This is a genomic window from Enterobacter oligotrophicus, assembly GCF_009176645.1.
GTDB classification, from domain to species: domain Bacteria; phylum Pseudomonadota; class Gammaproteobacteria; order Enterobacterales; family Enterobacteriaceae; genus Enterobacter; species Enterobacter oligotrophicus.
Window position 1 is genome coordinate 1433199 of the sequence record NZ_AP019007.1, and the last position, 57671, is coordinate 1490869.

54 protein-coding genes (2 of these 54 cut by a window edge) are annotated in these 57671 nt (G+C 56.5%); 14 read left to right on the forward strand and 40 right to left on the reverse strand.

Annotated elements, in window-relative coordinates; translation table 11 throughout:
* From hypF to EoCCA6_RS06755, 3 genes are all read right to left on the reverse strand, one after another.
* Window positions 1-135, reverse strand: the beginning of a protein-coding gene (gene hypF, locus EoCCA6_RS06745) for a carbamoyltransferase HypF (protein WP_152082016.1). The gene continues 2082 nt to the left of window position 1, outside the view; the window shows 135 of its 2217 coding nt (coding positions 1-135); its start codon is at window positions 133-135; its stop codon lies beyond the left edge, outside the window.
* A 6-nt stretch (window positions 136-141) separates the two neighbouring features.
* Entirely contained in the window at window positions 142-687 is a 546-nt protein-coding gene (gene hydN / locus EoCCA6_RS06750) for an electron transport protein HydN (RefSeq protein WP_152082017.1), read from the reverse strand.
* Window positions 688-820: 133 nt separating this feature from the next.
* Window positions 821-1834, reverse strand: coding sequence for a LacI family DNA-binding transcriptional regulator (locus tag EoCCA6_RS06755; protein WP_152082018.1), 1014 nt, complete (start codon window positions 1832-1834; stop codon window positions 821-823).
* Window positions 1835-2047: 213 nt separating this feature from the next.
* Here EoCCA6_RS06755 and ascF point away from each other — a divergent pair, with 213 nt between their 5' ends.
* A complete protein-coding gene (ascF, locus tag EoCCA6_RS06760; RefSeq protein ID WP_152082019.1) occupies window positions 2048-3499 on the forward strand; it encodes a PTS cellobiose/arbutin/salicin transporter subunit IIBC in 1452 nt (483 codons plus the stop codon).
* 18 nt (window positions 3500-3517) lie between these two features.
* Window positions 3518-4942, forward strand: coding sequence for a 6-phospho-beta-glucosidase (locus tag EoCCA6_RS06765; protein WP_152082020.1), 1425 nt, complete (start codon window positions 3518-3520; stop codon window positions 4940-4942).
* 81 nt (window positions 4943-5023) lie between these two features.
* On the opposite strand, the gene hycI is transcribed toward EoCCA6_RS06765, so the two are convergent.
* From hycI to hycA, 9 genes are all read right to left on the reverse strand, one after another.
* On the reverse strand, window positions 5024-5479 hold the full coding sequence (gene hycI, locus EoCCA6_RS06770) for a hydrogenase maturation peptidase HycI (RefSeq protein ID WP_152082021.1): 456 nt from the start codon (window positions 5477-5479) through the stop codon (window positions 5024-5026).
* Window positions 5472-5882 carry a formate hydrogenlyase maturation HycH family protein gene (locus tag EoCCA6_RS06775; protein ID WP_152082022.1) on the reverse strand — a complete coding sequence of 137 codons (411 nt, stop codon included), beginning with the start codon at window positions 5880-5882 and terminating at the stop codon, window positions 5472-5474. The genes hycI and EoCCA6_RS06775 overlap by 8 nt, the downstream gene beginning before the upstream one ends.
* Window positions 5879-6646 (reverse strand): NADH-quinone oxidoreductase subunit B family protein, encoded by a 768-nt coding sequence (locus tag EoCCA6_RS06780; RefSeq protein WP_152082023.1) that lies wholly within the window; start codon window positions 6644-6646, stop codon window positions 5879-5881. The genes EoCCA6_RS06775 and EoCCA6_RS06780 overlap by 4 nt, the downstream gene beginning before the upstream one ends.
* Window positions 6646-7188, reverse strand: coding sequence for a formate hydrogenlyase complex iron-sulfur subunit (locus EoCCA6_RS06785; RefSeq protein WP_152082024.1), 543 nt, complete (start codon window positions 7186-7188; stop codon window positions 6646-6648). Before EoCCA6_RS06785 ends, EoCCA6_RS06780 begins: the two co-directional genes overlap by 1 nt.
* Before the next feature lie 9 nt (window positions 7189-7197).
* Entirely contained in the window at window positions 7198-8907 is a 1710-nt protein-coding gene (gene hycE / locus EoCCA6_RS06790; protein WP_152082025.1) for a formate hydrogenlyase subunit HycE, read from the reverse strand.
* A gap of 15 nt (window positions 8908-8922) precedes the next feature.
* On the reverse strand, window positions 8923-9846 hold the full coding sequence (locus EoCCA6_RS06795) for a respiratory chain complex I subunit 1 family protein (RefSeq protein WP_152082026.1): 924 nt from the start codon (window positions 9844-9846) through the stop codon (window positions 8923-8925).
* Between the two features lies 1 nt (window position 9847).
* The gene (hycC, locus tag EoCCA6_RS06800) at window positions 9848-11662 is read right to left on the reverse strand and encodes a formate hydrogenlyase subunit 3 (protein ID WP_152082027.1); all 1815 of its coding nucleotides are present in this window, start codon (window positions 11660-11662) and stop codon (window positions 9848-9850) included.
* On the reverse strand, window positions 11659-12267 hold the full coding sequence (locus EoCCA6_RS06805) for a 4Fe-4S dicluster domain-containing protein (RefSeq protein ID WP_152082028.1): 609 nt from the start codon (window positions 12265-12267) through the stop codon (window positions 11659-11661). The genes hycC and EoCCA6_RS06805 overlap by 4 nt, the downstream gene beginning before the upstream one ends.
* A 70-nt stretch (window positions 12268-12337) precedes the next feature.
* The gene (gene hycA, locus EoCCA6_RS06810; RefSeq protein WP_152082029.1) at window positions 12338-12802 is read right to left on the reverse strand and encodes a formate hydrogenlyase regulator HycA; all 465 of its coding nucleotides are present in this window, start codon (window positions 12800-12802) and stop codon (window positions 12338-12340) included.
* Window positions 12803-13013: 211 nt separating this feature from the next.
* Between hycA and hypA the strand changes: the two genes are divergently transcribed.
* From hypA to flhA, 6 genes are all read left to right on the forward strand, one after another.
* A complete protein-coding gene (gene hypA, locus EoCCA6_RS06815) occupies window positions 13014-13364 on the forward strand; it encodes a hydrogenase maturation nickel metallochaperone HypA (RefSeq protein WP_152082030.1) in 351 nt (116 codons plus the stop codon).
* Between the two features lie 3 nt (window positions 13365-13367).
* A complete protein-coding gene (gene hypB / locus EoCCA6_RS06820) occupies window positions 13368-14231 on the forward strand; it encodes a hydrogenase nickel incorporation protein HypB (protein WP_152082031.1) in 864 nt (287 codons plus the stop codon).
* The gene (locus EoCCA6_RS06825; protein WP_152082032.1) at window positions 14222-14494 is read left to right on the forward strand and encodes a HypC/HybG/HupF family hydrogenase formation chaperone; all 273 of its coding nucleotides are present in this window, start codon (window positions 14222-14224) and stop codon (window positions 14492-14494) included. The genes hypB and EoCCA6_RS06825 overlap by 10 nt, the downstream gene beginning before the upstream one ends.
* 3 nt (window positions 14495-14497) lie before the next feature.
* Entirely contained in the window at window positions 14498-15619 is a 1122-nt protein-coding gene (gene hypD, locus EoCCA6_RS06830; RefSeq protein ID WP_152082033.1) for a hydrogenase formation protein HypD, read from the forward strand.
* Complete coding sequence (gene hypE / locus EoCCA6_RS06835) at window positions 15616-16626, forward strand: hydrogenase expression/formation protein HypE (RefSeq protein WP_152082034.1); 1011 nt, start codon at window positions 15616-15618, stop codon at window positions 16624-16626. The genes hypD and hypE overlap by 4 nt, the downstream gene beginning before the upstream one ends.
* 63 nt (window positions 16627-16689) lie before the next feature.
* Window positions 16690-18762: a formate hydrogenlyase transcriptional activator FlhA gene (flhA, locus tag EoCCA6_RS06840; RefSeq protein WP_152082035.1), complete on the forward strand. Its 2073-nt coding sequence runs from the start codon at window positions 16690-16692 to the stop codon at window positions 18760-18762.
* Window positions 18763-18780: 18 nt separating this feature from the next.
* Here the strand turns inward: flhA and EoCCA6_RS06845 are convergent, their stop codons facing one another.
* Window positions 18781-19125, reverse strand: coding sequence for a nitrous oxide-stimulated promoter family protein (locus EoCCA6_RS06845; RefSeq protein ID WP_152082036.1), 345 nt, complete (start codon window positions 19123-19125; stop codon window positions 18781-18783).
* A 159-nt stretch (window positions 19126-19284) separates the two neighbouring features.
* Between EoCCA6_RS06845 and EoCCA6_RS06850 the strand changes: the two genes are divergently transcribed.
* Both EoCCA6_RS06850 and mutS read left to right on the forward strand, forming a co-directional pair.
* Complete coding sequence (locus EoCCA6_RS06850; RefSeq protein ID WP_152082037.1) at window positions 19285-19515, forward strand: SymE family type I addiction module toxin; 231 nt, start codon at window positions 19285-19287, stop codon at window positions 19513-19515.
* A gap of 113 nt (window positions 19516-19628) precedes the next feature.
* Entirely contained in the window at window positions 19629-22190 is a 2562-nt protein-coding gene (gene mutS, locus EoCCA6_RS06855) for a DNA mismatch repair protein MutS (RefSeq protein ID WP_152082038.1), read from the forward strand.
* A gap of 58 nt (window positions 22191-22248) precedes the next feature.
* Here mutS and rpoS read toward each other — a convergent pair whose 3' ends face one another.
* From rpoS to cysG, 13 genes are all read right to left on the reverse strand, one after another.
* Window positions 22249-23241 carry an RNA polymerase sigma factor RpoS gene (rpoS, locus tag EoCCA6_RS06860; RefSeq protein ID WP_013098493.1) on the reverse strand — a complete coding sequence of 331 codons (993 nt, stop codon included), beginning with the start codon at window positions 23239-23241 and terminating at the stop codon, window positions 22249-22251.
* Window positions 23242-23300: 59 nt separating this feature from the next.
* Window positions 23301-24425 (reverse strand): murein hydrolase activator NlpD, encoded by a 1125-nt coding sequence (gene nlpD / locus EoCCA6_RS06865; protein ID WP_152082039.1) that lies wholly within the window; start codon window positions 24423-24425, stop codon window positions 23301-23303.
* Window positions 24426-24540: 115 nt separating this feature from the next.
* A complete protein-coding gene (locus EoCCA6_RS06870) occupies window positions 24541-25167 on the reverse strand; it encodes a protein-L-isoaspartate(D-aspartate) O-methyltransferase (protein WP_152082040.1) in 627 nt (208 codons plus the stop codon).
* The gene (gene surE / locus EoCCA6_RS06875) at window positions 25161-25922 is read right to left on the reverse strand and encodes a 5'/3'-nucleotidase SurE (protein ID WP_152082041.1); all 762 of its coding nucleotides are present in this window, start codon (window positions 25920-25922) and stop codon (window positions 25161-25163) included. The genes EoCCA6_RS06870 and surE overlap by 7 nt, the downstream gene beginning before the upstream one ends.
* Complete coding sequence (gene truD / locus EoCCA6_RS06880; RefSeq protein WP_152082042.1) at window positions 25903-26952, reverse strand: tRNA pseudouridine(13) synthase TruD; 1050 nt, start codon at window positions 26950-26952, stop codon at window positions 25903-25905. Before truD ends, surE begins: the two co-directional genes overlap by 20 nt.
* Window positions 26949-27428 (reverse strand): 2-C-methyl-D-erythritol 2,4-cyclodiphosphate synthase, encoded by a 480-nt coding sequence (ispF, locus tag EoCCA6_RS06885; protein ID WP_006811766.1) that lies wholly within the window; start codon window positions 27426-27428, stop codon window positions 26949-26951. Before ispF ends, truD begins: the two co-directional genes overlap by 4 nt.
* Window positions 27428-28138 carry a 2-C-methyl-D-erythritol 4-phosphate cytidylyltransferase gene (gene ispD, locus EoCCA6_RS06890; RefSeq protein ID WP_152082043.1) on the reverse strand — a complete coding sequence of 237 codons (711 nt, stop codon included), beginning with the start codon at window positions 28136-28138 and terminating at the stop codon, window positions 27428-27430. Before ispD ends, ispF begins: the two co-directional genes overlap by 1 nt.
* Before the next feature lie 19 nt (window positions 28139-28157).
* Window positions 28158-28469 (reverse strand): cell division protein FtsB, encoded by a 312-nt coding sequence (ftsB, locus tag EoCCA6_RS06895; protein ID WP_003862095.1) that lies wholly within the window; start codon window positions 28467-28469, stop codon window positions 28158-28160.
* A 79-nt stretch (window positions 28470-28548) separates the two neighbouring features.
* The gene (locus EoCCA6_RS06900; RefSeq protein ID WP_152082044.1) at window positions 28549-28875 is read right to left on the reverse strand and encodes a DUF3561 family protein; all 327 of its coding nucleotides are present in this window, start codon (window positions 28873-28875) and stop codon (window positions 28549-28551) included.
* A 58-nt stretch (window positions 28876-28933) separates the two neighbouring features.
* Window positions 28934-29539, reverse strand: coding sequence for an adenylyl-sulfate kinase (gene cysC, locus EoCCA6_RS06905; RefSeq protein ID WP_152082045.1), 606 nt, complete (start codon window positions 29537-29539; stop codon window positions 28934-28936).
* The gene (gene cysN / locus EoCCA6_RS06910) at window positions 29539-30963 is read right to left on the reverse strand and encodes a sulfate adenylyltransferase subunit CysN (protein ID WP_152082046.1); all 1425 of its coding nucleotides are present in this window, start codon (window positions 30961-30963) and stop codon (window positions 29539-29541) included. The genes cysC and cysN overlap by 1 nt, the downstream gene beginning before the upstream one ends.
* A gap of 9 nt (window positions 30964-30972) precedes the next feature.
* Complete coding sequence (gene cysD, locus EoCCA6_RS06915; RefSeq protein WP_006811770.1) at window positions 30973-31881, reverse strand: sulfate adenylyltransferase subunit CysD; 909 nt, start codon at window positions 31879-31881, stop codon at window positions 30973-30975.
* 9 nt (window positions 31882-31890) lie between these two features.
* Window positions 31891-33249: a siroheme synthase CysG gene (gene cysG / locus EoCCA6_RS06920; RefSeq protein ID WP_152082047.1), complete on the reverse strand. Its 1359-nt coding sequence runs from the start codon at window positions 33247-33249 to the stop codon at window positions 31891-31893.
* A 237-nt stretch (window positions 33250-33486) separates the two neighbouring features.
* Between cysG and EoCCA6_RS06925 the strand changes: the two genes are divergently transcribed.
* The gene (locus EoCCA6_RS06925) at window positions 33487-34530 is read left to right on the forward strand and encodes an aminopeptidase (protein WP_152082048.1); all 1044 of its coding nucleotides are present in this window, start codon (window positions 33487-33489) and stop codon (window positions 34528-34530) included.
* A 95-nt stretch (window positions 34531-34625) separates the two neighbouring features.
* Here the strand turns inward: EoCCA6_RS06925 and cysH are convergent, their stop codons facing one another.
* The 3 genes from cysH to cysJ form a co-directional block, all read right to left on the reverse strand.
* Window positions 34626-35360: a phosphoadenosine phosphosulfate reductase gene (gene cysH / locus EoCCA6_RS06930; RefSeq protein ID WP_152082049.1), complete on the reverse strand. Its 735-nt coding sequence runs from the start codon at window positions 35358-35360 to the stop codon at window positions 34626-34628.
* 76 nt (window positions 35361-35436) lie between these two features.
* Entirely contained in the window at window positions 35437-37149 is a 1713-nt protein-coding gene (gene cysI, locus EoCCA6_RS06935) for an assimilatory sulfite reductase (NADPH) hemoprotein subunit (RefSeq protein ID WP_152082050.1), read from the reverse strand.
* Entirely contained in the window at window positions 37149-38954 is a 1806-nt protein-coding gene (cysJ, locus tag EoCCA6_RS06940; protein WP_152082051.1) for an NADPH-dependent assimilatory sulfite reductase flavoprotein subunit, read from the reverse strand. The genes cysI and cysJ overlap by 1 nt, the downstream gene beginning before the upstream one ends.
* Before the next feature lie 303 nt (window positions 38955-39257).
* Here cysJ and queD point away from each other — a divergent pair, with 303 nt between their 5' ends.
* A complete protein-coding gene (queD, locus tag EoCCA6_RS06945) occupies window positions 39258-39623 on the forward strand; it encodes a 6-carboxytetrahydropterin synthase QueD (RefSeq protein ID WP_167515535.1) in 366 nt (121 codons plus the stop codon).
* An 86-nt stretch (window positions 39624-39709) separates the two neighbouring features.
* On the opposite strand, the gene queE is transcribed toward queD, so the two are convergent.
* From queE to EoCCA6_RS06960, 3 genes are read right to left on the reverse strand one after another with little or no spacing between them, the layout of a single operon-like run.
* Window positions 39710-40381 (reverse strand): 7-carboxy-7-deazaguanine synthase QueE, encoded by a 672-nt coding sequence (queE, locus tag EoCCA6_RS06950; protein WP_148388027.1) that lies wholly within the window; start codon window positions 40379-40381, stop codon window positions 39710-39712.
* A gap of 54 nt (window positions 40382-40435) precedes the next feature.
* On the reverse strand, window positions 40436-41143 hold the full coding sequence (locus tag EoCCA6_RS06955) for an N-acetylmannosamine-6-phosphate 2-epimerase (RefSeq protein ID WP_152082052.1): 708 nt from the start codon (window positions 41141-41143) through the stop codon (window positions 40436-40438).
* Window positions 41143-42702 carry a maltose/glucose-specific PTS transporter subunit IIC gene (locus EoCCA6_RS06960; RefSeq protein ID WP_152082053.1) on the reverse strand — a complete coding sequence of 520 codons (1560 nt, stop codon included), beginning with the start codon at window positions 42700-42702 and terminating at the stop codon, window positions 41143-41145. The genes EoCCA6_RS06955 and EoCCA6_RS06960 overlap by 1 nt, the downstream gene beginning before the upstream one ends.
* Window positions 42703-42869: 167 nt before the next feature.
* Here EoCCA6_RS06960 and EoCCA6_RS06965 point away from each other — a divergent pair, with 167 nt between their 5' ends.
* Window positions 42870-43694, forward strand: a complete 825-nt coding sequence (locus tag EoCCA6_RS06965) for a MurR/RpiR family transcriptional regulator (RefSeq protein ID WP_152082054.1) — start codon at window positions 42870-42872, stop codon at window positions 43692-43694.
* Window positions 43695-43746: 52 nt separating this feature from the next.
* On the opposite strand, the gene eno is transcribed toward EoCCA6_RS06965, so the two are convergent.
* From eno to rlmD, 5 genes are all read right to left on the reverse strand, one after another.
* A complete protein-coding gene (eno, locus tag EoCCA6_RS06970) occupies window positions 43747-45045 on the reverse strand; it encodes a phosphopyruvate hydratase (RefSeq protein WP_152082055.1) in 1299 nt (432 codons plus the stop codon).
* An 82-nt stretch (window positions 45046-45127) separates the two neighbouring features.
* Window positions 45128-46765: a glutamine hydrolyzing CTP synthase gene (pyrG, locus tag EoCCA6_RS06975; protein WP_152082056.1), complete on the reverse strand. Its 1638-nt coding sequence runs from the start codon at window positions 46763-46765 to the stop codon at window positions 45128-45130.
* 223 nt (window positions 46766-46988) lie between these two features.
* Window positions 46989-47780: a nucleoside triphosphate pyrophosphohydrolase gene (gene mazG / locus EoCCA6_RS06980; RefSeq protein ID WP_152082057.1), complete on the reverse strand. Its 792-nt coding sequence runs from the start codon at window positions 47778-47780 to the stop codon at window positions 46989-46991.
* Window positions 47781-47849: 69 nt separating this feature from the next.
* Window positions 47850-50081 carry a GTP diphosphokinase gene (relA, locus tag EoCCA6_RS06985; protein WP_152082058.1) on the reverse strand — a complete coding sequence of 744 codons (2232 nt, stop codon included), beginning with the start codon at window positions 50079-50081 and terminating at the stop codon, window positions 47850-47852.
* Window positions 50082-50132: 51 nt separating this feature from the next.
* The gene (rlmD, locus tag EoCCA6_RS06990) at window positions 50133-51431 is read right to left on the reverse strand and encodes a 23S rRNA (uracil(1939)-C(5))-methyltransferase RlmD (protein WP_152082059.1); all 1299 of its coding nucleotides are present in this window, start codon (window positions 51429-51431) and stop codon (window positions 50133-50135) included.
* Between the two features lie 57 nt (window positions 51432-51488).
* Here rlmD and barA point away from each other — a divergent pair, with 57 nt between their 5' ends.
* Window positions 51489-54251 (forward strand): two-component sensor histidine kinase BarA, encoded by a 2763-nt coding sequence (barA, locus tag EoCCA6_RS06995; RefSeq protein WP_152082060.1) that lies wholly within the window; start codon window positions 51489-51491, stop codon window positions 54249-54251.
* Between the two features lie 83 nt (window positions 54252-54334).
* Here the strand turns inward: barA and EoCCA6_RS07000 are convergent, their stop codons facing one another.
* The 3 genes from EoCCA6_RS07000 to EoCCA6_RS07010 form a co-directional block, all read right to left on the reverse strand.
* The gene (locus tag EoCCA6_RS07000; RefSeq protein ID WP_152082061.1) at window positions 54335-55480 is read right to left on the reverse strand and encodes a glycerate kinase; all 1146 of its coding nucleotides are present in this window, start codon (window positions 55478-55480) and stop codon (window positions 54335-54337) included.
* A gap of 77 nt (window positions 55481-55557) precedes the next feature.
* Entirely contained in the window at window positions 55558-56895 is a 1338-nt protein-coding gene (gene gudD / locus EoCCA6_RS07005) for a glucarate dehydratase (protein ID WP_152082062.1), read from the reverse strand.
* A 15-nt stretch (window positions 56896-56910) separates the two neighbouring features.
* Window positions 56911-57671: the 3' portion of an enolase C-terminal domain-like protein gene (locus EoCCA6_RS07010; RefSeq protein WP_152082063.1), read on the reverse strand. It continues 580 nt past the right edge of the window; 761 of the gene's 1341 nt are visible here — the last part of the coding sequence; its start codon lies off the right edge, out of view — the gene reads right to left on this strand; it ends in the stop codon at window positions 56911-56913.

Sequence of the window (57671 nt, forward strand, 5' to 3'; positions counted from 1 at the left end):
TACCAGCACGCCTTCTCCATCGTTACAGACATCGCCCGCTAGCTGAAGCTGATGCGCCAGCTGCCAGACGAAGGGCCGAAATCCGACGCCCTGCACTTTGCCGCGCACCCGCAACTGTATGCCGTTACTGCCCATCGCGGCTTAAAACAGCAGTGACGACGAGGTGTCGAACGCCGCGCGACGGCGTTTTTCGGCGCTCATCTGCTCAAGTTTATCGCGATCCACGCAGACCAGCGCGTGTGTCGGACAGGCTTCCATGCAGGCCGGTCCGGCTTCACGATGGTAGCAGAGGTCGCATTTGTTGGCTTCGGCCTTCTCCGCGCGCACGCTCAGCCCGAGACCGCTGTTGCGCACGACCGGGCGAACAACCACCTCCATCGCACCGTACGGGCAGGCCACCACACAGGTTTTGCAGCCAATGCAGCGCTCCTGCATCACATGCACAAACCCTTTTTCACGTTTAATCGCCCCGTTTGGGCAGACATTCGCGCACGGCGCATCTTCGCACTGGCGGCAAATCGCTGCTGTCGAAATGTTCACACCCTTAATCACGTGAATGCGCGGCAGGAAAGTGTCCGGGGTCAGGGAGGCGCAATCCTGCTCCGCCTGATGAGATACAACACATGCGACTTCACAGGTCCGGCAACCAATACACTTACTGGCATCGGCCATCATAAAACGGTTCATCTGCTTCTCCAGCATAACAGTCATGCGCGGAGCTATTCATAAACCGTGCCAGTTTTTAACATGTTGATTTATTGAGATTAAAAAGAAGAGGCCGTGCTGTCATCGTCAGAAGTGACGATGACAGCTGTCGACGTCAGCAGTGCGGGCCTGCGATAACAGAATCGCGCAGGATCAGCTCGCCGGAGAACGTTTGTTGATATTTAAACTCACCGCCGTCGAGCATGAAGATCAGGCGACTGATGGTCTCTTTGATCATCTCCGTCACCGGAATACGAACGCTGGAAAGAGACGGCACGATGTACGGCGCTATGGCCACATCGTCGAAGCCAATCACCGACACCGCGTCTGGGGTGGCAACCCCGCTGTCGTGAAGTTGTTTCATGGCACCGATCGCCATATCGTCGTTGCTCGCGACCAGCGCCGTAAAGGTTTCACCGCGGGATAGCAGCTCAGAAACCGCCGCCGCACCGCTGGCCGGGTTCCACTTTCCTTCGGCGATCAGCGTTTCACGCAGCGGGATACGGTGCTGCGCCAGCGCGTCTTTATAGCCGGAGAGACGCTCAACCCCGGTGGGGGAATCCAGCGAACCGGTGATAAACGCGATGTCGCGGTGCCCTTTTTCGATCAGTTGCGACACCGCCTCCCGGCAGGAGGCTTTATGATCCGACCAGACGCTGTGGCTGCTGTTTTTCCGCAGGCGGCGGTTGAGAACCATAATCGGCTGTTCGCATTTCTCAACGATATCGTCCATCTCCTCCACGCTCAGGAAGCGCGGGTAGATGATCACCGCATCGCAGCGCATATCGAGCAGGTACTGGATCGCCTCGCGCTCTTCATCGGCGCTGTGCTTGCCGTCCGCCAGGATCAGCTGCCGCCCCTTCTCTTCCGTCATTCGCGCGGCGTGGAACAGCAGTTCGCTAAAATAAACGCCGTGATAGAGGGTGTTGGTCACTACCAGCCCCAGCGTCTGGGTACGTTTCGTTGCCAGGTTTCGCGCCAGCAAATTCGGGCGATAACCGCTCTCTTCGATGGCCTGAAACACCCGATCTTTGGTCTCCTGGCTGACGTAGCCATTCCCCGACAGTACCCTTGAAACCGTCGCTTTCGAAACGCCTGCCCGTTTCGCCACTTCCAGCATCGTGGTCATGTTGTTATTCCCTTTGAAACTGATGGGCGCAGTGTACTGCACCACAGAATAATTGTCGCAGCGGCGATATCACGCTTTGAGTCACTCAAAGTGATCATCATCACGAAACAAAAAAATGCATAAAAAGCGATCTTGTTTCATTCAATGAAACTCATGATGATTATGTGGAACCGGTTTCCTACATTTCTCACAACGATAACAGGATCACATCCGATGGCCAAAAATTATGCCGCGCTGGCGAACGACGTTGTTAGCGCGCTTGGCGGCAAAGACAACATCGTCGCCGTCACTCACTGCATGACGCGTCTGCGTTTCGTCCTGAAAGACGAAAGCCTCACCGATGCCGCGCGTCTGAAAAGTATCAACGGTGTGCTCGGCGTGGTGCGCAGCGACAACCAGTGCCAGGTGATCATTGGCAACACCGTTTCTCAGGCGTACCGCGAAGTGGTGAGCCTGCTGCCAACCGACCTGCAGCCTGCCGTGCCGGAAGGCCCAAAAAAAATGACGCTTAAACGCATGGGTGCCGGGATACTTGATGCGCTGATCGGCACCATGTCCCCGCTGATCCCGGCGATCATCGGTGGCTCGATGGTCAAGCTGCTGGCGATGATCCTTGAGATGACTGGTGTGCTGGAAAAAGGCGCGCCGACGCTCACCATTCTGACGGTGATCGGTGACGGCGCGTTCTTCTTCCTGCCGCTGATGGTGGCGGCTTCCGCGGCGGTGAAATTCAAAACCAACATGTCGCTGGCGATTGCCATTGCGGGCGTACTGGTGCATCCGAGCTTTATCGAGCTGATGGCGAAAGCGGCTCAGGGTGAACACGTAGAGTTCGCCTTAATTCCGGTAACGGCGGTGAAATACACCTACACGGTGATCCCGGCACTGGTGATGACCTGGTGCCTGTCTTACATCGAACGCTGGGTCGATCGCATCACGCCAGCCGTAACCAAAAACTTCCTCAAACCGATGCTGATCGTGTTGATTGCCGCTCCGCTCGCCATCGTGCTGATTGGGCCGCTGGGCATCTGGATCGGTAGCGCCATCTCCGCACTGGTGTACACCATTCACGGCTATCTGGGCTGGCTCTCCGTGGCGATTATGGGCGCGCTGTGGCCGCTGCTGGTGATGACCGGTATGCACCGCGTGTTTACGCCGACTATCATTCAAACCATTGCCGAAACGGGCAAAGAAGGGATGGTGATGCCTTCAGAAATCGGCGCGAACCTGTCGCTCGGCGGCTCCTCGCTGGCGGTAGCGTGGAAAACCAAAAACCCGGAACTGCGCCAGACGGCGCTGGCGGCGGCAGCCTCTGCCATTATGGCGGGCATTTCTGAACCGGCCCTGTACGGCGTCGCGGTACGTCTGAAACGCCCGTTAATTGCGAGCCTGATCAGCGGCTTTATCTGCGGCGCGGTAGCCGGAATGGCAGGGCTTGCCAGCCACTCAATGGCGGCTCCGGGGCTGTTCACCAGCGTGCAGTTCTTCGACCCGGCCAACCCGATGACTATCGTCTGGGTGTTTGGCGTAATGGGCCTGGCGGTTGTGCTCTCGTTTGTTCTGACTCTGATATTAGGTTTTGAGGATATCCCGGTCGAAGACGAAGCTGAAAAAGCGCGTGCCCTGCAAACCGCACCGGTTCAGGCCAAAGCAGCACAAGCATAAATTGAAAGCGAGGTAAAAATGTCTGTTTTTCCACAAGGATTTTTATGGGGCGGCGCACTGGCCGCCAACCAGAGTGAAGGCGCATACCGCGAAGGCGGCAAGGGGCTGACCACGGTCGATATGATCCCCCACGGTGCCAACCGCCTGGCGGTGAAGGTCGGGAAGGAAAAACGGTTTTCGTTGCGTGACGACGAGTTTTACCCAAGCCACGAGGCGATTGATTTTTACCATCGCTACAAAGAAGACATCGCCCTGATGGCGGAGATGGGCTTTACCGTGTTCCGCACCTCGATTGCCTGGAGCCGACTCTACCCGAACGGCGACGAACCGCTGCCGAACAAAGAGGGTATCGCCTTCTACCGTGCGGTGTTTGAAGAGTGCAAAAAATATAACATCGAGCCGCTGGTGACGCTTTGCCACTTCGACGTGCCGATGCACCTGGTAACGGAGTACGGCTCCTGGCGCAACCGCAAAATGGTCGATTTCTTCGCCCGTTACGCCCGCACCTGCTTCGAAGAATTTAACGGGCTGGTGAAATACTGGCTGACCTTCAACGAAATCAACATCATGCTGCACAGCCCGTTCTCCGGCGCGGGGCTGGTGTTTGAGGAAGGTGAAAACGAAGATCAGGTGAAATACCAGGCCGCGCACCACGAGCTGGTGGCGAGCGCGCTGGCGACCAAAATCGCCCACGAGGTGAACCCGGAAAACCAGGTCGGCTGTATGCTGGCGGGCGGGAACTTCTACCCGTACTCCTGCAAACCGGAAGACGTGTGGATGGCGCTGGAGAAAGACCGCGAGAACCTGTTCTTTATCGACGTGCAGGCGCGCGGCAGCTACCCGGCTTACTCTGCCCGCGTGTTCCGCGAAAAAGGGGTGGTGATTGTTAAAGACCCTGGCGACGACGAGTTGCTGAAGAACACCGTCGATTTTGTCTCGTTCAGTTATTACGCCTCGCGCTGCGCCTCGGCGGACATGAACGCGGGCAACACCAGTGCGGCGAACATCGTGAAATCCTTACGTAACCCGCATATTCAGGTGAGCGAATGGGGCTGGGGCATTGATCCATTGGGCCTGCGCATCACCATGAACATGATGTACGACCGCTACCAGAAGCCGCTGTTCCTGGTGGAAAACGGGCTGGGCGCGAAGGACGTCATTGATGAAAACGGCGAGATCAACGACGACTACCGTATCAGCTACCTGCGCGAGCATATCCGCGCGATGGGCGATGCGATTGAAGACGGCGTACCGCTGATGGGCTACACCACCTGGGGCTGTATCGACCTGGTGGCGGCGTCAACGGGCGAGATGAGCAAGCGCTACGGGTTTGTGTACGTTGACCGGGACGACGCCGGTAACGGCACGCTGGACAGAAAGCGCAAGAAGTCGTTCTGGTGGTATAAGAAGGTGATTGCGAGTAACGGGGCGGATCTGGAGTAGCCTGTTTTGCCGGGTGGCGGCTTCGCCTTACCCGGCCTACGGTTTTGTAGGCCCGGTAAGCGCAGCGCCACCGGGCGCTGCTCAGAGCTGAGAAAAACCCCCTTCCCCAACCCACTCCGCAAGCCGTGAATAAACCTCCTCCACCGCCTCTTTTACCGGCGGCGTCATCGGATAATAAAACCCGACAATATCCGGTTGAATGCCCAAAAACAGCACCTGGCCCACGTCGCCCTTAATCTGATCGACAAGGTAGTTGAGCGGCATATTGTGGGTGGTCATCATAAACATTTCGGCGATGTCGTCCGGGTCAATCAGGCGGATCTCGCCGGGATTAAGCCCCATGTCGGTAGCATCCACGATTAACAGCCTGTCCGGACGCAGTTCGCGGATAGCGACCACGTCGTTTTCCGGCGCGCTGCCGCCGTCGATCACCTCCCAGTTACCCTGCGGGTTTGCGGCGCACATCTCCGCCAGCAGCGGGCCCGCGCCGTCGTCGCCCATCATGCTGTTGCCGACACACAGTAAAACGTCAGTCACGTAGTCTCCTCACCATCAGGTAGATGGCGCTCTCCTGATGAATATCGTGCAGCATACTGAGCAGCGTTTTGCTCCACGCCTGCTGCTCGGGGGTTTGCTTACTCAGTGCGGCATCAAACGCGTTGGCGAGCATCGCGATATGATTAGCGTCGATCACGATTTCGCCATACTTCGGCACGCCTTCCATTTTGCGCCGCGCCGTGCTGCCCTCCTCCAGCGTGGCGATCCACGCCAGATACGCCGGCCACGGGCAGGTTAACGCCGCCTCCAGGCAGTCGATCACCCCCAGGTGGTGGCCAATCGCCAGGCTGTAATAGACCACCTGCTGCGCCGCATCCGGCGTGGCATCGTTCTCATCAATAAATTTACGGCTCAGCTGACTGAACACCACCGTTTCACTCATCGGATACGCGCCTCATCCACAATGCTGTTCAGGTTCGCCACAATCTCATTCAGACGCGGATCGTTCTCCGCCTCCAGCCAGCGCGCCACCTGATGGTCGCCCTGGCTGAGCAGGCGCAGATAATCATCGGCAATCTGACGCCCGTAGCGGTAGCCCGCCAGCCTGCGCGCCGTGCGGTCAACCTTCACGCGCAGCGGCTGCACCATATCCGGGTGCAGGATCGCGGCGGGCTGATTATCAAGCTCGCCAGGTTCACGGGCGTGGATTTTCTGCTCCAGCAGACCGAGTGCCATCGCAAAGCCGTACAGCGTCGCAGCAGGCGTCGGCGGGCAGCCTGGAATGTAAACATCCACCGGCACGATTTTGTCGGTGCCGCCCCAGACGCAATACAGGTCGTGGAAGATGCCGCCGCTGTTGCCACAGGCACCGTAAGAGATACAGATTTTCGGGTCGGGGGCAGATTGCCAGGCGCGCAACGCAGGCGAGCGCATCGCGCGGGTGACGGCACCGGTAAACAGCAGAATGTCCGCATGGCGCGGGGACGGCACCACTTTGATGCCGAAGCGTTCGGCGTCAAACAACGGCGACAGCGTGGCGAAGATCTCAATCTCGCAGCCGTTGCAGCCGCCGCAGTCCACGCGATAAACGTAGGCCGAGCGTTTGATTTTTTTCAGCAGCGACGCCTTCATGCTGGCGATGGATTCATCCACCGTCATTGGCACCGGAATGCCGTTGTTGTCGCGTGGGCCGAGTAAATTTTCCATTAGCTGGCCTCTCTCATATGGCGGGTGATATCGATACGGTCAGACGGCAGCAGGAACTTCTGACGTTTGCATTCCGGGCAGGTTTCAAAACTTTCACGGTGATGCTCCGCACGCAGGTCGCCGTTGTGCTTCAGCAGGGCAATAGCGTAGTCGATCTCTTTTTGCACAGCGAACGGACGCCGGCAGATGCGGCAGTTGCAGAGTTCAAAACGCGACTGCTGGAGGAAGTCCTCTTTCTTCCACACCGCCAGCTCGTACTCCTGAGACAGGCGAATCGCAACCGTCGGGCAGACCTCCTCGCAGCGGCCGCAAAAAATGCAGCGCCCAAGGTTGAACTGCCAGGCCAGCTCGCCGGTTTTCAGGTCCGTTTCTACCGTCAGGGCGTTCGACGGGCAGGCATTGACGCAGGCCGCGCAGCCGATGCACTGCTGCGGGTTGTGCTCCGGCTTGCCGCGAAAGTTTTTATCGACCGGCATCGGCTCCAGCGGGTAGCGGCTGGTCTGCGTGCCGGTTTTGATCACTTTTTTGATAAAGGTAAACATGGCGAGTCCTTATTTCAGCGGCGAGTTTTTACGCTCGATGCTGTAGCGCTCAAGCTCTTTGTACGGCACCACCTGGCTTTTCTTTTTACGCACATCCACCACGGTCATGCGGTCGGTGCAGGAGTAGCACGGGTCGAGGCTGCCGATGATCAGCGGCGCGTCAGACACGGTGTTGCCGCGCAGCATATAGCGAAGGGTCGGCCAGTTGGCGTAGGTCGCCGCACGGCAGCGCCAGCGGTAGAGCTTCTGGTTGTCGCCGGTCATGCTCCAGTGGATGTCATCCCCGCGCGGCGCTTCGGCAAAGCCGAGGGCAAAGCGGTTTGGAATGTAGGTGAAGCCCTCCACCATCAGCGGGCCACCCGGCAGGTTATCGAGGCCAAAGTCGATCATGTTTAGCGCAGTGAATACCTCGTTGATACGTACTTTCAGGCGCGAGATCACGTCACAGCCCTGCTCGCTGTGTACCGTCATCGGCAGCAGGCCGTAGCCAACGAACGGGTGATCGGCGCGGGTGTCGCGGGCGTGACCACTGGCGCGCACCATCGGGCCAACGTTGCTGAAGTCGCGGGCGATTTCCGGGTCAAGACGGCCAATGCCGACGGTACGCTGCTCAATGTTTGGCGTACTGAGCAGCATGTCCACCAGCTCCTGCACGTCGCGGCGCATCTGCTGCGCCAGCTGACGGGTCTGGATCATGTCGTCTTTCAGCAGATCGCGGCGAATTCCGCCGATCAGGTTCAGGCCGTAGGTTTTACGCGCCCCGGTAAGGATCTCCGCCATTTTCATCGACGCTTCACGCACGCGGAAGAACTGCATAAATCCGGAGTCAAAACCGACGAAGTGGCAGGCCAGGCCGAGGTTGAGCAGGTGCGAATGCAGGCGCTCCACCTCCAGCAGAATGGCGCGGATCATCTGCGCGCGTTCCGGCACCACGATCCCCATGCCGTTTTCCACCGAGGTGGTGTAGGCGGTGCTGTGGGCGAAGCCGCAGATGCCGCACACGCGGTCAGAGAGGAACGTCACCTCGTTGTAGCCCATGCGGGTTTCCGCCAGCTTTTCCATCCCGCGATGGACATAGAACAGACGGTAGTCGGCGTCGATAATGTTTTCGCCGTCAACAAACAGGCGGAAGTGGCCCGGTTCGTCGGAGGTGACGTGTAGCGGACCGATCGGCACCACATTGTTCTTTTTGCTGCCGAGTTCGTTAATGAATTCGTAGGTTTCGCTGTCGGTGGTCGGAGCCGGACGCTGACGATAGTCCATGCTGTCTTTACGCAACGGATAGAGTTCATCCGGCCAGTCGTCCGGCAGCACCAGACGACGCTCGTCCGGCAGGCCCACCGGCACCAGGCCGTACATGTCACGCACTTCGCGCTCACCCCAGACGGCGGCGGGCACGCGTGGCGTGACGGACGGATACTCCGGCTTATTCGGGTCGACCTCCACGCGCACGGTGAGCCAGCACTTCTCGCCCTGCTCCATCGACATCACGTAGTAGACCGCATAGCTCCCGCACAGCTGGCGCTCGTCGTTACCAAACAGCACCGACAGCCAGCCGCCCTGCCGGTAGTAAAGAAACTCCACCACCTCCGGCAGATAGTTCACCTTCACGGTAATCGTGATCTGGTCTTTGGTTTGCCAGGACTCCTCCAGCACCACGCCGGGAAAAGCCTGATGCAACGCGGCGAGATACTGCTGACCTTTCTTTTCTTCAGACATAAAAACTCTCTTTAATCACGCCACCAGCAAGGAGACGAACGCTAAAAATGCAAAACCAAAACCGGCCCAGGTGATGCGTGACGTCGCGACAAAACGCAGGCGCGCCATGCTGTTTTCAAACAGGGCAATCACCAGCACGCCGATAAGCAGCTTGAGCGCAGCCGCCACCACCGCCAGCACCAGACCGCCCACGGAGAAGTGCGTCATCTGCCCCCACGGGAAGAAGACGCCGACAAACATCTGCAGCACCACCAGCTGTTTAAGGCTGATGCCCCACTTCAGCACCGCGAAGCCGTAGCCGCTGTATTCGGTGAGCGGCCCTTCCTGTAATTCCTGCTCGGCTTCCGCGAGGTCGAACGGCAGTTTGCCCATCTCGATAAAGGTGGCGAACGCGCAGGCACAGAGCGCCAGAACCAGAGGAATGGATCGAGCTACCGGCCAGTGGTAGACGGTATCGGCGATATTGCTGATGTGCGTTGAGCCTGCGACCTGCGCGGCGACCCACAGCCCCAGCAGCAGGATCGGCTCAACCAGCACCCCGAGCATCGCTTCGCGGCTGGCACCGATACCGGTAAACGGGCTACCGGTATCCAGGCCCGCAATCGCAAAGAAGAAGCGCGCGATAGCGAAGAGGTAGATAAGCGTAATCAGATCGCCAGGCGCGGGCAGCGGCGAGCCTACCGTCACCACCGGCAGCGCGGTGGCGATGGTCAGCATCACGCCGACCATCACAAACGGCGTCAGGCGGAAGACCCAGCCTGCCGCATCCGGCGCGACGCTCTGACGAGAGAGCAGCTTGAAGAGATCGCGGTACTCCTGGAGCACGCCGGGCCCGCGACGGTTGTGCAGCCGGGCGCGCGCCACGCGGCTCACTCCGGAAAGCAGCGGCGCAACGGCAAATAACACCAGCGCCTGAAGTATTGCCAGTAACAGACTCATGTCAGGCTCCTCGTGAAATCACAATCACCACCAGCACCGCCAGCTCGATCAGCGCCAGACGACGGAACAACACAGGCACGGCAGCGCTCCGCCAGCCGGGTACCCATCCCACCGGGTTAAGCCAGTGGCGCAGCTTCAGCACGGCAGTGAAGTTCTCTTTTACCGGCATGGCAAAACCGTGTGCGGTAATGACCATCGATTGTTCGTGCTCGTAACCGCAGGCCCACGCCGCGCCGCGCGAGCGGGAGGCGAGACGGTCGCGTTTGAAGAACAGCATCAGCACAAACGGCAGCAGCGGCGCGGCAATCAGCAGCAGTGCCATCATCGGCTGGGAGACGGTGGTGTTCGCCGTTTCAAGCGGCAGCGGAATAGCGTTCCCCAGCAGCGGCAGCAGCCACGGTGCGGCCACGCCGCCCGCGATGCAGCACAGCGCCAGCGCGACAACGCTTATCGCCATCAGCACCGGGGCGCAGCAGGCGTTTTCCGCCTCACGGGTGCGCGGTGAACCCAGGAAGGTGACGCCGTAGACTTTCGCCATACACATCACCGCCAGCGCGCCGGTGATCGCCAGGCCGACCGCCAGCAGCGGGCCGAGTAAACGCGCAACAAACACATCGCTCTGACCGAGCGCGAAGAAGGACTGGTATATCACCCACTCGCCCGCAAAGCCGTTCAGCGGCGGCAGCGCGGCCATTGCCATCAGCCCCACCAGCATCGCAAGTGAAATGACCGGCATCTTTTTGCCGATGCCGCCGAGCTTTTCAATATCGCGATGCCCGGTGCGGAACCAGACGCTGCCCGCCCCCAGGAACAGGGTGCTTTTGAAAAGGCTGTGGTTGATGAGGTGATAGAGACCCCCGATAAACCCGGCCGCCACCAGCGCAGGCTGGTTGAGCGCCAGCCCGGTAACGCCCGCGCCAATACCGAGCAGGATGATGCCGATGTTTTCCAGGGTGTGGTACGCCAGCAGGCGCTGGATGTTGTGTTCCATCAGGGCGTACAACCCGCCGACGAACGCAGTGATCATGCCTGCTACCAGCAGCGCCACACCCCACCACAGCGGCGGCTGACCGCCGGTCAGCGTAATGGTCAGGATGCCGAACAGACCGACTTTCATCACCACGGTGGAGAACAGCGCGGCGGCAGGTGCAGAGGCATTGGCGTGCGCCTGCGGTACCCAGCCGTGCAGCGGGATAATTCCGGCCAGCAGGCCAAAGCCCACCACGCCCAACAGCCAGACGTCACTCCCCAGCATTTGACCGTTGAGCGCGGCGAAATCGAGCGTGCCGAAACGCTGCCACACCCGCCAGCAGGCCAGCGCCAGCAGCAGCGTGCCAAGGCGACCAAGCGCAAACCACAGCTTGCCGGAGGCGCTACAGCCCGTCAGGAACACGCCGCACAGGGCCATAATTTCGGCCATCACCACCAGCGCGCCGAGGTTGCTGGCGATAACGCTACAGACCGCCGCCGCCATCAGCAGGTTAACCAGCAGGCCGTTAGCCTTAGTGTGTTGATGACGGTGCCAGTCAATATTGAACAGGCTGATAAACAGCCCGCACAGGCCAAACGTCACCAGCCAGATAGCGTTCAGCGGCGTGAGCTCAACGGTATGACGGATCAACGGAATCACCGCTTCTGCGGAGTGCCCACTGAGCAACACGACGGCTCCCGCCGCCAGCGTCATCAGGCTGCCGACCGCCCCGCCAATGCCGGCTATCCACCCGCTCAGGGTTTTATGGAAAGCGAAGATCAGCGACAGTACGGCGGCGGCGACAAAGTACGCGATCGCGCTGTTTATCATGGTTATCGCGTTCATTTTGCCCCCTCATTTAACGCCTGAAGCAGCGAAAGATCGCCGTAATCGGTATTGATCGTCAGCTCGCGCTTACGTTTGCTGGTGCGGGCGATGTCGCGAATATTGACCAGAATCAGCGCCTTGGTCGGGCAGGTGCGTACACAGGCCGGGCCCTGTTCGTCAAAGCTGCACAGGTCGCACTTCACCGCAACGGCGCGCACACCGGGGACCCAGTCCAGCAGCGAACTTATGCGTGCCGGAGCCGGTGGCGCAGGTGGCGCTTTCGGGGAATTGGCATTGGCCGGGATATGCAGCGGGCGGCTGCCGGAGAATTCAATCGCGCCAAACGGACAGGCAATGCCGCACAGCTTGCAACTGACGCACAGGCTTTCATTCAGTTGCACCGCGCCCTCGACACGGGTGATGGCATTCACAGGGCAGACCCCCGCACACGGCGCATCTTCACAGTGATGGCAAAGCTGCGGGGCAGACTCTTTTTCATTACGCATGACGCGCAGGCGCGGCATGGACTGCAGCCCGTGCAGGCGGTGCGTTTCCGAACACGCCGCCTCACAGGTTCGACAGCCAATACAGACCGTCGAGTCAGCAATTACAAAACGGTTCACCGGGCAATCCTCAGGTGATGGTCATTTTTGACGAAAAACTGTCTCATCGACACTTCTCGACACTCGGTAATCAGGCCACGTTCGCTGATGTTTTTCCGTCCATCAGCTGTTTCAGGTTGATCGGTAAATCATGCTCAACGGCGGCGTAGAGGCCGTTGTAAACCGGCGCGATCTTTTCCAGATAGTGCTCCAGCACCTGCTGGCGATCGCGGTTGCTGACGTGACCGTCCACCATGCCATCGGCCATGAGCTGCGCCTGCGCAATACACTGTTTTTCACCCTCTTTCGTCTCGACGTAATACTCAATGGTGTGGCTGTTGAAGCTGTCTGCGAGGGTGACAAAAATCGTGAAGTGACCAAAAAGCACAAAGCGCATATCGCCCTGCGCCGCACAGCTCATGGCGTGATGAAGACGGGCTTTCGACAGGGTGATCCCCTGGACCAGGGAGTTGCAGTAGAGGTGCCACTGCTCCTGTAACTGCTGATGACGCTGTGCGATGTAATCTGCTTTTTCGCTAATTTCCCAAATAGTCATAAAAGGTATCCGGTTAATGGAGATAGCGGCTGTTAAGCAGTTTCCATGCCAATTTTCAATTATTTGTTTTTAAATGATTTTATTCATCAAGATGCTGTCAACGCCGCGCTGTCGACGTGTCATTTCGACAGCGTTGACATCGTCACGCCTTAACAAAAATCAAGCTGGCACCGTTATTGCATTCAATGGCGCAATTCATTGAGGAGGCGTCATGCACGAAATCACCCTCTGCCAGCGGGCTCTGGAACTGATCGAGCAGCAGGCAGTGCAAAACCATGCGAAGCGCGTCACCGGCGTCTGGCTGAAGGTCGGGGCGTTTTCCTGCGTCGAGACCAGCGCTCTCACCTTCTGCTTTGAGCTGGTGTGTCGCGGCACGCTGGCGGAAGGCTGTGAGCTGCATATTGAAGCGCAGCAGGCTGAGTGCTGGTGCGGGCAGTGTCAGCAGTACGTCACCCTGCTGTCATCGAAGGTACAGCGCTGCCCGCAATGCCAGAGCACCGGGCTGCACATCGTGGCGGATGACGGCATGCAGATCCAACGCCTCGAAATCGAGAAGGAGTAACTTATGTGCAGTACCTGCGGTTGCGCTGAAGGCAACCTGTATATCGAAGGGGATGAACATCACCCGCATTCCGCGTTTCGCTCCGCGCCCTTTTCCCCCGCCCCACGCCCTGCGGCGGCGCTGACCGGCATCACCTTTACGCCTCAGCAATCCGCGGCAGGTGACCTGCATTATGGTCACGGCGCAGCGGGCACCCACGCACCGGGGATCAGCCAGCGCCAGATGCTGGAAGTCGAAATTAACGTGCTGGACAAAAACAACCAGCTTGCCGCCCGCAACCGCGCCCGCTTTGCCGCCCACAAACAGCTGGTGCTGAACCTGGTCTCCAGCCCTGGCTCCGGCAAAACCACGCTGCTCACGGAGACGCTCAAACGCCTGAACACGCGCACGCCTTGCGCGGTGATCGAAGGCGATCAGCAGACGGTAAACGATGCCGCGCGTATTCGCGCAACCGGCACGCCGGCGATTCAGGTCAACACCGGCAAAGGCTGCCATCTGGATGCGCAGATGATTGCCGATGCCGCGTCGCGCCTGCCGCTGGCGGATAACGGCATCCTGTTTATTGAAAATGTCGGCAACCTGGTTTGCCCGGCGAGTTTCGACCTGGGTGAGCGGCATAAAGTGGCGGTGCTTTCAGTAACCGAAGGCGAAGACAAGCCGCTGAAATACCCGCACATGTTTGCCGCCGCGTCATTGATGCTGCTGAACAAAGTCGACCTGCTGCCGTACCTGAACTTTGAAGTGGATAAATGCCTGGCATACGCCCGTGAAGTGAACCCGGAGATTGAGATCCTGCTGGTCTCCGCCACGCGCGGTGACGGCATGGACAGCTGGCTCAACTGGCTGGAGAACGAACGATGTGCATAGGCGTCCCCGGACACATTCACGCCATCGACGGGAATCAGGCCAGAGTGGACGTTTGCGGCGTACTGCGCGACGTCGATTTGACCCTGGTGGGAAGCGTTGATGAGAACGGAACGTCACGTCTCGGCCAGTGGGTACTGGTACATGTGGGTTTTGCCATGAGCGTAATTAATGAAGCGGAAGCCCGCGACACGCTCGACGCCCTGCAGAATATGTTCGACGTGGAGCCTGACGTCGGGGCGCTGCTGTACGGTGAGGAGCGATAACTCATGCGTTACGTTGATGAATACCGCGCACCTGAGCAGGTGATGCAGCTTATCGACCACCTGAAAACCCGCGCAGCGCTGTTGAGTTACACCGCTGAAAAACCGCTGCGGATCATGGAGGTATGCGGCGGACACACCCATGCCATCTTCAAATTTGGCCTCGACCAGTTACTGCCGGATAACATTGAGTTTATCCACGGCCCCGGCTGTCCGGTGTGCGTGTTGCCGATGGGCCGCATCGACAGCTGTATCGACATCGCCAGCCAGCCTGACGTCATCTTCTGTACCTTTGGTGATGCAATGCGTGTACCGGGAAGAAATGGCTCTCTTTTGCAGGCAAAAGCGCGCGGATCGGACGTTCGTATCGTTTACTCGCCGATGGATGCCCTGACGCTGGCGACAGAGAACCCGCCGCGTAAGGTGGTCTTTTTCGGCCTGGGTTTTGAAACCACTATGCCTGCTACGGCAATCACACTACAGCAGGCCAAAGCCCGCAACATCACAAACTTTTTCTTTTTCTGCCAGCATATTACGCTTATTCCCACGCTGCGCAGCCTGCTCGAAGAGCCAGATAACGGCATTGATGCGTTTCTGGCTCCGGGCCATGTCAGTATGGTTATCGGCACCGAAGCCTACGGTTTTATCGCTGAACAGTACGATCGCCCCTTAGTGGTCGCTGGTTTCGAACCTCTTGATCTACTGCAAGGCGTGACCATGCTGGTTGAGCAGAAAATAGCAGCCCTGAGTGCGGTGGAAAATCAGTACCGCCGCGTGGTGCCCGATACCGGGAATGTACTCGCGCAACAAGCCATCGCGGAGGTGTTTAGCGTCGAAGGCGACAGCGAATGGCGCGGGCTGGGGCTGATTGCTGAATCTGGTGTCCACCTGACGCCCGCGTATCACTCATTCGATGCCGAAGCGCATTTCCGCCCGCTGCCGCAACAGGTGTGTGACGATCCCCGAGCCCGCTGCGGCGAGGTGCTCACCGGCAAATGCAAACCCCATCAATGCCCGTTATTTGGCAACACCTGTAACCCGCAAACCGCATTTGGCGCGCTGATGGTCTCTTCCGAAGGGGCCTGCGCCGCGTGGTATCAGTATCGCAATCAGGAGTGTGAAGCATGAACACGGTGGAAATGGCGCACGGAAGCGGTGGACAGGCGATGCAGCAGTTGATCAGTCAGCTGTTTATGAACGCGTTTAATAACCCCTGGCTGGCCGAACAGGAGGACCAGGCGCGTATTGACCTCTCGACTCTCACGGCCCAGGGCGACAGGCTGGCGTTTTCCACCGACAGCTACGTGATTGACCCGCTCTTCTTTCCCGGTGGCGATATTGGCAAGCTGGCTATCTGCGGCACGGCAAACGATGTGGCCGTCAGCGGTGCGGTTCCGCGCTTCCTCTCCTGTGGATTCATTCTCGAAGAAGGGCTGCCAATGGAGACGCTCAACGCGGTGGTTACCAGCATGGCACACACCGCGCGCGAGGCGGGGATTGCTATCGTCACGGGCGATACCAAAGTGGTGCAGCGTGGTGCAGCCGACAAGCTGTTTATCAACACTGCCGGAATGGGTGCAATTCCTGCCGACATCCGCTGGAGCGCTCAACGGCTCAGCGTGGGCGATGTGTTGATTGTCAGCGGGACGCTGGGTTGCCACGGGGCGACCATCCTTAACCTGCGTGAAGGCTTAGGGCTGGACGGTGAATTACGCAGCGACTGTGCGGTACTCACGCCGCTTATTCAGACGCTGCGCACGATTCCGGGCGTGAAAGCCCTGCGTGATGCCACACGCGGCGGCGTGAATGCAGTCGTACATGAGTTTGCGGCAAGCAGTGGCTGCGGTATTGAACTGACCGAGCGCGCCTTGCCCGTTAAGCCAGCCGTGCGAGGGCTTTGCGAGCTATTAGGACTCGATCCGCTAAATTTTGCCAACGAAGGCAAGCTGGTGATCGGCGTGGAACGCCAGGCTGCGGAAGCGGTACTGGCTCAGCTGCGAGCGCACACGTCAGGAAAAGAGGCTGCCATCATTGGTGAAGTGGTTGAGCGCAAAGGGGTGCGCCTGACCGGGCTTTATGGCGTGAAACGCACGCTCGATCTGCCTCACGCAGAACCTTTACCCCGAATTTGCTAGAACCGCGCCAAAAGCGGTCAGCGCTGAATTTTTCTTTTTTGCCAGTTTCTATTGGAATGCAATATGCCGTATACACCGATGAGCGATCTTGGACAGCAGGGCCTGTTCGATATCACGCGCACACTTTTACAGCAGCCCGATCTCGGATCGCTGAGCGATGCCCTGACGCGCCTGGTCAGGCAATCTGCGCTGGCGGACAGCACCGCCATAGTGCTGTGGCATAGCGGAAATCATCGCGCGAGCTATTATTCAACGCGTGATAGCGGCAAAACCTTTGAGTATGAAGACGAAACGTACCTGGCGCACGGCCCGGTGCGTCGTATTCTCTCCCGCCCGGAAGCCCTGCATTGCAACTTTGATGAATTCCGGCAGGCCTGGCCGATGCTGGCACAGAGCAATTTATATCAACCGTTTGGGCACTACTGCATGCTGCCTCTGGCAGTAGAAGGGCATATTTTTGGCGGTTGCGAGTTTATTCGTCACACTCACCAGCCGTGGAGTGAGGCGGAGTATGAACGCCTGCACACCTTTACCCAGATTGTGGCCGTGGTGACAGAACAGATCCAAAACCGCGCCACCAACAATGTCAATTACGACCTGCTGAGCCGCGAGCGTGATAACTTCCGTATCCTGGTCGCCATCACCAACGCCGTGCTGTCGCAGCTTGATATGGATGAACTGGTTGGCGAAGTCTCGAAAGAGATCCATCACTATTTCAAAATCGATGCGATAAGCATCGCGCTCCGGAGCCATCGCAAGGGTAAGCTCAACATTTACTCCACGCACTATCTGGATGAAGCAAACCCTGCGCATGAGCAAAGTGAAGTGGATGAAGCGGGGACACTTTCAGAGCGGGTGTTTAAGAGCAAAGAGCTTCTGCTGCTCAATCTCAACGAGCAGGACCCGCTGGCACCTTATGAGAGAATGCTGTTTAACACCTGGGGCAACAAAATCCAAACCCTGTGCCTGCTGCCGCTGATGTCAGGTAATACCATGCTGGGCGTGCTGAAGCTGGCGCAGTGTGACGAAGGCGTATTCACCACCGCTAACCTGAAGCTGCTGCGCCAGATTGCAGAGCGGATCTCCATCGCGCTGGATAACGCGCTGGCCTATCAGGAGATCCATCGTCTGAAAGAGCGGCTGGTGGATGAGAACCTGGCGCTGACGGAGCAGCTCAACAATGTGGACAGCGAGTTCGGTGAAATCATTGGCCGTAGTGAAGCCATGTACAGCGTTCTCAAGCAGGTTGAGATGGTGGCGCAAAGCGACAGTACGGTGCTCATCCTGGGTGAAACCGGCACGGGTAAGGAGCTGATTGCCCGCGCCATCCATAATCTGAGTAACCGTAACAGCCGCCGCATGGTGAAAATGAACTGCGCCGCCATGCCTGCCGGTCTGCTGGAAAGCGATCTCTTCGGCCATGAACGCGGCGCGTTTACCGGTGCCAGCAGCCAGCGACTGGGGCGTTTTGAACTGGCGGATAAAAGCTCACTGTTCCTCGACGAAGTAGGCGATATGCCGCTGGAGCTGCAGCCGAAGCTGCTGCGCGTCTTGCAGGAACAAGAATTTGAACGTCTCGGCAGCAACAAACTGATTCAGACGGACGTGCGCTTAATTGCTGCAACCAACCGCGACCTGAAAAAAATGGTCGCTGACCGTGAGTTTCGAAGCGATCTCTATTACCGCCTGAATGTCTTTCCGATTTTTTTGCCTCCGCTGCGCGAGCGCCCGGAAGATATCCCGCTGCTGGTCAAAGCCTTTACCGCCAAAATTGCGCGCCGGATGGGGCGCAATATCAGCAGCATTCCCGCCGAAACGTTACGCACCCTCTCCTCTATGGAGTGGCCGGGCAACGTGAGGGAGCTTGAGAACGTTATTGAACGTGCGGTACTTCTGACGCGCGGCAGCGTGTTACAGCTGTCGCTGCCCGAAATCTCAATGCCGGAAGCGTTAACGACTGCGGCAGAAGTGGCGCAGGATGGCGAAGATGAATATCAGTTGATTATGCGCGTGCTGAAAGAGACCAATGGCGTGGTCGCGGGGCCAAAAGGGGCAGCCCAACGGCTGGGGCTTAAGCGCACCACACTGCTTTCGCGCATGAAACGTCTTGGGATTGATAAAGAGAGCCTGGTTTAACGGCCGATCTGATGGTCGTTATTTTTTCGGGCGATATTTTTCCGGCAGCTCCGGCACCGGGCGACGATCGTCAATCAGGTGGCGGATGGTCAAAATCGGATGATGCCATAACATACGCGGCCCAGCCCAGCGCATAACCTGTTTCATCTCTTCACGCTTAGCCGGCTGATAGCAGTGAACGGGACACTGTTTACAGGCTGGCTTATCCTCACCAAAGACACATTTATCCAGGCGTTTATCCGCATAGGCGTTAAGCGCCTGGTAATGTCCTTCTTCTGTAGAGGCCTGCGGGCACTGCTTTTCATACAGCGCGATCATTCTGGCGATCGTCTCTTTTTCTCGTGCGATGCGTTTACCGGGCATGATGAATTACCGAATAATAAGGTGCATTTATAATACCATTTAATCCTCAGGGTTTCAGTTGTTACATTCCATTTTCTGAAGACGCCTTCCAGTTTTAAGCCTGTTACGTTTCGTTTTTACTGGTATTTTATACAGGTAATTTGCTTACCCGGAGGCTGTATGCAAGAGATCGCTATCACTAAACCTTATCGTCATTTGAAAGTTGGCTACTTCAGAAAGCGCCATGAGGATCGTAAAACCAAAATCCCAAAACGCTACAGCGTCCATGCTGCTCTTAGCCTGAAAGGTGACTGGCTTGAAAAAGCCGGATTTACCACAAATTCGCAGGTACGGGTCGGTGTTGAGCATGGGAAAATCGTCATTGAATTAATGCAGGAAGGCACCTCGTAAAGTCGCGACATTTTTCTGCGCCGTGCCTTTTTTTCATGCGACAATAGAGGAAACCAACGGCCAGTGAGCCGCTCAAAAAATACTATTTTTAAAGAAATGGATATCATAACTCCATGACCACAATCGACAATTTTGACGCACATACCCCCATGATGCAGCAGTACCTGAAGCTGAAAGCGCAGCATCCGGAAATACTGCTGTTTTACCGTATGGGTGACTTCTACGAGCTCTTTTATGACGACGCGAAACGTGCGTCGCAGCTGCTTGACATCTCCCTGACGAAACGCGGCGCATCGGCTGGCGAACCTATTCCGATGGCTGGCATCCCGCATCACGCGGTAGAAAACTACCTTGCGAAGCTGGTCAATCAGGGAGAATCTGTCGCAATCTGCGAGCAGATTGGCGATCCGGCTACCTCGAAAGGTCCGGTCGAACGTAAAGTCGTGCGCATTGTGACGCCGGGGACCATCAGCGACGAAGCTCTGTTGCAGGAGCGCCAGGATAACCTGCTGGCCGCGCTGTGGCAGGACGGCAAAGGCTTTGGCTACGCAACGCTGGATATCAGCTCCGGGCGTTTTCGTCTGAGTGAACCGGCTGACCGTGAAACCATGGCGGCTGAATTACAGCGTACTAACCCAGCAGAGCTGCTTTACGCGGAAGATTTCGCAGAAATGGCCCTCATTGAAGGACGCCGCGGCCTGCGCCGCCGCCCTCTCTGGGAGTTCGAAATTGATACCGCGCGCCAGCAGTTGAATCTGCAGTTTGGCACGCGCGATCTGATTGGCTTTGGCGTGGAAAATGCCCCGCGCGGGTTGTGTGCAGCAGGCTGCCTGCTGCAGTATGTGAAAGACACACAGCGTACCGCCCTGCCGCACATCCGCTCTATCACGATGGAGCGCCAGCAGGACAGTATCATCATGGATGCTGCCACCCGCCGTAACCTGGAGATCACCCAGAACCTGGCGGGCGGCGTGGAAAATACACTCGCTTCTGTGCTCGACAGCACGGTCACGCCGATGGGCAGCCGCATGCTAAAACGCTGGTTGCACATGCCAATTCGCGATACCGATACGCTTACCTGCCGCCAGCAAACCATCGCCGCCTTACAGGATCGCTATAGCGAGTTACAGCCCGTGCTGCGCCAGGTGGGCGATCTCGAGCGAATCCTTGCACGTCTGGCACTGCGCACCGCGCGCCCACGCGATTTAGCGCGTATGCGTCATGCTTTTCAGCAGTTGCCGGAACTGCGTGCCCAGCTTGGTGATGTCGACAGCGCACCGGTGCAAAAACTGCGCGAAACGATGGGTGAGTTTACCGAACTGCGCGAGCTGCTGGAGCGCGCCATTATTGATGCCCCACCGGTCTTAGTACGCGATGGCGGCGTCATTGCTCCGGGCTATAACGAAGAGCTGGATGAATGGCGCGCGCTGGCAGACGGCGCAACGGACTACCTCGATAAGCTGGAGATCCGCGAGCGCGAGCGTCTGGGGCTGGATACCCTCAAGGTCGGCTATAACGCGGTACACGGTTACTACATTCAGATCAGCCGGGGGCAGAGCCATCTTGCCCCTATCCACTACGTTCGCCGCCAGACGCTGAAAAATGCCGAGCGCTATATTATTCCTGAACTGAAAGAGTACGAGGACAAGGTTCTCACCTCGAAAGGTAAAGCGCTGGCGCTGGAAAAACAGCTGTACGACGAACTGTTCGACATGCTCATGCCTCACCTCGCCGATCTGCAGCTCAGCGCCGCTGCACTGGCTGAACTGGACGTACTGGTGAACCTGGCTGAACGTGCAGAGACACTCAACTATACCTGCCCGACCTTTACTGACAAACCCGGCATTCGCATTACCGAAGGCCGTCACCCGGTAGTAGAGCAGGTACTGAACGAGCCGTTCATCGCCAACCCACTGAGCCTCTCGCCACAGAGACGAATGCTGATCATTACCGGCCCGAACATGGGCGGTAAAAGTACCTATATGCGCCAGACTGCCCTCATCGCGCTTCTTGCGTATATCGGCAGCTACGTTCCGGCACAAAAAGTTGAGATCGGCCCAATTGACCGTATCTTTACCCGCGTGGGCGCGGCGGACGATCTGGCCAGCGGACGTTCGACCTTTATGGTGGAGATGACCGAAACCGCTAACATCCTGCACAACGCGACAGAGCACAGCCTGGTACTGATGGATGAAGTGGGACGTGGCACCTCGACCTACGATGGCCTGTCGCTGGCATGGGCTTGCGCCGAAAGCCTGGCAAACAAAATTAAGGCCATGACGCTGTTCGCCACTCACTACTTCGAGCTGACGCAATTGCCGGAGAAAATGGAAGGTGTGGCAAACGTCCACCTTGATGCGCTGGAGCATGGGGATACCATTGCCTTTATGCACACAGTGCAGGACGGCGCGGCGAGCAAGAGCTATGGCCTGGCCGTTGCGGCACTGGCGGGCGTACCGAAAGAGGTGATCAAGCGTGCGCGTCAGAAGCTGCGCGAGCTGGAGAGTCTTTCTCCAAACGCTGCAGCCACGCAGATTGATGGCACGCAGATGTCATTGCTGGCCCCCGCGGAAGAGACCTCACCTGCAGTGGAAGCGCTGGAAAATCTTGACCCGGATTCTCTGACACCGCGTCAGGCACTGGAGTGGATTTATCGGCTGAAGAGCCTGGTTTAAGACACCGGAAAAGAAAAAGGCCCGTCTCACGACGGGCCTTTTTTTGACGAAAGGTTGCTTATTCGCGGAACAGCGCTTCGATATTCAGACCTTGTCCCTGCAGAATTTCACGCAGGCGACGCAGACCTTCAACCTGAATCTGACGAACACGTTCACGGGTCAGGCCAATTTCGCGGCCGACATCTTCCAGTGTCGCAGCTTCATACCCCAGTAAACCGAAACGACGTGCCAGCACTTCACGCTGTTTGGCGTTCAGTTCGAACAGCCATTTGACGATGCTCTGTTTCATGTCATCGTCCTGCGTGGTGTCTTCCGGGCCGTTGTCTTTTTCATCGGCCAGGATGTCCAGCAGCGCTTTTTCGGAGTCGCCACCCAGTGGGGTGTCAACCGAGGTAATGCGCTCGTTGAGACGCAGCATACGGCTTACGTCATCAACCGGTTTATCAAGTTGTTCGGCAATCTCTTCTGCACTTGGCTCGTGGTCCAGCTTATGGGACAACTCGCGCGCAGTACGCAGATAGACGTTCAACTCTTTGACGATATGGATCGGCAGTCGGATCGTACGGGTTTGGTTCATAATTGCCCGTTCGATGGTCTGACGAATCCACCAGGTCGCGTAGGTAGAGAAGCGGAACCCGCGTTCCGGGTCAAATTTCTCTACTGCGCGGATGAGACCTAAGTTACCCTCTTCAATCAGATCCAGCAGGGCCAGACCACGATTACCGTAACGACGGGCAATTTTCACGACCAGACGCAGGTTACTTTCAATCATGCGACGGCGCGAGGCAACATCACCACGCAAAGCACGACGTGCGAAATAGACTTCTTCTTCGGCCGTTAACAGTGGGGAGTAACCAATCTCCCCAAGGTAAAGCTGAGTCGCGTCCAGCACACGCTGTGTGGCACCCTGCGATAACAGCTCTTCTTCAGCCAAATCGTTATCACTGGGTTCCTCTTCTACTAAGGCTTTTTCGTCAAAAGCCTCTGCTCCGTTCTCATCAAATTCCGCATCTTCATTTAAATCATGAACTTTCAGCGTATTCTGACTCATAAGGTGGCTCCTACCCGTGATCCCTGAACGAGACACCCTGGCTGGCATGCCCCGTCAAATTATCGCTGCGGCAGATACTGCAGCGGGTTTACGGATTTCCCCTTGTAACGAATTTCAAAATGCAAGCGTGTAGAACTGGTTCCGGTGCTACCCATGGTAGCGATTTTTTGCCCCGCCTTAACTTCTTGTTGTTCCCGGACCAGCATTGTGTCGTTATGGGCGTAGGCACTCAGGTAATCATCATTATGTTTGATGATAATAAGATTACCGTAACCGCGCAGCGCGTTACCGGCATACACAACGCGTCCGTCTGCGGTCGCGATGATAGCCTGTCCCTTACTTCCTGCGATATCGATCCCTTTGTTCCCTCCTTCGGAGGTGGCGAAGTTCTCGATAATCTTGCCGTCAGTCGGCCAGCGCCAGGTAGAGATAGGCGAACTGGAGGTCACGCTGCTGGCAGTCGGTTCGGTAGAGCTAACCACAGGTGCCGTAGCGGGTGCTGTGACAACAGTCGCAGTCCCTTTATTATTCGGCAACATTTTGTTAGCACTCTGATCACCTGAATCCTCAGAATACGTAATTACAGGTTGTGAAGCAACCACCGTGGCGGTTTTTTGTGCAGGCGTGACGCTGTTATTTTGCGCGGTCACATCTGCCGCTGAAACGGTGTTACCAGGGGTAAGTGGTTTACCTGTCGCATTGCCGACCTGGAGCGTCTGACCAACTTCCAGTCCATACGGGGCCTGGACGTTATTTCGCTGGGCCAGATCGCGGAAATCGTTCCCGGTGATCCAGGCGATATAGAACAGCGTGTCACCGCGCTTCACGGTGTAGGTGCTGCCGCCGGTATAGCTGCCTTTCGGAATGTTCCCATACTTGCGGTTGTAGACTATACGGCCATTCTCGGTCTGAACAGGCTGTTCCACTGGCTGGATCTGCGTAGGCTGGGTAACCGGGCGCTGTACCGGCTGAATTTGCGGAGTTTGCTGCGCCGCAGAGGTGCCCATTTTCGGTGGCGGAGTAATTAACATTCCGCTGGACGTGTTACCCGAACTGCTGTTCTCACCGACGGAACTTACAGGCGCAGGCGCGTTATTAGAACTTGTACAACCTGCCAGCCAGAGCGAAACCAGTGATAATGCCGCAACACGGCTGATGGTGAATTTTGGGCTTCCCGCGCTCATTTATCCCCCAGGAATGTGTTAACTACCAGTGACTTAAAATAACCGTGATGGCACGAACCTTTTGCGCCACACCATACGCTGAATTTGCCTTAATAACCCTGGAAAAATCCGAGTCTCAGGCCAGCTCGCCCTTAACCAGGGGCACAAAGCGCACGGCTTCCACAGTATCGATAATAAACTCGCCGCCGCGTCGACGAACGCGCTTCAAAAGCTGCTGTTCATCACCCACAGGCAAAACAAGAATGCCCCCTTCATCCAGCTGCGACAAAAGTGCAGCAGGAATTTCAGGGGGTGCTGCCGTTACGATGATGGCATCAAACGGGGCGCGAGCCTGCCAACCCTGCCATCCATCACCGTGGCGTGTCGAAACATTGTGTAAATCAAGTTGTTTCAGGCGACGACGCGCCTGCCACTGCAAACCTTTAATACGCTCGACGGAGCAAACATGGTGCACCAGATGCGCCAGGATCGCGGTCTGGTAGCCCGACCCGGTGCCAATCTCCAGCACACGGGAGCCCGGCGTTAGCTCCAGGAGCTCCGTCATACGCGCCACCATGTAGGGCTGCGAAATCGTCTGGCCTTGCCCTATAGGCAGCGCCACGTTTTCCCACGCTTTGTGTTCAAACGCCTCGTCTACAAACTTCTCACGGGGAACCTGAGCCAGTGCATCCAGCACATGCTCGTCAGTAATCCCCTGAGCGCGTAGTTGTTCCAGAAGAGTTTGTACACGTTTGCTTACCATTGCGTGCTCACTCCGACACGATCCAGCCAGCCCGATACCACATCATGCGCGCTATACGCGGTTAAATCTACGTGCAACGGCGTAACGGAAACGTACCCTTCGTCCACAGCGGCGAAGTCAGTATCCGGTCCGGCATCACATTTTTCACCAGGCGGTCCAATCCAGTAGAGCGTATTTCCGCGCGGGTCCTGCTGTGGGATCACCTGATCGGCCGGATGACGGCTGCCGCAGCGGGTAACGCGAATGCCTTTGATCTCGTCGAGAGGCAAATCGGGCACATTGATGTTAAGGATACGCCCCGTGCGCAGCGGTTCGCGGCTGAGCGCGCGAAGGATTGAGCACGTCACCGCCGCCGCCGTGTCGTAATGCGTATGGCCGTTTAACGACACCGCCAGCGCCGGAAAACCGAGATGACGCCCTTCCATCGCTGCCGCAACGGTGCCGGAGTAGATTACATCATCGCCGAGGTTCGGCCCGGCATTGATACCCGATACCACAATATCCGGACGCGGGCGCATCAGCGTATTCACGCCCAGGAACACGCAATCGGTAGGCGTTCCCATCTGCACGGCAATATCGCCATTCTCAAAGGTAAAAGTGCGAAGCGACGACTCCAGCGTCAGCGAGTTAGACGCCCCACTGCGGTTACGATCGGGAGCCACGACCTGCACGTCCGCAAATTCGCGAAGGTGTTTAGCCAGCGTCTGAATACCAGGCGCATGGACCCCGTCATCGTTACTCAGCAATATTCGCATAATCACCCGACGTGTTGATAAGTTCCCTGACAACACTGGTGGCAAAGCTACCTGCCGGTAGCCAGAAACGTAACTCAACGGTCACATCATCCCACCAGTTCCAGCTAAGCTGTTGCGGGTAGAGCAGCATCGCGCGGCGTGCTGCTTCGACTTTTTCCCGCACCAGCAATGATTGTAATTCTGGCGCATCCGCCACGGCGGACTGTTCAGCCGCCAGCGCGTCACCCTGCGTTCCCCAGTCACCCGTCCCCGGCATGGCTGCGGTAATCATCAACGCTTTTGCGTCCACGCGCGACTGGGCGTCGGCCATTTCGTCAGCCGTTGCCACAAACCAGCTCCCGCGTCCCGCTAATTGTAGCGCATCGCCGACAACAACTTGATTCGCGTCCGGTTTTTTCAGCCGTTCGCTCACAATCTGATTAAACAACGCACTGCGGGCCGCCGACAACCAAAAACTGCGTTTATTCCTGTCGCGCACCGGCGTATCGCTTTGCGCCCAGCGCAGAGCCCCCTGCAGGTTGCTGCCGCCGATCCCAAAACGCTGCGCGCCAAAGTAGTTCGGCACACCCTGCGCGTTGATAGCCTGTAAACGCTTTTCAACGTCGTCGCGGTTTGTCACTTCACGGAGCACCAGCGTAAAGTTGTTACCTTTGAGAGCGCCCAGACGCAGCTTGCGCTTGTGGCGGGCGTACTCCAGCACTTTACAGCCTTCAAGCTCAAATTTACTTAAATCAGGCATCGCATTGCCGGGCACGCGCGCGCAAAGCCACTGTTCGGTGACCGCGTGCTTGTCTTTTTGCCCGGCGAAGCTCACTTCGCGGGCGTGAATTTTCAGGAATTTAGCCAGCGCGTCGGCCACAAAACGGGTATTGCAGCCGTTTTTAAGAATGCGCACCAGGATGTGTTCGCCTTCACCGTCCGGCTCAAAGCCTAAATCTTCCACCACCACAAAATCTTCGGGACTGGCTTTCAGCAGGCCATGTCCCTGCGGCTTACCGTGCAGGTATGTCAGGTTGTCGAAGTCGATCATTTGGCCGCCTTCACCAGCAGCGCTACGGCTTCACAGGCAATGCCTTCGCCACGGCCGGTAAAGCCCAGTTTCTCGGTGGTGGTCGCTTTAACGTTGACGTCGTCCATATGGCAGCCCAGATCTTCGGCAATAAACACGCGCATCTGCGGAATGTGCGGCAGCATTTTGGGGGCCTGCGCGATGATCGTCACATCAACGTTCCCCAGCGTGTAGCCTTTAGCCTGAATACGACGCCAGGCTTCGCGCAGCAGTTCACGGCTGTCCGCGCCTTTAAACGCCGGATCGGTGTCCGGGAACAGCTTGCCGATATCGCCCAGCGCCGCAGCGCCCAGCAATGCATCGGTCAGCGCATGCAGCGCCACGTCGCCATCAGAATGCGCCAGCAGTCCTTTTTCGTAAGGAATGCGCACGCCGCCAATGATAATTGGGCCTTCTCCGCCAAAGGCGTGTACATCAAAACCGTGTCCAATTCGCATTATGCCTTCTCCTGGTGGGTCGAACGGGTAAGATAAAATTCCGCGAGCTGTAAATCTTCAGGGCGCGTCACTTTTATATTATCAGCGCGCCCTTCAACAAGCTCAGGGTGAAAACCGCAATACTCCAGCGCTGAGGCTTCATCAGTGATGGTTGCCCCTTCGTTAAGGGCTCGCGTTAAGCAGTCGTGGAGTAATTCGCGGGGGAAAAATTGTGGCGTCAGCGCGTGCCAGAGATCGACGCGCTCAACGGTGTGGGCGATAGCCTGTTTACCCGGCTCGGCGCGCTTCATGGTATCGCGCACCGGAGCGGCGAGAATGCCGCCAACCTTGCTGGTCTCACTCAGCGCCAGCAGACGCGCAAGATCGTCCTGATGCAGGCATGGGCGCGCGGCGTCATGCACCAGCACCCATTGTGCGTCTGCTGCGGCATGAATACCCGCCAGCACGGAGTCGGCGCGTTCAGCACCGCCATCAACAACGGTGATGTGCGGATGATTCGCCAGCGGTAGTTCGGCAAAACGAACATCACCCGGACTAATGGCGATAACGACGTGCGTCACCCGCGGGTGCGCCAGCAGCGCCGCCACAGAGTGTTCGAGGATCGTTTTATCGCCAATTGAGAGGTACTGCTTGGGACATTCTGTCTGCATGCGTCGGCCAAAACCCGCGGCCGGCACTACGGCACATACGTCCGAAAAAGTTGCTGCCATGTCGTAATCCTGGGCCTGATTATCGATTGTTTTGTGCTGAGCCCTGATTGCGTTTAGACGCATCCGGAACCAGACGATAAAAGGTTTCGCCCGGCTTAGTCATACTGAGTTCATTGCGTGCGCGTTCCTCAATCGCCTCCTGCCCGCCATTGAGGTCATCAATTTCAGCAAAGAGTTGATCGTTTCGCGCCTTAAGTTTGGCATTTGTTGCCTGCTGAGCCGCGACGTCATCACTTACCCGGCTATAGTCGTGCAGTCCGTTCTTACCGAACCACAGCGAATATTGCAGCCAGACCAGCAAAGCCAGCAACAGCAGCGTTAGTTTACCCATCCTGCCCCCTGAAAAAACGGCATCATCATCCCATAACTTTCCGTTTGACTCTACTCCGGGGTTTTAATTATGTCGCACGTTAGCCCATCAGCCATAAAAACAGCAGACCAAACATCACCACAACGGTCGTCATCGTGATAACCGTACTATACAGGAGCCTGCCATTGAAGAGGGAGTGCAGCGCAATCCCCACCACCACCGCGACAGGCATTAGCGCCAGGAAGAAGGGCCAGGTGTAGAGGAAAAAGAACAGCGTGTTGCCGCCGTATATCAGAAAAGGGATACCCAGCGCGAGTAGCCACGCAAAAAAACCGACAATGGCCCCAGGAAAAGACCAGGTCGTCTCGTCGTCGGTCGCTAACGGCTCCGACCCGGTGGTAATAATGTAATTTTCACTGTTGCGCATAGCTAATCCTGTGACCGTGACTCATCGCTCGGGAAGACAGCGCCCGAACGATACCGTCTCAGGATCTGATAATATCGTCCCGTCTGAGCAGGTCTAATAATTGGCTTACCAAATTTGTTACCAATTGTTGACCTTCCAGGTGAATTTCAGGCGATTCAGGCGCTTCGTATACCGAGTCAATGCCGGTAAAGTTTCGCAGTTCACCCGCGCGGGCTTTCTTATACAGCCCTTTCGGATCGCGTGCTTCGCAAATTTCCAGTGGGGTATCGACAAACACTTCGATAAAGCGATCGTGACCCACGCGCTCACGTACCATCTGACGTTCGGCGCGATGAGGTGAGATAAACGCGGTCAGCACCACCAGCCCGGCATCCGCCATCAGGCTGGCGACTTCACCCACCCGGCGGATATTCTCTTTGCGGTCTTGATCGCTAAACCCTAAATCGCTGCACAGGCCGTGACGCACGTTATCGCCATCCAGCAGGTAAGTGCTTACGCCCTGCTGGTGTAGCGCCTCCTCCAGCGCGCCCGCCACCGTGGATTTACCGGAGCCGGAAAGCCCGGTAAACCACAGCACAACCCCACGGTGGCCGTGGAGTTGCTCACGCTGAGCGACGGTGACCGGATGAGGATGCCAGACGACGTTCTCATCATGGGCGGCCATTACTTGCCTCCCAGCAGATCGCGTGCGCCCCAGTGCGGGAAGTGCTTGCGCACCAGCGCGTTCAGCTCCAGCTCAAAGGCGCTGAATTCAGACACGGCGGTAGCCTGTTCATTTGGCTCACGCACCATGCCAGCCCCAACGGTCACGTTGGTCAGTCTGTCGATAAAGATCAGCCCGCCGGTTACCGGGTTTTGCTGGTACTGATCCAGCACCAGCGGCTCGTCGAAGGTCAGATCCACGAGCCCGATACCATTCAACGGCAGCTCGCTCACTTCACGCCGGGTCAGGTTATTGATGTCCACCTGGAACTGAATGCCATCCACGCGGGCGCGGGTTTTCTTGCCCGCAATTTTAATGTCGTAGCTCTGGCCTGCGGTCAGCGGCTGTTCGGCCATCCACACCACATCTACGGCAGCGCCCTGCACCGCGGTCAGCGTTTCTTGCGCGTCCACCAGCAGATCGCCGCGGCTGATATCAATCTCATCCTTCAGCACCAGGGTGACGGCTTCACCGGCACCGGCTTCCTGTAAATCGCCATCGAAGGTGACGATCCGGGCAATGGCAGATTCCACGCCAGACGGCAGCACTTTCACGCGCTGGCCAACGTGCACCGTTCCGGAAGCGAGAGTCCCGGAGAAACCGCGGAAATCAAGGTTCGGACGGTTAACGTACTGCACCGGGAAGCGCATCGGCTGGGTGTCGACCACACGCTGGATTTCAACGGTTTCCAGCACCTCCAGCAGCGTCGGGCCGCTGTACCACGGCATGCTCGCGCTCTGGGAGGCCACGTTATCCCCTTCCAGTGCTGAGAGCGGTACAAAGCGAATATCCAGATTGCCCGACAGTTGTTCGGCAAAGGTCAGATACTCTTCACGAATACGGTTGAAGGTCTCTTCGCTGTAACCAACGAGATCCATTTTATTGATCGCCACCACCAGGTGTTTGATCCCCAGCAGCGTGGAGATGAAGCTGTGGCGACGGGTCTGATCCAGCACGCCTTTACGGGCGTCGATCAGCAGGATCGCCAGCTCACAGGTCGAGGCTCCGGTCGCCATATTGCGGGTGTACTGCTCATGCCCCGGCGTGTCGGCAATAATAAATTTGCGCTTCTCGGTAGAGAAGTAACGATAGGCCACGTCGATAGTAATGCCCTGCTCGCGCTCCGCCTGCAGGCCATCCACCAGCAGGGCAAGGTCGAGCTTTTCACCCTGCGTACCGTGGCGCTTACTGTCGTTGTGCAGAGAAGAGAGCTGATCTTCATAAATCTGACGCGTGTCGTGCAGCAGGCGGCCAATCAGGGTACTTTTCCCGTCATCCACGCTGCCGCAGGTCAGAAAACGCAGCAGGCTTTTGTGTTGTTGCGCGTGCAGATAGGCTTCAACGCCGCCTTCATTGGCAATTTGTTGTGCAATCGTAGTGTTCATGGCGGCTCCTTAGAAATAACCCTGACGTTTCTTCAGCTCCATGGAGCCTGCCTGGTCGCGGTCAATCACGCGCCCCTGTCGCTCGCTGGTGGTTGATACCAGCATCTCTTCGATGATCTCCGGCAGCGTCTGCGCACTGGATTCCACCGCGCCGGTCAGCGGCCAGCAGCCGAGGGTACGGAAACGCACCATCTGTTTTTTGATCACTTCGCCTGGCTGGAGGTCGATGCGATCGTCGTCGATCATCATCAGCATGCCGTCGCGCTCCAGCACCGGACGCTCAGCCGCCAGATACAGCGGAACGATCTCGATATTTTCCAGGTAGATATACTGCCAGATATCCAGCTCGGTCCAGTTAGAGAGCGGGAAAACGCGGATGCTTTCGCCTTTGTTAATCTGGCCGTTGTAGTTGTGCCACAGCTCCGGGCGCTGGTTTTTTGGGTCCCAGCGGTGGAAACGATCGCGGAAGGAGTAGATACGCTCTTTCGCACGGGATTTCTCTTCGTCACGGCGCGCACCCCCGAAAGCCGCATCAAAACCGTATTTGTTCAGCGCCTGCTTCAGCCCTTCAGTTTTCATAATATCTGTGTGCTTGGCGCTACCGTGGACGAACGGGTTAATACCCATCGCCACCCCTTCCGGGTTCTTGTGCACCAGCAGCTCACAGCCGTAGGCTTTGGCGGTACGGTCGCGGAATTCGTACATTTCGCGGAATTTCCAGCCGGTATCCACGTGCAGCAGCGGGAACGGCAGCGTACCCGGATAAAACGCTTTACGCGCCAGATGCAGCATAACGCTGGAATCTTTACCGATGGAGTACATCATCACCGGGTTAGAGAACTCGGCAGCCACTTCGCGGATAATATGGATGCTTTCCGCTTCGAGTTGCCGCAGGTGAGTAAGTCGTTTTTGGTCCATAACCGTTCCTTAAGCCAGATTCACCACAGAGGAGCCAAACCCCTCTGAGTCTGTTGTATGTTGAAACCAGGCGAGCGTGCTGTGCAGCCGCACCACTTCACCGACCACGATCAGGGCGGGCATCGGGGCGTCTTTCGCCAGGTGTGCAAGGTTTTGTAGTGTGCCGGTAGCAACAGTCTGATCGACGCGCGTACCGCGTGAGATCACGGCCACGGGCGTGGTTGCCTCGCGACCGTGCTGAATAAGCTGTTCGCTGATATCCGCCGCTTTCATCGTGCCCATATAGATGGCAAGCGTTTGTCGGCTTCGGGCGAGATGTGACCAGTCAAACGGCGTGCTGTCGGCTTTGTAGTGGCCGGTTACAAAAGTTACGCTCTGAGCGTAATCGCGATGAGTCAGCGGGATACCGGCATAAGCCGTCACTGCTGACGCCGCTGTGATGCCAGGCACAACCTGGAACGGTACGCCAGCTTCTGCCGCCGCCTGCAGTTCTTCACCGCCGCGGCCAAAGATGAACGGATCGCCACCTTTCAGGCGCACCACGGTTTTGCCCGCTTTCGCTGCGGCAATCAGCATTTGATTGGTGTCGTGCTGCGGCACGGAGTGCTCGCCCGCCCGCTTGCCGACGCAAATTTGTTCCGCGTCGCGACGAATCAGCTCACGCACGGCATCGGTGACCAGATGATCGTAAAAGACGACGTCGGCCTGCTGAATAACCTGCAGGCCGCGCAGGGTGAGTAACCCCGCGTCACCAGGACCTGCTCCCACCAGAATAATTTCCCCCTGCGACGGCTCCGGCTGTGACAACGACGCCTCAAGCACCTGTTCGGCCTCACGTTCATTTCCCGCAGCCATCAGGCTGGCGAAACGACCACGAAAGGCCCGGTCCCAGAAACGGCGACGTCCGTCAGTGGTGTTAACCCGCGCTTTAAGCCGATCACGAAACTGTCCTGCCACTTCGGCCATACGCCCAAGGCGTGGCGGAAGCAGCGCTTCAATCTTCTCGCGCAGCAGACGCGCCAGAACAGGGGCATTTCCGCCGGAGGAGATGGCAACCAACAGCGGCGTTCGATCGACAATCGACGGAAAGATAAACGAGCACAGCGGCGGATCATCCACCACATTCACCAGACGGTGGCGAGCCTGCGCAGCTTCGGAGATCCGGCGGTTAAGTTCACGATCGCTGGTAGCCGCAATCACCAGCACCACCTTGTCGATTTGCGATTCTGCGAAATCCGCGTCTTCGACCACCTGCACCTTCGCACCTGCGCGATGGAGGAATGCGATTTTGCGATCGGCAATTTCGCCCGTACCCACCACCAGTACAGGTCTCTCTTTAATCGCGGCAAATAAGGGCAGAAAGTCCACAAGCTACAACTCACTAACAACCAGGAATAGTGGGACTATAGGGGGCGGCTTAGATCGAATGAAATTACGAATTGGAATGAGTAGTTACTCAATGGAATAACGCCCTGAAAAAGCAAATATCAAAAAGTGCTTAACGTTCGAAATTTCGGGCATTTAAGAGCAATTCAAATTGTGTCTACACGATCACAGTTTCATACTAAGCGAGTTAAAATTTTGCTCTGTTTTTAAGGACTCACTATGTTTTCCGCAACGCGCCACCGATACGCAGCCCTGGCGCTCGGCGTTTGCTTTATCTTTCCGGTTCAGGCAAAAAATCAACCGTATGGTGAAATCGCCAATATGCAGGCGCGGCATATTGCAACAGTATTCCCAGGCCGAATGACCGGAACGCCTGCAGAGATGCTTTCCGCCGACTATATTCGCCAGCAGTTTGCGGAGATGGGCTACCAGAGCGATATTCGCTCATTTCACAGCCGCTACATTTATACCTCACGTAATAAAACGCAAAACTGGCATAACGTGACCGGCAGTACCGTTATTGCGGCACACGAAGGTAAAACCGCGCAGCAGATTATTATTCTGGCGCACCTGGATACCTTCGCGCCGTTGAGCGACACCGATACCGACAATAATCTCGGCGGGCTGACGCTACAGGGAATAGATGATAACGCGGCGGGTCTGGGCGTGATGTTAGAGCTGGCCGAGCGCATGAAAAATATTCCGACGAAATACGGCATTCGCTTTATTGCGACCAGCGGTGAAGAAGAGGGAAAACTCGGCGCTGAGAATCTCCTTAAGCGCATGAGTGCTGAAGAGAAGAAAAATACGCTGCTGGTAATTAACCTCGATAATCTTATCGTGGGCGATAAACTCTATTTCAATAGCGGACAACGTACGCCGAGCAGCGTGCGTAAATTAACCCGCGATCGGGCGCTGGCGATTGCGCGCAGCCACGGAGTTTATGCCACCACCAATCCTGGCGGAAATCCGGATTACCCAAAAGGCACGGGATGTTGTAACGACGGGGAAGTGTTCGATAAAGCCGGTATTCCGGTGCTGTACGTTGAGGCCACCAACTGGACGCTGGGTAAGAAAGATGGCTACCAGCAGCGCGCCAAATCGAAAGCCTTCCCGGACGGGACAAGCTGGCACGACGTGAGGCTGGATAATCTGCAGCACATCGATAGCGCACTGCCGCAGCGGATTGAGCACCGCAGCCGGGATGTGGTGAAAGTGATGCTACCGCTGGTGAAGGAGCTGGCGAAAGCGGGAAAAGCCTGATGTAGTTAAGCCCGGTGGCGGCTACGCCTTACCGGGCCTACGTTTCGTACCTTTGTGGGCCTGGTAAGGCGTAGCCGCCACCGGGCGAAAAGACATCACCCTTCGTGCAACCCGCACTCGCGCTTCAATCCAAAGAATCGCGTCTCTTCTTCCGCCATTCCCGGTTCCCATTTACGCGTGGTGTGGGTATCGCCCACAGACAGATACCCCTGATCCCACAGAGGATGGTACTTCAGCCCATGTTTTTGCAGGTACTGGTACACCGTGCGGTTATCCCAGTCGATAATCGGCAGCACTTTGAATACTCCACGCTGCACCGCCAGCACCGGTAGCGTCGCCCGACTGCCGGACTGCTCACGACGCAGGCCCGCAAACCAGGTCTGCGCGTTCAGCTCTTTCAGCGCCCGGTTCATCGGCTCGACTTTGTTGATCTCATTGTATTTCTCAATGCCTTCAACGCCCTGCTCCCACAGTTTGCCGTAGCGCGCCTCCTGCCAGGCCGCACTCTGCTCTGCGCGGTAGACTTTCAGATTCAGCTTGAGCTTGTCCGTTAGCTCATCGATAAACTGGTAAGTTTCCGGGAACAGATAGCCGGTATCGGTGAGGATCACCGGAATGTCCGGGCGGATCTGATTCACCAGATGCAAACTGACCGCCGCCTGAATACCGAAGCTCGACGAGAGCACATAGTCACCCGGCAGGTTTTCCAGCGCCCACGCCACGCGCCCTTCGGCGTCCAGCTTTTCCAGATGGGCGTTGGTTTCTGCCAGCGCCAGGATGCGTTCGACTTTTGGCAGGTCATTAAGGGCGGTTAGATCGAGTACGGACATAAGAACCTCACTTGCCTGTTTTGCCGGGCGGCACTGCGTTTGCCCGGCCTACAACACCTGTTAAACCGTCGGGATGTTACTCCCAGAAATCCCTTGCGGGATCGAGCACCGGGCGAATGATGCCCGCACGCACCGTAAAGTCGCCGAAGCCTTCACCCGCTTCGCGCTCTTTTGCCCAGCGCCCGACAAGCTCATCGATAGATTCAAGAATTTCCGGTTCCGTGATGTTTTCGCGGTACATACGCGGAATACGTGTGCCCATACGGTTGCCGCCAAGATGCACGTTGTAGCGACCCGGTGCTTTACCGACCAGACCCAGTTCTGCCAGCATCGCGCGGCCGCAGCCGTTCGGGCAGCCCGTCACGCGCATCACGATATGTTCGTCAGGGATACCGTGTTTTTCCAGGATCGTTTCCACTTTGTCGGTGAATGACGGCAGGAAGCGTTCGGCTTCGGCCATCGCCAGCGGGCAGGTCGGGAACGACACGCAGGCCATAGAGTTTTCACGTTGCGGTTTCACCGCATTCATTAACCCGTGATCGCGCGCCAGTTTCTCGATCTTCGCCTTCTGGCTCTCCGGCACACCAGCAATGATCAGGTTCTGGTTAGCAGTAATGCGAAACTCGCCTTTATGGATCTTAGCAATTTCCAGCAGCCCGGTTTTCAGCGGACGGCCGGGATAATCCAGAATGCGGCCATTTTCGATAAACAGCGTCAGGTGCCATTTATTGTCGATGCCTTTTACCCAGCCAATGCGATCGCCGCGACCGGTGAATTCGTAAGGGCGGATCGGTTCAAACTTAATGCCCGCACGACGCTCCACCTCTTCTTTGAACGTCTCAACGCCCACGCGCTCCAGCGTGTATTTGGTTTTCGCGTTTTTACGGTCGGTACGGTTGCCCCAGTCGCGCTGGGTCGTGACCACCGCTTCCGCCACGGCCAGCGTGTGTTCGAGCGGCAGGAAGCCGAACTCGCTCGCGGTACGGGCGTAGGTTTTCTTGTTACCGTGCTCAATGGACAAACCACCGCCCACCAGCAGGTTGAAGCCGACCAGCTTGCCGTTTTCCGCAATCGCCACAAAGTTCATGTCGTTGGCGTGCAGATCGATGTCGTTCTGCGGCGGGATCACCACCGTGGTTTTGAACTTACGCGGCAGGTAGGTCTGGCCGAGGATCGGTTCTTCGTCAGTGGTGGCGACTTTTTCCTGATCGAGCCAGATTTCCGCATAGGCGCGGGTGCGCGGCAGCAGGTGCTCAGAGATCTTCTTCGCCCATTCATAGGCTTCGGCATGCAGCTCAGACTCAAACGGGTTCGAGGTGCAGAGCACGTTGCGGTTCATGTCGTTGGCGGTCGCCAGCGCGTCCAGCCCAACCGAGTGCAGCATCTGGTGTACCGGCTTCACGTTCTTTTTCAGAATGCCGTGGAACTGGAAGGTCTGACGGTTGGTCAGACGGATGCTGCCGTAAATCGTGTTTTCACCGGCAAACTTGTCGATCGCCTGCCACTGTCTGGTGGTGATGATCCCGCCCGGCAGACGGCAGCGCAGCAGCATCGCGTGGCGCGGCTCCAGCTTCTGTTCAGCACGTTCGGCGCGAATATCGCGGTCGTCCTGCTGGTACATACCGTGGAAACGGATCAGCAGGAAGTTGTCGCCTTTGAAACCGCCGGTCAGACCGTCATTTAAATCTTCGGCAATGGTGCCGCGCAGGTAGTTGCTTTCCAGCTTCATGCGTTCGGCGTCAGACAGTTTGCCTTCGACCACCAGTGGGCCTGGATGTTTTTCGCTCATTAGTAGACATCTCGCTGATAACGGCGCTCAACGCGCAGCTCACTTAAAAATTCATCCGCCGTTTCGGCATCCATACCGCCGAATTCGGCAATCACTTCCAGCAACGCCTGCTCAACGTCTTTCGCCATGCGATTGGCGTCGCCGCAGACGTAAATGTGGGCACCATCATTGATCCAGCGCCACAGCTCCGCGCCCTGTTCGCGCAGTTTGTCTTGTACGTATACTTTTTCTTTTTGGTCACGGGACCAGGCCAGATCGATGCGGGTCAGCACGCCCTCTTTCACGTAACGCTGCCACTCCACCTGGTAGAGGAAATCTTCTGTAAAGTGTGGGTTGCCGAAGAAGAGCCAGTTTTTGCCTGGCGCGTCATCTGCGGCACGCTGCTGCATAAAAGCGCGGAACGGTGCAATACCGGTTCCCGGACCAATCATAATGACCGGGGTTTCCGGGTTCGCTGGCAGGCGGAAATTGTCGTTGTGCTCGATAAAGACGCGGACTTCGCCGTCTTCCTCTACGCGGTCAGCCAGGAAGCTCGACGCACCACCCGCACGCGGGCGGCCTTCGATGTCGTAACGCACCACACCGACGGTGATGTGCACTTCGCTTTCCACTTCGGCCTGCGAGGAGGCAATGGAGTAAAGACGCGGTGTCAGCGGACGCAGCAGGCCGATCAGGGCTTCTGCATCCAGCTGAGCTGGCGAGAAACGTACCATATCGACAATTGGCGTCGTTGCCGCGTAATGCTGCAGTTTCGCCTTATCACCCACTAATGGCAGCAGCGATTCGCTGCGCGTTAACGTGGCGTAGTTTTCCACAATATTGGCGGTATTCACCGTCAGCTCGAAATGCCACTGCAGCGCTTCGGAGAGCGGCAGCGTTTTGCCCTCAATGGTGACAGGCTCCGTGCCTTTCAGCCACAGCAGCTCGACCAGCTCTTTCACCAGTGCCGGATCGTTCTGATACCAGACGCCCAGCGCATCGCCAGGCTGATAACGCAGGCCGGAATCACCGAGATCGATCTCAATATGGCGGACGTCTTTTTCCGAATCGCGGCCGGTGATTTTCTGATTCACCGACAGGCTCGCCGCCAGCGGAGCCTCTTTGGTGTAAGGGCTGGTGTGGATCTCATTGACAGTGCCCGCTGCGGTAACGGCGGCCTGTGCTGGCGTCTCTTTCGGGACGCGGGCTTTCAGTATCTCAACGATGCGTGCACGCCATTCCGCGGCAGCCGCCTGGTATTCAACATCCGCATCTACGCGGTCCAGCAGGCGCTCTGCGCCCAGCTCCGCCAGCTTGCTGTCAAAATCTTTACCGGACTGGCAGAAGAATTCATAGGAGGTGTCACCCAGGCCGAATACGGCAAAGGCGGTGCCATCCAGTTTGGGGGCTTTTTTCGAGAACAGGAACTTGTGCAACGCCACCGCTTCTTCTGCGGGTTCACCTTCCCCTTGCGTTGAGGCGACAACCACCAGCAGTTTTTCTGACGCGATTTGCTTAAATTTATACTCCCCGGCATTCACCAGGTTCACGTTCAGTTTGGCGGCGAGCAGGTCATCACGCAGCGCTTCCGCCACGCGGCGGGCGTTGCCCGTTTGTGAGGCGGAGATCAGCGTAATGGCAGGAATTTCAACGGCCGTTGCCGGTGCGCCAGCCACGGCACCAGGCTGCTGGTTGAGCATTCCCCAGAAATAGCCGGAAACCCAGGCAAGCTGAGTGGGTGAAAAATCAGTGGTCGCGGCCTGAAGGCGCGCCAGTTGCTCCGGGTTCAGGGGAAGCAAATTTGAAGGTGGGGCCTGTGTTGTCATGCGTCGTTATGTTCCAGTAGCAAAGCGGACTTTAAGCGAATAAATCCAAACTGAAGATAAGGTTAACGGCGGGGATAATAACAATTAAAGAAGGGATGGAAATAATAAATAACCAAAAGGACTAACCTCTTTTAGTTATCGTTCTTAACGGTAAAACAGATTAATTAACTTGTTGAAATTTAAATAGAATAAATGAATGAAAGGCCTCATAAACGGCGTTCCGGTATCAGAGCCGTTTTAGTTAATGATAAAAATTGTGCTTTCCGGTACTATGCGGCGGTTTTTTCCGCATTACTGAGAGCGATGATGTCCACCACACTGTTTAAAGATTTCACCTTCGAAGCCGCCCATCACCTTCCGCATGTCCCTGAAGGGCATAAATGTGGCCGCCTGCACGGGCACTCGTTTATGGTGCGTCTTGAGATCACCGGTGAAGTCGATCCGCATACCGGTTGGATCATGGACTTTGCTGAACTGAAGGCCGCGTTTAAGCCGACCTACGATCGTCTGGATCACTACTATCTGAATGACATTCCGGGTCTTGAGAACCCGACCAGCGAAGTGCTGGCAAAATGGATTTGGGATCAGATGAAACCGCTGGTGCCGCTGCTGAGCGCGGTGATGATCAAAGAGACCTGCACCGCAGGCTGCGTGTATCGCGGAGAGTAATGCTTGCCGGGTGGCGGCCTCGCCTTACCCGGCCGGCAAAAGCCTCGAACCGCAGGCCCGGTAAGCGCGAGCGCCACCGGGCTTTTTTAGGCAATATTCAGGTACTTGTGCGTCTGCATCGACAACCGCCAGTTGCGGGCGATACAGGTTTCAATGCACAGACGCGTCGCATCGTCTTTCTGGCTGATCGGTTGTAGCGCAATCACGCGCTGTTTTTCGTCCGTCAGCGTCGCCAGCAACTCATCCAGCGCTTCAATATCACGCACGCGGCCGACCGGGTGTTTGATCTCATCTGCACGCTCCAGCGCCTGAGAAAGCACGTCATACCCGCCGCGCATATTCACCTTTGGCGACACCGTCACCCACGTGGAGTGGGAGCAGCGCACTTCATGAGTACCGCTGGTTTCGATCTGACAGCTATAACCGTTTTTTTCAAGCAGTTCGGTCAGCGGCATCAGGTCGTGGATGCAGGGTTCGCCGCCGGTGATCACCACGTGGCGAGCCGTCCAGCCCTGACGACCAATGATGGCCAGCAGATCTTCCGGGCTGCCAGCCCCCCACTTATCACTCTCTTTGGTTTTCGCCAGAATGCTAAACAGCGACACTTCCCGATCTGCGAGTTTATCCCACGTATGTTTGGTATCACACCAGGCACAGCCAACCGGGCATCCCTGTAAACGAATAAAGATAGCGGGAACGCCGGTAAAGTAACCCTCGCCTTGCAGGGTCTGGAACATCTCGTTAATCGGGTACTGCATAGTCATCTCGGTTAAGGGGATAAACGATAAGTATCGCAGATCCCCGCCGGATGGTCATGCTCCATCGGTGCTTTGCGCGCCAATCGCCGCCATAAACCGTTCCGTAATTTGCTGCGGACGGGTGATGGCTCCCCCGACAACCACCGCATGCGCCCCAAGCGCCAGACATCTGGCCGCGCGCTCGGGAGTATCCACGTTGCCTTCGGCAATCACCGGGATCGTGACGGCAGCCAGTACCGCTTTCAGTAACCCGCAGTCATTCTCCGGAAGCGAATGGCCTGCGGTCTCCGCCGTATAGCCGTAAAGCGTGGTCCCAACACAATCAAAGCCGAGTGCCTGCGCCGTCACTGCCTCCTGCACGGTGGAAATATCCGCCATCAGCAGCAGCGAGGGGTAACGGGCGCGGATCTGCGCGACCAACGTTTCCAGAGTTCCCCCACCGGGACGCTTCCGGGCGGTCGCATCCAGCGCGATGATGTCCGGGGTGACCGCCATAAGCTCATCGACTTCCTTCATCGTCGCGGTGATGAACACCTCGCTATCCGGATAGTCCCGTTTGATGATCCCGATGATCGGCAGCGAGACCAGACCTTTAATGGCTTCGATATCCACCACGCTGTTGGCGCGGATCGCCGCAGCCCCGCCCTGCGCCGCCGCCAGCGCCATTCTCGACATAATAAACGGGCTGTGCAGCGGTTCGTTTTCCAGCGCCTGACAGGAGACGACCAGTTTTCCCTTCAGGTTATCCAGTACAGTTTTCATTACGATAAGATCTCTTCCACTTCATTTTTGATAATGGTGACGTGCGGGCCATAAATGACCTGAACACCGTTACCGCGCACGATGACGCCGCGCGCGCCAGTCGCTTTTAATGCCGCTTCATTCACTTTGCTACCGTCTTTCACCGTGACGCGAAGGCGCGTGGCGCAGCAGTCAACGTCATCCAGATTGTCTCTGCCGCCTAATCCGGCAATCACCGCCGTGGCGCGGTCGCTTTGCGGCAGGGTAACCTCGTCAGCCACCGCCTCCTTTTCACGGCCCGGCGTGGCAAAATCAAAACGGTTAATCAGATAGCGGAAGGTGAAGTAGTAAAGGAAGAACCACGGCACGCCCACCAGCGGGACGAACATCCAGTTGGTTTTTGCCTCACCCTGCAGAATGCCGAACAGCACGAAATCAATAAAACCGCCGGAGAAAGTCTGTCCGATGGTGATGTGCAGCATGTGCGCGAGCATGAACGCCAGCCCGTCGAACACCGCATGAATGACGTACAGCACCGGCGCAATAAACAGGAATGAGAACTCGATGGGCTCAGTAATTCCCGTCAGGAAAGAGGTTAACGCCGCTGAAAGCAGCAGCCCCGCAACGCGCTTTTTATTCTCGGGTTTTGCCGTGTGGTACATCGCGAGGCAAGCCCCCAGCAGACCAAACATCATCGTAATAAAGCGCCCGGACATGAAGCGCGATGTGCCCTCATAGAAATGCTGCGTGTTCGGGTCGGCAAGCTGGGCGAAGAAGATCCGCTGTGTGCCCTCAACCAGATGGCCGTTGACGATTTCACTGCCGCCAAGCGCGGTGGTCCAGAACGGAAGATAGAAGATGTGGTGCAGACCAAACGGGCCAAGCATGCGCAGGATGAAGCCATACAGCAGAGTACCCAGATAGCCGGTGGCATCCACCAGCCCGCCGAGGCCAAAGATCAGCTTCTGGAAATGCGGCCAAACTACCGTCATGAGAGCCCCGACGAGTATCGCCGCCAGCGAGCTGATAATGGGGACAAAGCGTGAGCCGCCAAAGAAGCCGAGGAACTGCGGAAGCGCAATTTTGTTGAAGCGATGATGGAGCGCGCAGGTCACCAGTCCAATGACCACGCCGCCGAACACGCCGGTTTCCAGCGTCTGAATGCCCAGCGTCATGCCCTGCCCCACAGCACCCGGATTTTCAAGCGCCAGCTTCCCGGTCAGGATCAGCAGGGCGTTGATGGTGGCATTCATCACCAGAAACGCGAGCAGCGCCGCCAGCCCGGCCGTGCCTTTATCATTTTTGGCCAACCCGACGGCAACCCCAACGGCAAACAGCACGGAGAGATTTGCAAATACAATCGAACCCGCACTGCTCATAATGGTGAAAATGGCCTGCAGCCACGCTACGTCTAAAAACGGATAAGCCGTGAGCGTGTTGGGGTTCGACAGCGCCCCGCCGATCCCCAGTAGCAGCCCCGCCGCAGGCAAAACGGCAATGGGCAACATAAAGGATTTGCCAAAGCGCTGTGCTTTTTCAAACCATCCGCCGGAAGAAGCTCCGCTGAACATGTGCATCATTTTTTCATCCCCCTGGTATAATGATGAAAATTTTTACCACCATTTAATGATAAAGTGAAAATTACCATCAAAAACCAGGAAGCGGATCATACTTTTTCGAAATGACTGGCATCTTTCCCCCGCTTTCCGCCACACTAGCCGACAGAGAAACGTATTAAGGATCTAGCATGTCAGACCATGAAAACCTGCTGCTGAAGCTACGCCAGGAGGCTTCCGGGTATAGCCCTACACAACAAAAACTGGGGGAGTTTGTTCTCAACGATCCTGCGCGGGTGCTCTACCTGACGATCACCGAGCTGGCGCGTGAGAGCCAAACCAGCGAGGCCAGCGTGACGCGTCTTTGCCGGACGCTGGGGTGTAAGGGATATAACGAATTCAAAATGGCGCTGGCGCTGGATATTCAGCAGGGTCAGCCCGCACGTCAGGCCGGGGATGAAATTGATAACGTGGTGGATGAGTCGGTGCAGGCTCTGCAGGATACCGCCAGACTCCTCGACAGAACGCTGCTGGAAAAAGCGGCGCTGGCACTGCATCAGGCGAAGTCGGTGCAGATTTATGGGGTAGCAGCCAGCGCGATCCTTGGTGAGTATCTGCACTATAAGCTGTTGCGACTGGGCAAACCTGCACAGCTTTTTAGCGATATGCACCGCGCAGCCATGAATGCGACAACGCTCTCTAAAGAGACGCTGGTTGTGGCCATTTCAAGCTCTGGCTCAACGCGGGACTTACTCCATGTCGTGAAACTTGCGCGCAAACGCGGTGTTCAGGTTCTGGCGCTCAGCAATACGCCACGAAGTCCTCTGGCTTCCCTTAGCGATATGCAACTGGTTGCAGCCAAACCAGAGGGGCCACTCAGCGCGGGGGCGCTCAACGCTAAAGTTGGTGTCATGCTGCTGGTCGAGTTGCTTACCACTTCACTTATCGCAATCGATAGCCATTACGGTGACGTTAGCCAGCAAACCGCCAGCGCCACGTTGCCGCTTCTGCTATAGAAAATAAAAAACCCGCCGAAGCGGGTTTTTTTAGAAGAACGAAAGTTCAGGTTTATGCCTGGCCTTTGATCTCTTTACGGCCGTTGTATGGTGCTTTTTCGCCCAGCGCTTCTTCGATACGAATCAGCTGGTTGTATTTAGCAACACGGTCAGAACGGCTCATAGAACCGGTTTTGATCTGGCCTGCAGCAGTACCCACAGCCAGGTCAGCGATGGTCGCGTCTTCAGTTTCGCCAGAACGGTGAGAGATAACAGCGGTGTAGCCAGCGTCTTTCGCCATCTTGATTGCAGCCAGCGTTTCGGTCAGAGAACCGATCTGGTTGAATTTGATCAGGATGGAGTTAACGATGCCCTTCTCGATGCCTTCTTTCAGGATCTTGGTATTGGTTACGAACAGGTCATCACCAACCAGCTGGATTTTGTCGCCCAGCACTTTGGTCTGGTATGCGAAACCATCCCAGTCAGACTCGTCCAGACCGTCTTCGATAGAAACGATTGGGTACTGTTTGGTCAGGTCTTCCAGGAAGTGGGTGAACTCTTCGGAGGTGAACGCTTTGTTGCCTTCGCCAGCCAGAACGTATTTACCGTCTTTGTAGAATTCAGACGCTGCACAGTCCATCGCCAGGGTGATGTCTTTGCCCAGCTCGTAGCCAGCAGCTTTAACCGCTTCAGCGATAACAGCCAGTGCTTCTGCGTTAGAACCCAGGTTTGGCGCGTAGCCACCTTCGTCACCCACAGCAGTGTTCATACCTTTAGCTTTCAGAACTTTAGCCAGGTTGTGGAACACTTCAGAACCCATACGTACAGCTTCTTTCAGGGATTTCGCGCCAACTGGCTGAATCATGAATTCCTGAATATCAACGTTGTTGTCTGCGTGCTCACCACCGTTGATGATGTTCATCATTGGTACAGGCATGGAGTATTTGCCTGGGGTGCCGTTCAGTTCAGCGATGTGTTCGAACAGTGGCATGCCTTTAGCGGCAGCGGCTGCTTTGGCGTTCGCCAGGGAAACCGCCAGGATTGCGTTCGCACCGAAGTTAGATTTGTTTTCAGTACCGTCCAGATCGATCATGATCTTGTCGATGCCAGCCTGGTCTTTAGCGTCTTTACCCAGGATTGCCTGAGCAATAGGACCGTTTACAGCGCCAACAGCTTTCAGTACGCCTTTGCCCAGGAAGCGGGATTTGTCGCCATCGCGCAGTTCCAGCGCTTCGCGGGAACCAGTAGAAGCACCTGATGGAGCAGCTGCCATACCGACGAAACCACCTTCCAGATGAACTTCAGCTTCAACGGTCGGGTTACCACGGGAGTCGATGATTTCACGACCGATGACTTTAACGATTTTGGACATTAGATTTTCCTCAGTACAAGTTAAACTAAAACTCCAGACAAACAACGCGTACCAAAGGTACGCGTTGCCGTTCTAACTTTTTTTACTTCGCCTGACGCTTCTGGTACTCGCTGGCGGCTTTCACAAAGCCTGCAAACAGCGGATGTCCGTCACGTGGCGTTGAAGTAAATTCCGGGTGGAACTGGCAGGCAACGAACCACGGATGGTTTGGCACCTCGATGATCTCGACTAACTGATCATCCCCGGAACGGCCCGCAACACGCAGACCCGCAGCTTCAATTTGTTTCAACAACATGTTGTTGACTTCATAGCGGTGACGATGGCGCTCGGTGATCACCGGCTCGCCATACAGCTTACGAACCACGCTATCGTCAGACAGCTGGCAGGCCTGTGCGCCAAGACGCATTGTGCCACCCAGATCGCTCTTCTCGGTACGGACTTCGACGTTACCTTCTTCGTCACGCCATTCAGTGATAAGCGCCACTACAGGGTACTTACAGTCTGGCACAAATTCCGTAGAGTTCGCGTTTTCCATGCCCGCTACGTTGCGCGCAAATTCGATCAGCGCAACCTGCATACCCAGGCAGATACCGAGGTATGGAATATTGTTTTCACGCGCATAGCGCGCGGTGGCGATCTTGCCTTCCACACCACGGTAGCCGAAGCCGCCAGGGATCAGAATAGCATCCAGATCTTTCAGAATTTCCACGCCACGTGTTTCAACATCCTGCGAATCAATCAGCTTGATGTTCACGGAGACGCGGTTCTTCAGACCGCCATGTTTCAGCGCTTCGATAACGGACTTATAGGCATCCGGCAGTTCAATGTACTTGCCGACCATACCGATAGTCACTTCACCCGCCGGATTCGCTTCTTCATAGATAACCTGTTCCCATTCAGACAGATTAGCTTCCGGACAGTTCAGGCTGAATCGTTTACAAATATAATCGTCCAGGCCCTGTGATTTCAACAGGCCTGGGATTTTATAAATGGAATCGACATCTTTCATTGAAATAACGGCTTTTTCTGGCACGTTACAGAACAATGCAATTTTCGCACGCTCGTTCGCCGGAACCGCACGATCGGAGCGGCAAACCAGGATATCTGGCTGAATACCAATAGAGAGCAGTTCTTTAACAGAGTGCTGAGTCGGTTTGGTTTTCACTTCACCTGCGGCTGCCATGTATGGCACCAGCGTCAGGTGCATGAACAGCGCGTGTTCACGACCAATATCTACCGCCAGCTGACGAATCGCTTCCAGGAACGGCAGGGATTCGATATCACCTACCGTACCGCCGATTTCAACCAGCACCACGTCATGCCCTTCGCCACCGGCAAGGACGCGTTCTTTGATGGCGTTAGTGATGTGTGGGATAACCTGAACGGTCGCGCCCAGATAGTCACCGCGGCGCTCTTTACGCAGAACGTCGGAATAGATGCGGCCAGTCGTAAAGTTGTTACGACGGGTCATTTTGGTGCGGATGAAACGCTCGTAGTGGCCAAGATCCAGATCGGTTTCAGCGCCGTCTTCAGTAACGAACACTTCCCCGTGTTGGATTGGGCTCATGGTGCCCGGATCGACGTTGATGTACGGGTCCAGTTTCATCATGGTCACATTGAGGCCACGGGCTTCAAGAATGGCTGCGAGGGAGGCTGCGGCAATGCCTTTACCCAGAGAGGATACGACCCCGCCGGTCACAAAAATATAGTTCGTTGTCATGCTGAACCTGAGAAGTTAGGGTGAAACGATGGAATAACCAGGACGGGAAAGTAGTATACCCGAACACGGCGAGCGCCACAAACTTTCATTCTCCGTCTCCTTTCCAGGTCATGACAAACATAAGGAGTGAGAAAATAGCCCCTTTTGGGTAAATGTTTTTGACGCAAATCAAGCGCTTGTCATTTAAAAAATCACACAAATTGCGCTTGATCGCAAAATTCCGTTAGAGATCAGATTCCTGGCGTTTTACTTCCTGCCAGACATCTTCCATCGCAGCGAGGTCAATCCCGGTCATTTCCAGGCCACGCGAGGCTACAATCCGCTCGACTTCACGGAAGCGTCGCTCAAATTTAATGTTGGCTTTTTGTAGCGCGGTTTCCGCTTTTACACCCAAATGGCGCGAAAGGTTAACGGTCGCGAACAGCAGGTCGCCCATCTCCTCTTCCAGCTTCGCTTCATCCACCACGGCCTGTTGCGCTTCATGCATCACTTCGTCGATCTCTTCGTGTACTTTATCCAGCACCGGGCCCAGGGAGTGCCAGTCAAAGCCGACAGCGGAGCAGCGTTTCTGAATTTTATGCGCGCGCATCAGCGCAGGCAGGCTCAGCGGGATATCATCCAGTGCGGAATGCTGGGATTTTTCGGCGCGCTCGGCGCTTTTGATTTGCTCCCAGCGAGCCAGCACTTCCGCGCTGTTTCCTGCGGTGGCGTCGCCAAAGATATGCGGATGGCGGCGCTCCAGTTTGTCGCTGATCGCGGCGCAGATATCGTCAAAGTTAAAACGCCCCTCTTCCTGTGCCATTTGTGCATAGAACACCACCTGGAACAGCAGGTCGCCCAGCTCGCCGCGCAGGTCGTCAAAATCTTCGCGTGAAATGGCGTCCAGCACTTCGTAGGTCTCTTCAAGGGTGTACGGGGCGATGGTGGCGAAAGTCTGCTCTTTGTCCCACGGGCAGCCGTTTTCCGGGTCACGCAGGCGTTTCATGATGCCGAGCAAGCGGTCGATTTGAGTCATGGTTATGTCCTGATAAAAAAATGCCGGGTGGCGGCTTACGCCTTACCCGGCCTACAAAAGAGGGAAATCTTAACCGCCGTGCAGACGACGCGCGTCAATCACATCCGGCACCTGGTTCAGTTTGCCAAGCACGCGGCCCAGCACCTGCAGGTTATAGATTTCGATGGTCATATCGATGGTGGCAAGCTGTTCGCGGGTATCGCTGCGGCTGGCCACACCCAGCACGTTGACCTTCTCGTTGGCAAGAATGGTGGTGATATCACGTAGCAGGCCACTGCGATCGTTCGCGGTGACGCGCACCACCAGCGAGTAGCCAGCAGAGTAGCTTTCACCCCAGACGGCTTCCACGATACGTTCCGGCGCATGAGATTGCAGCTCGGCAAGCTGGTCGCAGTCAGACCGGTGAATCGAAATCCCGCGCCCCTGCGTGATAAAGCCCACGATATCATCGCCCGGAATCGGCTGGCAGCAGCGGGCAATATGGTGCATCAGATTACCGACCCCTTCGACAACCACGCGGCCATTGTCTTTGCTGCGCTGCTGCGGGGCATAGGTTTTCTGCTGCAGTTGCTTCAGCGCGGCGGCATCCTGCTCTGCTGCGCTTGGCTTGTTAAACTGCGCCTGCAGGAAGTTGACCATCTGGTTCAGACGGATATCACCGCCGCCAATCGCCGCTAACAGCTCATCCAGTTCGTTAAAGTTGTAGCGCGGCAGCAGGAATTTTTCCGCCTCTTTGAGGCTGATGCCGATATGCTCCAACTCATCATCAAGGATCTGGCGTCCGGCAAGAATGTTTTTGTCACGATCCTGCTTACGGAACCAGGCGTGAATTTTGGAGCGGCCACGGCTGGTCGTGACGTAACCCAGATTCGGGTTAAGCCAGTCACGGCTCGGGTTTGGTTGCTTCTGAGTGATGATTTCAATCTGATCGCCCATCTGCAACTGATAGGTAAACGGTACAATACGCCCGCCGATTTTCGCACCGATGCAACGGTGCCCCACATCACTGTGGATGTGGTAGGCGAAGTCGAGCGGCGTCGAACCTGCCGGCAGGTCGACGACATCGCCTTTTGGTGTAAAGACGTACACCCGGTCATCAAAGACCTGGCTGCGCACTTCATCGAGCATTTCGCCGGAATCAGCCATCTCCTCCTGCCACGCAATCAGCTTACGCAGCCAGGCGATACGATCTTCATGGCCGGAGCGCGCGCCGCCAGAGGTCCCCTCTTTATATTTCCAGTGCGCAGCTACGCCCAGCTCGGCGTCTTCATGCATCTGTTTGGTGCGGATCTGGATTTCAACCGTTTTGCCGCCAGGGCCAAGCACAACGGTATGAATGGACTGGTAGCCGTTAGGTTTCGGGTTCGCGACATAGTCATCGAACTCATCCGGCAAGTGGCGGAAGTGAGTGTGTACTATCCCCAGCGCGGCATAGCAGTCCTGCAAACGCTCGGCCACAATACGCACCGCTCGCACATCGAACAGCTCGTCAAAAGCGAGATGTTTCTTCTGCATTTTGCGCCAGATGCTGTAGATGTGCTTCGGACGCCCATACACTTCGGCGCGCACATTCTCTTCTTTCATCGCCTTGCGTAACCCGCTGACAAACTCATCGATATAGTGCTCGCGATCGATGCGACGCTCGTGCAGCAGTTTAGCAATGCGCTTGTATTCCGCCGGATGGAGATAACGGAAGCAGTAGTCCTCAAGCTCCCATTTAAGCTGACCGATCCCTAAGCGGTTCGCCAGCGGCGCATAAATATTTGTACACTCTTTGGCGGCCAGTACGCGCTCGTCTTCCGGCGCATCCTTCACTTCACGCAGGTGAGCAATACGTTCGGCCAGCTTGATGACCACGCAGCGAAAATCATCCACCATAGCCAGCAGCATACGGCGAACGTTATCCACCTGCTCTGAGGAGACGGAGTCTGTCTGCGCGGCTTTAAGCTGGCGAATTGCCGCCATATCACGCACGCCGTGAATAAGCGCGACAACGGGCTTACCGACGCTTTCACGCAGTACATCTTCACTGACAACATCCGCATCGGCCAGCGGGAATAAGAGCGCAGCCTGTAGCGTTTCGATGTCCATGTTCAGCATGGACAAAATTTCCACCATTTCCACGCCGCGCCATAACAGCAAATCAGCGTCCGGATGCCCCTGCGTGGTGCGCAAACAATAGGCCCAGGTTTCGGTTAAGCGTTCACACGACTGCTGGCTGGAAATCCCCAGACTTGCGATCCATTTTTGAGGGTCAAACTCACCAGCTTTATTAAGATGTGCACTTCTTACCGCAACCATCGTCCTCTCCTTTAGGGACCAGGGCCTGTCGAAGTCGACAAGCCAAACAAATTAGATGTGCTCAAACAACACCATTGATTCCAGATGTCCAGTGTGCGGGAACATGTCCAGCATTGCCAGACGCTGAATCTGGTAACCCGCACCCGTTAGTGCCTCACTATCCCTGGCGAGCGTCGCCGGGTTACAGGAGACATAGACCACGCGCTTCGGCGCGAGTTTAATTATATGTTGCATCACCCCCGGCGCGCCTGCACGCGCCGGGTCGAGCAGGATTTTGTCGAAACCCTGTTTTGCCCAGGGTTGTCTGGTGACATCATCCTCAAGATTTTGATGAAAGAATGTCACATTTTGCAACCCGTTCTGTTGAGCATTTTCCTGCCCTTTCGCCACCAGCGCCTCGACACCCTCCACACCCACCACGCTCGCAGCTTTCTGAGCCAGAGGCAGTGTGAAATTGCCCATACCGCAGAACAGATCGAGCACCCGGTCCGTTGGCTGTACATCCAGCCACGCCAGCGCGTGAGCAATCATCTGCTGGTTAACGCCGTCATTCACCTGGATGAAATCCCGCGGGCTGAACGTTAAGCGTAGCCCGTTTGACGCATACCAGGGGGCCTCACCTGTAACCTGATCAAGTATCTCGCTTTGTGGCGCGAGGAAAAGCGCAAGCTCGTGAGAATGCGAAAAGCGTTCCAGTTTTTCGCGATCTTTTTTCGACAGTGGCGCGGTGTGGCGCAGCACCATCAACGGGCCGTTATTGGCAAGAACCAGTTCGACATGGCCCAGGTGGCGAACGCCTTCCAGCAACGCAAGGCAGTTGCGCACGTCCGGGAGCAATGCCTCCAGACGGGGCACCAAAATGGGGCACTGATTGATATCAACGATATCGCTGGAGCCAGCCTTGCGAAATCCCATCTCCAGCCGTTCGGTTTTTGGCTGGTAGCTGAGGCTCAGGCGAGCACGACGGCGATAACCCCAGGGCTGATCCGCAATAATCTCGTTCACGTCATGTTTGATCAGGCGCGCCAGTGCGTTACTTTTGCTTTTATGCTGTAAAACTACGCTGGCATGCTGTTGCTGACAGCCTCCGCAAACGCCAAAATGCGGGCAGCGAGGTATCACACGTTCAGGGCTATCATTAAGACGACGTTTCACCAGACCGCGCGCGTACTGGCGTTTATCTTCCGTGAGGGTAATTTCTGCTCGTTCTGTTGGCAGCAAACCTGATATAAACACTGTCTTACCATTGTGACGCGCCACCCCCTGACCAAAGGGATCGAGGTCTGTGGCTTCAACAGTTATGATCTGACGCGTCGTCACACGTCGCTTTGCAGAGTAGAATTGCGCCATTGCCGAGATTTTTCTCAAATAAACATAATTACCCTAATTGTCCCATAACGGAACGCCATGACCAACTACAGCCTGCGTGCGCGCATGATGATTTTGATCCTCGCCCCCACCGTACTTATCGGTTTGTTGTTGAGTATCTTCTTTGTGGTGCATCGCTATAACGATTTGCAGAGGCAACTGGAAGATGCCGGCGCGAGCATTATTGAGCCGCTCGCCGTCTCCAGTGAGTACGGTATGAACCTGCAAAACCGCGAATCCATTGGTCAGTTAATTAGCGTGCTGCACCGCCGTCATTCGGAGATCGTGCGCGCGATTTCCGTTTACGACGAGCATAACCGTCTGTTCGTCACCTCAAATTTTCACCTCGATCCTGCTGAACTGAAAATCCCGGACGGCACGCCGTTTCCGCGTCATCTCAGCGTGCTGCGGCGTGGCGATATCATGATCCTGCGAACCCCCATCATTTCGGAAAGTTATTCACCTGATGAATCGGCTATGTCGGATGCCAAGTCCGGCAATAATATGTTGGGATATGTGGCGCTGGAGCTGGATCTCAAGTCGGTGAGGCTGCAGCAGTACAAAGAAATTTTCATCTCCGGCATGATGATGCTGTTCTGCATTGGCATCGCGCTTATTTTCGGCTGGCGACTGATGCGCGACGTCACGGGGCCTATCCGTAATATGGTCAACACCGTTGACCGTATCCGCCGCGGCCAGCTCGACAGCCGCGTGGAAGGGTTTATGTTGGGCGAGCTGGATATGTTGAAAAACGGCATCAACTCGATGGCGATGTCGCTGGCGGCCTATCATGAAGAGATGCAGCACAACGTCGACCAGGCAACGTCCGATCTGCGCGAAACGCTGGAACAGATGGAGATCCAGAACGTCGAGCTGGATCTGGCGAAAAAACGCGCCCAGGAAGCGGCACGTATTAAGTCCGAATTCCTTGCCAATATGTCACACGAGCTGCGAACACCGCTGAACGGCGTGATCGGTTTTACCCGTCTGACGCTGAAAAGCGAGCTGAACCCAACCCAGCGCGATCACCTGCACACCATCGAACGGTCGGCTAACAACCTGCTGGCGATCATTAACGACGTGCTGGACTTCTCCAAGCTGGAAGCAGGCAAACTGATTCTGGAAAGCATTCCCTTCCCGCTGCGCAGTACGCTGGATGAAGTGGTCACGCTTCTCGCGCACTCCTCGCATGATAAAGGGCTGGAGCTGACGCTCAATATCAAGAACGACGTACCGGATAATGTTATTGGCGATCCGCTGCGTTTGCAGCAGGTCATCACCAACCTGGTGGGTAACGCCATCAAGTTCACCGAGAGCGGCAATATCGATATTCTGGTCGAGAAACGGGCGCTCAGTAACAATAAAGTGCAGATTGAGGTTCAGATCCGCGATACCGGCATTGGTATTCCTGAGCGCGACCAGTCGCGCCTGTTCCAGGCGTTCCGTCAGGCGGATGCCAGTATCTCCCGCCGCCACGGAGGTACAGGCCTGGGGCTGGTGATCACCCAAAAACTGGTGAAAGAGATGGGGGGAGATATCTCCTTCCACAGCCAGCCAAACCGTGGTTCAACCTTCTGGTTCCATATCAACCTCGATCTCAATCCAAACGTGATGACGGACGGGCCAGTCACTAACTGCCTGAAAGGGATGCGTCTGGCCTACGTTGAACCGAATGCAGCTGCGGCTCAGTGTACGCTGGATATCTTAAGCACCACACCGCTTGAGGTTATCTACAGCCCAACCTTCTCCGCGCTGACCGTCGACCATTACGATATTCTGCTGATGGGTATTCCGGTCACCTTTACCGGTGAACTGACCATGCAGCAGGAACGGCTGGCGAAAGCGGCCTCAATGACCGATTACCTGCTGCTGGCGCTGCCGTGTCATGCCCAGATTAACGCGGAAGAGCTGAAAAACGACGGCGCTGCAGCCTGTCTGCTAAAACCACTTACCGCGACAAGGTTGCTTCCTGCGCTGACAGAATACTGCCGTCTGACGCACCAGGTCCTGCCGCTGGTCAGCGATGAACATAAGCTGCCCATGACCGTGATGGCGGTGGATGATAACCCGGCAAACCTGAAGCTGATCGGCGTACTGCTTGAAGATCAGGTTCAGCACGTTGAGTTGTGCACCTGCGGCGCTGAGGCGGTTGAACGAGCCAAACAGATGCAGTTCGATCTGATATTGATGGATATTCAGATGCCAGGCATGGACGGTATCCGCGCCTGCGAGTTGATTCGCCAGCTTCCGCACCAGCAGCAAACGCCGGTCATTGCGGTGACCGCGCACGCGATGGCAGGCCAAAAAGAGAAGCTGCTGAGCGCCGGGATGAATGATTATCTGGCAAAGCCCATCGACGAAGAGAAACTGCATAGCCTGCTACTGCGCTATAAGCCCGGACAACTCGGTGGGACGTATACCGTCGTTTCAGCAGACCCCGTAGAAATAAGTGTTAATCAGAACGCCACATTCGACTGGCAGCTGGCGCTACGCCAGGCGGCAGGTAAACCTGATCTCGCGCGCGAAATGCTTCAGATGCTGGTCGCGTTTTTGCCGGAAATCCGCAATAAAGTTGAAGAGCAGCTGGTCGGGGAAAGCCCGGACGAACTACTTGATGCTATCCACAAGCTACATGGCAGTTGTGGCTACAGCGGCGTGCCAAGGCTGAAAAATCTTTGCCAATTGCTGGAGCAGCAACTGCGTGCAGGCACACCGGAATCTGAGCTTGAACCCGAGTTTCTGGAGTTGCTGGATGAGATGGATAATGTGACGCGGGAAGCGATGAAGGTGCTGGGGAGTTAAAGGAAATGCCGGGTGGCGGCTTCGCCTTACCCGGCCTGCGATCGCAATCCTGCAGGCCCGGTAAGCGTAGCGTCACCGGGCATTTACGGCTGAATCATCTGCCCCACTTTCAACACCGCCGCAATATTCCTTGCCGCCATCTGGACATTTTGCTGCGCATTTTCGAGCGCCTCTTCCAGTGAGCAGATGGTATAGATCACGCTAAACACGGCATCAATACCGTGATTGTGCACGACACCCACATCCGCTGTCAGGCTGCCTGCAATGCCGATAACCGGTTTGTTATAGCGTTTAGCCACCTTCGCCACGCCAACGGGCACTTTGCCGTGGATCGTCTGGCTGTCGATGCGCCCCTCTCCGGTAATGACCAAATCAGCATCGGCAACCTGTTCATCCAGATGCAGGGCATCAGTGACAATTTCAATGCCCTGCCGTAGCTGGGCACCGCAAAATGCATACAGTGCCGCCCCCATTCCGCCAGCTGCGCCGCCACCGGCAAGATCTAAAACATGGGTATCCAGATCCCGAGCGATCACGTGGGCGTAATGTGCCAGCGCGTTATCCAGAGTGGCGATCATCTCTGGCGTGGCCCCTTTCTGAGGCCCGAACACCGCAGATGCCCCCTCTTCTCCGGTAAGCGGATTTGTGACATCGCAGGCGACCTCGATCCGGCAACCGGCCAGGCGCGTATCCAGCCCGCTCAGATCGATATGTGCCAGCCTTGCCAGCTCACTGCCGCCCTGACCGATTGGCTGTGCGTTCGCATCCAGCAGTTTTGCCCCCAGCGCCTGCACCATGCCAGCACCACCATCGTTGGTGGCGCTGCCGCCGATACCAATAATAATATGCTTAACACCCGCATCCAGCGCATGACGGATGAGCTCACCGGTTCCCCACGAGGTGGTTTTCAGCGGATTACGCTGAGAAGGCACAACCAGCTCAAGGCCACTGGCGGCGGCCATCTCGATGAATGCGCTCTGCTCGTCACCGGATATTCCAAAGAATCCTTCCACACGCTCACCTAATGGACCGGTGACCGGGACATGGACGATTCGCCCCTGAGTGGCGGCAACCATGGCTTCCACGGTTCCTTCCCCCCCATCAGCAACCGGCAATTTCACGTAGTGAGCCGAGGGGAAGATTTCGCGAAAACCGCGCTCTATCGCCGTCGCGACCTCAAGTGCACTCAAACTTTCCTTATATGAGTCCGGTGCGATAACTATTTTCATAAGCCATCCTTACGCATGTTAGCTACGTTAAGCATACACCATGGAAATAACCGCCAATGGGAGCGGTCCCAGTGTGTTTATCGTACCATGCATGGACGCTTATTGTCGAATGTCCAGTTCGGGATCAGGTACTGCATTGCCATTGCATCGTCGCGCGCCCCCAGTCCGTGTTTCAGGTACAGCTCATGGGCTTTCATCACCTGATCCATGTCCAGCTCAACGCCAAGGCCTGGCGTCGTCGGCACCTGCACCATGCCACCTTTGATCTCAAACGGCTGTTTGGTCAGGCGCTGGTTGCCTTCCTGCCAGATCCAGTGGGTATCGATAGCCGTAATATTGCCCGGCGCGGCGGCTGCCACGTGGGTGAACATCGCCAGAGAGATGTCGAAGTGGTTATTGGAATGTGAGCCCCAGGTCAGGCCGAACTCATGGCACATCTGCGCCACGCGAACCGAACCCTGCATCGTCCAGAAGTGCGGGTCAGCCAGCGGAATGTCGACAGACTGAAGAGACAAAGTATGCCCCATCTGTCGCCAGTCGGTGGCAATCATGTTGGTGGCGGTGGGTAACCCGGTGGCACGGCGGAACTCCGCCATCACTTCACGCCCGGAGAAACCTTGCTCAGCCCCGCACGGATCTTCCGCGTAGGCCAGTACCCCCTTCAACTGCTTACCGATTTTGATCGCTTCATCAAGCGACCAGGCACCGTTCGGGTCCAGCGTTACGCGCGCCTGCGGGAAACGTTTTGCCAGCGCGGTAATTGCCTCCGCTTCTTCCTCGCCTGCCAGCACGCCCCCCTTCAGTTTGAAATCATTGAAACCGTATTTTTCGTAAGCAGCTTCTGCCAGACGCACCACGGCATCCGGGGTCATCGCTTCATCATGACGAACGCGATACCAGTCGCAGTGTTCATCAGGCTGGCTCTGGTAAGGCAGCGGCGTCAGTTTGCGGTTGCCGACAAAGAACAGGTAACCGAGCATTTCCACTTCACTACGCTGCTGACCATCCCCCAGCAGTGAGGCGACATTAACACCCAGGTGTTGGCCCAGCAGATCCAGCATCGCGGCTTCGATGCCGGTCACCACATGAATAGTGGTACGCAGATCGAAAGTCTGCAGACCGCGCCCGCCCGCATCACGCTCTGCAAAAGTGCTGCGCACGGTGCTCAGAACATTTTTGTATTCGCCGAGGGTTTTACCCACGACCAGCGGAATGGCATCTTCCAGCGTCTTACGGATCTTCTCTCCGCCTGGAATTTCCCCGACGCCGGTATGTCCGGCGTTGTCTTTAATGATCACGATATTGCGGGTAAAAAATGGGGCATGTGCGCCGCTCAGGTTCATCAGCATGCTGTCATGGCCCGCCACCGGAATGATCTGCATGGAAGTGACTACTGGGGTAGAAAATGTGCTCATCGTTCAATCCTTTTATCAGTGACGTCCAAAAACAGGGCGCTTACGGTCAAATGTCCAGCCGGGGATAAGGTACTGCATGGGGCCTGCGTCGTTACGTGCGCCGCCCGGCAGTTTTTTATACGCCTCATGCGCTTTGTGGATCTGATCCCAGTCAAGCTCCACGCCCAGCCCCGGCGCATCCGGCACGGCAATTTTGCCGTTTTTAATTTCCAGCGGATTTTTCGTCAGGCGGGCTTCGCCTTCCTGCCAAATCCAGTGGGTATCTATAGCTGTCGGGTTACCCGGTGCCGCCGCACCAACGTGGGTAAACATCGCCAGTGAAATATCAAAATGGTTATTGGAGTGGCAGCCCCAGGTAAGGCCCCAGTCGTCACAGAGTTGGGCAACGCGCACCGCGCCAGAGAGCGTCCAGAAATGCGGGTCGGCCAGCGGAATATCCACTGAGTTAAGCATCACCGCATGGCCCATTTCCCGCCAGTTGGTGGCAATCATGTTGGTTGCGACCGGCAGGCCAGTCGCCCGGCGGAACTCCGCCATCACCTCGCGGCCAGAGAAACCTTGCTCAGCCCCGCACGGATCTTCCGCGTAGGTCAGCACATCGCCCATGCCTTTACACAGGGCGATAGCTTCATCCAGCAGCCATGCACCGTTCGGATCGACAGTAATACGCGCATCCGGGAAACGTTTTTTCAGCGCTCGCGCACTTTCAATTTCTTGCTCACCCGGCAACACGCCCCCTTTCAGTTTGAAATCTTTAAAGCCGTAGCGGTCCTGGG

Coding starts and splice junctions, on each gene's coding strand:
- hydN (WP_152082017.1), bottom strand. CDS start 687: ATGAACCGTTTTATGATGGCCGATGCCAGTAAGTGTATTGGTTGCCGG.
- EoCCA6_RS06755 (WP_152082018.1), bottom strand. CDS start 1,834: ATGACCACGATGCTGGAAGTGGCGAAACGGGCAGGCGTTTCGAAAGCG.
- ascF (WP_152082019.1), top strand. CDS start 2,048: ATGGCCAAAAATTATGCCGCGCTGGCGAACGACGTTGTTAGCGCGCTT.
- EoCCA6_RS06765 (WP_152082020.1), top strand. CDS start 3,518: ATGTCTGTTTTTCCACAAGGATTTTTATGGGGCGGCGCACTGGCCGCC.
- EoCCA6_RS06775 (WP_152082022.1), bottom strand. CDS start 5,882: ATGAGTGAAACGGTGGTGTTCAGTCAGCTGAGCCGTAAATTTATTGAT.
- EoCCA6_RS06780 (WP_152082023.1), bottom strand. CDS start 6,646: ATGGAAAATTTACTCGGCCCACGCGACAACAACGGCATTCCGGTGCCA.
- EoCCA6_RS06785 (WP_152082024.1), bottom strand. CDS start 7,188: ATGTTTACCTTTATCAAAAAAGTGATCAAAACCGGCACGCAGACCAGC.
- hycE (WP_152082025.1), bottom strand. CDS start 8,907: ATGTCTGAAGAAAAGAAAGGTCAGCAGTATCTCGCCGCGTTGCATCAG.
- EoCCA6_RS06795 (WP_152082026.1), bottom strand. CDS start 9,846: ATGAGTCTGTTACTGGCAATACTTCAGGCGCTGGTGTTATTTGCCGTT.
- hycC (WP_152082027.1), bottom strand. CDS start 11,662: ATGAACGCGATAACCATGATAAACAGCGCGATCGCGTACTTTGTCGCC.
- hycA (WP_152082029.1), bottom strand. CDS start 12,802: ATGACTATTTGGGAAATTAGCGAAAAAGCAGATTACATCGCACAGCGT.
- hypA (WP_152082030.1), top strand. CDS start 13,014: ATGCACGAAATCACCCTCTGCCAGCGGGCTCTGGAACTGATCGAGCAG.
- hypB (WP_152082031.1), top strand. CDS start 13,368: ATGTGCAGTACCTGCGGTTGCGCTGAAGGCAACCTGTATATCGAAGGG.
- EoCCA6_RS06825 (WP_152082032.1), top strand. CDS start 14,222: ATGTGCATAGGCGTCCCCGGACACATTCACGCCATCGACGGGAATCAG.
- hypD (WP_152082033.1), top strand. CDS start 14,498: ATGCGTTACGTTGATGAATACCGCGCACCTGAGCAGGTGATGCAGCTT.
- hypE (WP_152082034.1), top strand. CDS start 15,616: ATGAACACGGTGGAAATGGCGCACGGAAGCGGTGGACAGGCGATGCAG.
- flhA (WP_152082035.1), top strand. CDS start 16,690: ATGCCGTATACACCGATGAGCGATCTTGGACAGCAGGGCCTGTTCGAT.
- EoCCA6_RS06845 (WP_152082036.1), bottom strand. CDS start 19,125: ATGCCCGGTAAACGCATCGCACGAGAAAAAGAGACGATCGCCAGAATG.
- EoCCA6_RS06850 (WP_152082037.1), top strand. CDS start 19,285: ATGCAAGAGATCGCTATCACTAAACCTTATCGTCATTTGAAAGTTGGC.
- mutS (WP_152082038.1), top strand. CDS start 19,629: ATGACCACAATCGACAATTTTGACGCACATACCCCCATGATGCAGCAG.
- rpoS (WP_013098493.1), bottom strand. CDS start 23,241: ATGAGTCAGAATACGCTGAAAGTTCATGATTTAAATGAAGATGCGGAA.
- nlpD (WP_152082039.1), bottom strand. CDS start 24,425: ATGAGCGCGGGAAGCCCAAAATTCACCATCAGCCGTGTTGCGGCATTA.
- EoCCA6_RS06870 (WP_152082040.1), bottom strand. CDS start 25,167: ATGGTAAGCAAACGTGTACAAACTCTTCTGGAACAACTACGCGCTCAG.
- surE (WP_152082041.1), bottom strand. CDS start 25,922: ATGCGAATATTGCTGAGTAACGATGACGGGGTCCATGCGCCTGGTATT.
- truD (WP_152082042.1), bottom strand. CDS start 26,952: ATGATCGACTTCGACAACCTGACATACCTGCACGGTAAGCCGCAGGGA.
- ispF (WP_006811766.1), bottom strand. CDS start 27,428: ATGCGAATTGGACACGGTTTTGATGTACACGCCTTTGGCGGAGAAGGC.
- ispD (WP_152082043.1), bottom strand. CDS start 28,138: ATGGCAGCAACTTTTTCGGACGTATGTGCCGTAGTGCCGGCCGCGGGT.
- ftsB (WP_003862095.1), bottom strand. CDS start 28,469: ATGGGTAAACTAACGCTGCTGTTGCTGGCTTTGCTGGTCTGGCTGCAA.
- EoCCA6_RS06900 (WP_152082044.1), bottom strand. CDS start 28,875: ATGCGCAACAGTGAAAATTACATTATTACCACCGGGTCGGAGCCGTTA.
- cysC (WP_152082045.1), bottom strand. CDS start 29,539: ATGGCCGCCCATGATGAGAACGTCGTCTGGCATCCTCATCCGGTCACC.
- cysN (WP_152082046.1), bottom strand. CDS start 30,963: ATGAACACTACGATTGCACAACAAATTGCCAATGAAGGCGGCGTTGAA.
- cysD (WP_006811770.1), bottom strand. CDS start 31,881: ATGGACCAAAAACGACTTACTCACCTGCGGCAACTCGAAGCGGAAAGC.
- EoCCA6_RS06925 (WP_152082048.1), top strand. CDS start 33,487: ATGTTTTCCGCAACGCGCCACCGATACGCAGCCCTGGCGCTCGGCGTT.
- cysH (WP_152082049.1), bottom strand. CDS start 35,360: ATGTCCGTACTCGATCTAACCGCCCTTAATGACCTGCCAAAAGTCGAA.
- cysI (WP_152082050.1), bottom strand. CDS start 37,149: ATGAGCGAAAAACATCCAGGCCCACTGGTGGTCGAAGGCAAACTGTCT.
- cysJ (WP_152082051.1), bottom strand. CDS start 38,954: ATGACAACACAGGCCCCACCTTCAAATTTGCTTCCCCTGAACCCGGAG.
- queD (WP_167515535.1), top strand. CDS start 39,258: ATGATGTCCACCACACTGTTTAAAGATTTCACCTTCGAAGCCGCCCAT.
- queE (WP_148388027.1), bottom strand. CDS start 40,381: ATGCAGTACCCGATTAACGAGATGTTCCAGACCCTGCAAGGCGAGGGT.
- EoCCA6_RS06955 (WP_152082052.1), bottom strand. CDS start 41,143: ATGAAAACTGTACTGGATAACCTGAAGGGAAAACTGGTCGTCTCCTGT.
- EoCCA6_RS06960 (WP_152082053.1), bottom strand. CDS start 42,702: ATGATGCACATGTTCAGCGGAGCTTCTTCCGGCGGATGGTTTGAAAAA.
- EoCCA6_RS06965 (WP_152082054.1), top strand. CDS start 42,870: ATGTCAGACCATGAAAACCTGCTGCTGAAGCTACGCCAGGAGGCTTCC.
- eno (WP_152082055.1), bottom strand. CDS start 45,045: ATGTCCAAAATCGTTAAAGTCATCGGTCGTGAAATCATCGACTCCCGT.
- pyrG (WP_152082056.1), bottom strand. CDS start 46,765: ATGACAACGAACTATATTTTTGTGACCGGCGGGGTCGTATCCTCTCTG.
- mazG (WP_152082057.1), bottom strand. CDS start 47,780: ATGACTCAAATCGACCGCTTGCTCGGCATCATGAAACGCCTGCGTGAC.
- relA (WP_152082058.1), bottom strand. CDS start 50,081: ATGGTTGCGGTAAGAAGTGCACATCTTAATAAAGCTGGTGAGTTTGAC.
- rlmD (WP_152082059.1), bottom strand. CDS start 51,431: ATGGCGCAATTCTACTCTGCAAAGCGACGTGTGACGACGCGTCAGATC.
- barA (WP_152082060.1), top strand. CDS start 51,489: ATGACCAACTACAGCCTGCGTGCGCGCATGATGATTTTGATCCTCGCC.
- EoCCA6_RS07000 (WP_152082061.1), bottom strand. CDS start 55,480: ATGAAAATAGTTATCGCACCGGACTCATATAAGGAAAGTTTGAGTGCA.
- gudD (WP_152082062.1), bottom strand. CDS start 56,895: ATGAGCACATTTTCTACCCCAGTAGTCACTTCCATGCAGATCATTCCG.